This is a genomic window from Bradyrhizobium genomosp. I (2014), from assembly GCF_000261685.1.
In the GTDB taxonomy this organism is placed as follows: Bacteria; Pseudomonadota; Alphaproteobacteria; order Rhizobiales; family Xanthobacteraceae; genus Bradyrhizobium.
Window position 1 is genome coordinate 1 of the sequence record NZ_AJQE01000066.1, and the last position, 49,945, is coordinate 49,945.

Sequence of the window (49,945 nt, forward strand, 5' to 3'; positions counted from 1 at the left end):
GAAGCCCCGACGCAAACCAGATCGCCGGACACAGGCAGATGCCGATTCCGACATATGGCGGCGGCAGACCAGCAGCCGAGTCGCTGGCCTCAGTGGGAAATATTTTCATTTAAAGGCGTGATTTTATTTGATTTAAAATGTGATTTAATTTCAGCAACGAAACGTTGTAGACGTCCATCGCGCATCTCCACGCCATTGGAATAGACGGAGGGCCCATGACTGTTCTATTTGGCGATACGAGTGGGTCCCTCGCGGGACGACGGCATGGCGGAAGCCAGACACTGGTTGGTTCGGAACCGACGAACACGTTGTTCGGGGATGCTGGACTGGACTTACTCGACCACGCCGTCGGCGGTAACGACACATTGGTAACTTTCGGCGCAGGAAGTCTGTTCGGTGACGCGGGTGGAAATATTTCCGGGCATGCGCGGGGTGGCGATGATGCATTGTCGGCCCAGGTGATCGCCTCTGCTGTCGTCGTTGGCGAGACATTCACCCTGAATATGTACGGCGATGCTGGCGGTAATATCTCGGACCTGGCCGTTGCCGGCGATGATGTCCTGAACGTCGAATTGCCCCGGACCTTTACGTCGGGGGTGAAAGTGAATGCCTATGGTGATGCCGGCGGAATCTTGTCCGGTCAAGCGCGTGGTGGCGACGACGATTTTGGCGTTTCCGGTGGCGGGCATCAAACGATCACCGTGTATGGAGACGCGGGTGGCAACCTGATCAATTGCGCGGCGGGCGGCAACGACAGGTTCGTTGGCCACATCGGACCGGATAGCAATGTAGTGTTCTATGGCGACTCCGGCGGTAGCTTTCTCGGGCACACCCGCGGCGGCGATGACAGCTTTACTGTGAGCGGATCTGAGTACAACAGCTATCTCTATGGGGACGCCGGCGGCGACATGGCCGGTCATGCGGCCGGCGGCAACGACAATTTCGCGGCGAGCGGAACCAATCCGTTCAATTTCGTCTTTGGCGATGCCGGCGGGAGCATGTCCGCCTCCGCCGCCGGTGGGAACGACACGTTCAATGACTCGAGCGACGCAACACTGACCGATCGAAATGTCTTCTCCGGTGACGCTGGCGGGAACATGTCCGGTTCCGCCCGGGGCGGGGATGACACGTTCAACAAGACCGGCTTGGGGGGAAGTACATTCTATGGTGATGCCGCCGGCGACATGTCTGATCGTGCCGAGGGCGGCGATGACACATTCGAGGCCTCAGGCACGCAACATCAGAACATCTTCTACGGAGACGCCGGCGGCAACATGGGTGATCGAGCCGTCGGCGGCGACGACATCTATATCGGTGGCAACGTATTCCCTCAGCTTGCCAATCAGGCTTATGGGGATGCGCTGACCATGTCAGGCGGCGCGAAAGGCGGCAACGACACGCTGGTCGGCGGCGATGATTCGAATCCACATCCGGCAGGCAGCTACGAGACCATTCTCGTCGGCGATGCCCGATCCATGTCCGACCACGCGCGCGGCGGCAGCGACAAGATTGTCAGCGGCACCGGAAATGATGACATCTGGGGAGACGCCCAGATGATGCTCGATTTTGCGAAAGGCGGAAACGACAGGATCGTATTCAATTTCGAGAACGGCCACGACAGGATCGAGGATTTCGGACAGGGTCTCTCAAATTTGGGTATCGACCGCATCGATGTCTCTGCGCTCGGTATCGAGAGTTTCGGTGATCTTGCCATCTCGCAATTCGATCCGATAACGCAAGAGAGTCTGATTACCTTCAGCCCAGGCAACGATGTCACCGTTCACAGCGAGGAAGCACTCAGGCCTCAGGATTTCATTTTCGCGCCACATCAGAACGATTTGTTGATGTGAGCGGAACGTCGCATTGCCGCCATCGACCGTGAGGCGTTAGCTGCAAAGCAGAAAATTTCGCGGCTCCTCAGCGTATCTGTGCAGCCATAGGATTGCATCATCCGGGCGAAGAGGCTCCAGTTCCAATCGCATTCATCTCGAACTCGTCGGCACCGGAGGCGGATATGCCCGTCGAAGCCGACCTTGTGAGAGCAGATGGGGGCGCTATGTCCGCGTTGTCGCGCCGCGATTTCCTGGCACTTTCGACATCCGCCGCAGCTGTCGGGCCGGCCGCACCCGCGCGAGCCGCGATGGGGTACCCTTCGGCCGGCCTTATCAAGCGGTAGAAGAGCCGGCCGGCAGTTTCAGCGGTTGTCGAAGCTGTACGGACGAGCGCGACGCGGTGAAGCGGCGGGATTGCCCGGAGGCGTGAGATCCGGGCCTGGCCGGGCTTCCCCTCGCGCCCCGCATGCCCTATGACGCTGCAACGCAAAAAATCCCCCGAAAAGACCTCATGATCCGCCTCGACAACGTCAGCAAGCAAGCCGGCCACCAGATCCTTTTCATCGAAGCTTCCGCCGCCCTCAACAAGGGCGAAAAGATCGGCCTCGTCGGCCCGAACGGCGCCGGCAAGACGACGCTGTTCCGGATGATCGCCGGCGAGGAACTGCCGGACGAGGGCCAGGTCTCGACCGATCGCGGCATCACCATCGGCTATTTCAACCAGGACGTTGGCGAGATGAGCGGCCGCAGCGCCGTGGCCGAGGTGATGAATGGCGCCGGTCCCGTCAGCGAGGTCGCGGCCGAGCTGCGTGAGCTCGAGGCGGATATGGCCGATCCTGACAAGGCCGACCAGATGGACGAGATCATCGCCCGCTACGGCGAGGTGCAGCACCGCTTCGAGGAGCTCGATGGCTACGCGCTCGATGGTCGTGCACGCGAAGCGCTGTCCGGCCTCGGCTTCAGCCAGGAGATGATGGACGGCGATGTCGGCAAGCTCTCCGGCGGCTGGAAGATGCGCGTGGCGCTGGCGCGGATTCTCCTTATGCGTCCCGACGTCATGCTGCTCGACGAGCCGAGCAACCATCTCGATCTCGAAAGCCTGATCTGGCTGGAGAAGTTCCTGCACGATTACGAAGGCACGCTGCTGATGACCTCGCATGACCGCGAGTTCATCAACCGCGTGATCTCCAAGGTGATCGAGATCGATTCCGGCTCGCTCACCACCTATACCGGCGACTACGAGTTCTACGAGCAGCAGCGGGCGCAGAACGAGAAGCAGCAGCAGGCCCAGTTCGAGCGCCAGCAGGCCATGCTCGCCAAGGAGATCAAGTTCATCGAGCGCTTCAAGGCGCGCGCCTCGCACGCGGCGCAGGTGCAGAGCCGGGTCAAGAAGCTCGACAAGATCGAGCGGGTCGAGCCGCCGCGCCGCCGCCAGTCGGTCGCTTTCGACTTCCCGCCGGCGCCGCGCTCGGGCGAGGACGTCGTCGCCTTGAAGAGCGTGCACAAGGGCTATGGCGCCAAGCGCATCTATGACGGGCTCGATTTCATGATCCGTCGCAGGGAGCGCTGGTGTGTGATGGGCGTCAACGGCGCCGGCAAGTCGACGCTGCTCAAGCTGGTTGCCGGTGCGAGCGAGCCGGATGAGGGCACGGTGGCGTTAGGGGGCAGCGTCAAGATGGGCTATTTCGCCCAGCACGCGATGGATCTGCTCGACGGTGAGCGCACCGTGTTCCAGTCGCTGGAAGATGCGTTTCCGACTGCGGGGCAGGGCAGCTTGCGTGCGCTCGCCGGCTGCTTCGGCTTCTCCGGCGACGATGTCGAGAAGCGCTGCCGCGTGCTCTCCGGCGGCGAGAAGGCGCGGCTCGTCATGGCGAAGATGCTGTTCGATCCGCCGAACTTTCTGGTGCTGGACGAGCCGACCAACCATCTCGACCTCGCTACCAAGGAGATGCTGATCACGGCACTGTCGGATTTCGAGGGCACCATGCTGTTTGTCTCGCATGACCGCCACTTCCTCAGCGTCCTGTCGAACCGCGTGCTGGAGCTGACGCCGGAGGGGATCCACCAGTATGGCGGCGGCTACACCGAATACGTCGCCCGGACCGGACAGGAGGCGCCGGGGTTACGGAGCTAGCATTCTGCGCCGTGCCTTGACGCGTCACTGCCGCTCGTTACGCTCCCTCAAAAAAGGGAGCGAACAACCATGAAGCAACTCCGGATCGGCGACATCACCATCGATGCGGTGATCGAGCGGGAAGGGCCGTGGCGGCGGCCGCAGGATTTCTTCCCGGCCCATGATGAGGGTGTCTTCAAACGCCATCTGCCGACGATGGAGCCCGAGGTGTTCGACGCCGCGCGCGGCATGATGGTAATCACCTACCAGACCTTCGTCGTGCGCACGCCGCACCACACGATCCTGGTGGACACCTGCACCGGCGAGGACAAGGGTCATCCGCCGCCGTTCGACTTTCCCGGCAAGGAGCGTTGGCGCAACGAATTGTTCGCGCTCGGCATCGGCTTCGAGCAGATCGACTACGTGTTCTGCACGCATCTGCATATCGATCACACCGGCTGGAACACAACGTTGCGCGACGGCCGCTGGGTGCCGACGTTCCCGAATGCGAAATACGTCTTCCACAAGGGCGAATACGCAGCGTGGGAAGCGGAGAATGCGAAGGGCAACAATCCGCCCGGCACCGTCTTCCGCGACAATTGCCTGCCGATCGTCGAGGCCGGGCAGGCGCTGCTGGTCGACGATGATTACGCGCTCGATGATACGGTCACGCTGACACCGACGCCGGGACATTCGCCCTGTCATTGCTGCGTTAACATCTTCTCCAAAGGTCAACGCGCGGTGGTCGCGGGCGACCTCATGCATCACCAGATCCAGTGCCGCGAGCCGGACTGGTCGGCGAAGCCGGACTGGGATGCAAACCAGTCGGCGATCTCGCGGCGGAAGTTCTTCGCTTCCGTCGCCGACACCGACACGTTGATCCTGCCGATCCATTTCCCGGCGCCGACTGTCGGGCTGATCAAGCCGCTGGACGGGGCGTTTGACTACCGGTTCAAGCGGGATTGAGGCGCGAACATCCCGGTCAACGCTTGCTGCGCTGCGCGAGCACCAACGCGATGCCGCCGAGCATCGCGGGGGAGGCGAGCAACAATCGGAGCGTAACCGGCTCGGCCAGGAACAGCGCGCCGCCGATCGCGGCGATGGCGGGGACGGAAAGCTGGACGGAGGCCGCGCGGGCCGCCGTCAGGTAGCGCAAGGTGACGTACCACATCACATAGCCGAGCCCCGAGGCGATCGCGCCGGATGCGATGGCATAGGCGAGCCCGATCGGCGTGACGTGGAGATCGGAGAGCTGCCAGAGGTTCACGGCTGCGGCAAGCGGCAGGCAGCAGAGGAAATTGATGGCGTTGGCCTCGATGGGATGATCAACGCCCCGCGCCGACAGCGAGAACACGCCCCAGGCGATACCCGACATGGCGATCAGGACCGCGCCGATGGGATCGGGGGCGCTGACGCCGGGCAGAACCAGATAGACGAGGCCCAAGCTCGCGATCGAAAGCCCGATCCAGCCGGCTGCGGAGAACCGTTCTCCCTCCCGCAGCGCGACGCAGAACATCGTGAGCTGCACGGCAGTGAACAGGATCAGGGCGCCGGTGCCTGCCGGCAGCCGCACATAGGCAAACGAGAAGCAGATCAGGTAGACGAACAGGGCGGCCACCGACCTGACCTTGGCATAGGCAAATGACGGCAGATGCCCGTAGCGTTGCCAGACCACCAGCGCGAGAATTGCCACCGCCGCAAGCACCCGCACCGTCGTGAAGCTCGCGGGATCGATCAGTCCGGGCCCCAGCGCGAGCCGGCACAGCAGCGAGTTGGCTGCAAAGCAAACCATCGTCGCGGTCGTCAGCACAGCCGCCTGGGTGGTTTGCGAACTTGTGGTGATCAAGATCAGGATACTCGCCAGTCGCGACGCTGAAGCCGCAAAGGCATCGAAGCGGCTAAACCGGAGACAAGGGAAACAGCTAATCGGGCTCGATACGGTCTGGATCGAGCCCGATGACGTCTTTCGAAGAATACCGAGGATCTCTCCGGGCGCTTACGCGTTGGTCTCGCACTTCTTCATGAAGCTGTTCTTGGCTGCGCCGGCGAGCGGCTTGCCATCGGAGCCGACGGCCTTGGGCGCGCAGGCATCGGCCTTGCACTTCTTCAGGAACGAGGTCTTGGCTGCGCCGGCCAGCGGCTTGCCATCCTTGCCGACGGCCTTGCTCTCGCAGGTTTCTTGCGCGAAGGCCGAGCCCGCCGCAAAGGTGGCAACGATCGCTGCGAGGAAAATCCGCTTCATCATGGGTGTCTCCCTAAACCAGAAATGGCGGCCGGATTGGAGCCGGGAATCATGGCGCAATCAAGCAGGACGAGCACCGATCGTCCGGTCTGCCTGGTGATTTTGCAACGCCGGCTCGGCACTGTCGCGTCTGTTGCACTGCTCGCTGACCCTGTCGGGCGATTCTGCTAGCTTCGATCGGCTTAGCTGGATGGAGCATCGTCATGGACGCCACGATCCCGAAGGGCGAACGATCTGCCGATCGGCATTCTCACCTGGTTCGGCCCCAGGACATGGACTGGCAAAAGACTCGCTTTCCCGGGTGCGAGGCCAAGACGCTGCTGTTCGATCGGAGCAGCGGTCTGATGACCGCCCTGATGCGCTTTGCGCCGGGCTCGGTGCTGCCCGATCACGAGCATGTCGGCATCGAGCAGAGCTGGGTGATCGAAGGCGCGCTCGTCGACAAGGACGGGCCTGCTCAGGGCATCGCCTGCAAGGCCGGCGAATTTATCTGGCGCGAGGCGGGGAGCCGGCACGCCGCCTGGTGTCCGGACGGGGCCTTGATCCTGGCGATCTTCCAGGTGCCGAACAAGTTCTTCGAAGCCGATGGCCGCGTCGTCGACGCCTCGGGCCAGGATTGGGACGAAACCTGGGGGCACACCGCGGCGCAGCGGGCGCGGAGCACCTGACCGAATTCAAGCGCCCCGCATGAGCAGGGCCTTGAAGTCGGCGCGGGCGCGCTGTGCCTCGGCGCGCGCGACCTCGGAGGCGTCGCCCATGCCGAAATAGCCGTGGATCAGGCCGGGGCCCTCGTGGTGCTTGACCTTCACGCCCGCCGCCTCCAGCGCCCGCGCGTAAGCCGCGCCCTCGTCGCGCAGGGGATCGAACCAGGCCGTGGTCACGATCGCAGGGGCCAGCCCGGCAAGCGATGCGGCGCGCAGCGGCGAGACGCGCCAGTCGGTCGCGTGAGCGGGATCGGCGAGATAGTGGCCGCAGAACCATTCCATCGTCGCGCGCGTGAGGAAGTAGCCGTCCGCGTTCTCCGCGCGCGAGGGATAGCGCGCGTTCTCGCGCGCATCGGCGTAGGCGCCGAGCACGTCGGTCACGGGATAGACCAGCAATTGAGCGGCAAGCTCGATGCCGGCATCGCGGCAGGCGATTGCGGTGGTCGCGGCGAGATTGCCGCCGGCGCTGTCGCCGGCAACGCCGAGGCGTTTTGCGTCGCCGCCAAATTCCGCGACGCGGGTGAAGACGTCACGCATCGCGGCAAAGGCGTCCTCGAAGGCGCCGGGAAAGCGCGTCTCGGGCGGGCGGCGATAGTCGACGGAGACGACGACCGCGCCGGTCTCGATCGCAAGATTGCGCGCCTGCCGGTCGTGGGTCTCGAGGTCGCCCGCGACCCAGCCGCCGCCGTGGAAGAATACCACGGTCGGTGCCGGCGTGGTGCCGACCCGGTAGACGCGTGCATCGAGCGGCCCGACGCCGCCGTCGACCTTGATGTCCTGCACGGTATCGACGCGCGGAGGCGGGATTGCCGCGCGCGAGGCAGCCAGTGCGCGCAAGGAATCGCGGGCGCTCTGTGGCGTCATCGTGGTGGGATCGCGCATCGGCATGAGCGGAATGATCTCGGCGATGACGGGATCGAGCGGCGCGGCCATTTTGAGTCCTCACGGGGTGTGGCGGGTCCACACGGGGTTCTTGGTCTTGCTTGGCTGTTAGCATAGGTTTTGCGCGCCGCATCGGCAACCGGATCGCGTTGCAATGTTGCGGGAGGAACGGGCAGGGAGGTTCGCGAGGTGGAATTCGAAACGCTGGTCCAGTCGCGCCGCAGCGTGCGCGGCTTCAGGAACGAGCCGGTGCCGCGCGCGGTGATCGAGGCGATCATCGAAAGCGCCAAGCGCGCGCCGTCGTCGATGAACACCCAGCCCTGGCATGTCCACGTGCTCACCGGTGCGCCGCTGGAAGAGGTGCGCCGCCGCAACATGGAGGAGATGGCCGGCGGCGCCAAGGTCAAGCGCGACATCGTCAGCCACGGCGAGTACCAGGGTGTGCACCGCAACCGGCAGGTCGACATCGCCAAGAAGCTGTTCGGCGCGATGGGGATCGCGCGCGACGACAAGCCGATGCGGCAGGACTGGGTGCTGCGCGGCTTCCGCCAGTTCGACGCGCCGGTCTCGCTGGTCCTTACCTACGACCGCGTGCTCGATCCCGGCGCGGTCTGCCATTTCGATCTCGGTGCGCTCTGCTACGGTATCGTTCTCGCAGCATGGGACCGCGGCCTCGGCTCCGTCATCAACGGGCAGGGCATCATGCGCTCCGACATCGTGCGCGAGGTTGCCAGGATTCCGGCGGACGAGGTCATCATGACCTGCGTCGCGATGGGCTACCCCGACGACGGCTTCGCCGCGAACGCCGTTCGCTCGGAGCGCGAGCACAACGACGAGTTCGTGCGCTACGTGGGTTTTGCCGATTAGCACGACGAAGAGGAGATTGTTCTCCGGCGGAAATTTTTTTGGTGCGGATTAGCGAGCGGCCTCTTGCAATCTGGAAGTTGCAGGAGGAACAATATGCGGACTGAGAGGTTCGTTGCTGGCGCGAGGGAATTGACATGCGGCGGCTGGCTAGCCTGGTTCGACGGTTCTTTGGTCCGCGACTGCGGCTCAAGGTCGATGATGATCCAAGTCTTCCTTTCACACCCGAAGAGTTCGGCCGGCTGATTCGCAGCGGTCGGCACGAGGACATGAAGCTGCTGGCCGAAGGGCTGGCCTGCCGCTCCATCCCGCGCCGCGCCAGCTATCGCGCTACTCATTAGGCCGCGTTCGATACGGGTCCGCCGCGCTCACCGCGTGAGCGCGACCTGCCTGAATGAGTTGACCAGCGCCTTTTCCAGCTTACCATTCATCCCGCATAGAATGTTGTAGGCCTCCGCGCGCGGCATGGTCGGCTTGTAGTGCCGGTGCTCGATCAGCGCTGCGAAGATGTCCGAGATCGTTAGAATCCGCACGATATCGCCAATGCTCTCGGCGCAGAGCGCATCGGGATAGCCGCTCCCGTCGAGGTACTCGTGATGATGGCGAACGGCATCGAGTATCTCCGGCGAGATGCCGTCATGCCCCTTGAGAAACTCGTAGCCGGTGGCCGGATGCGTTTCGATCAGCGCGCGTTCCGCGGCATCGAGGCGGCCCGGCTTGTCGAGGATGGCGAGTGGAATCTGCGCCTTGCCGATGTCGTGGAACATGGCGGCCGAGTAGAGACGTTCCAGGTCGGCCCTGCCGACGCCGAGGCTCAGTCCGAAGTCGATGGCGACGCCGGTCACGAGCAGACAGTGCTGATAGGTTCCTTCGTGATGGCGCCGCACCGTCATGAGCCACTCCGTCAGGCCATGCTGGCTGATACGATCGGCGATCTGGCGACCGGCTTCCCTGGTGCCGTCGACGTCGAGCGGTTGGCCCAGAGTCGCAGCCGTGAACATCGATGCGATGGCGGTCGCCGCAGTCTCGATGGCGTTGTCCGGTTGCAGTGTGTCGCGCGAGGAGGCGGATGCCCGATCGGCCGGATCGGTCAGCGCCGCCAGCAGTCTGGTCCGGCTGACCGTGCCGGGAAGGACCAGCGTGGCCCCGAGCGCGTAAGCCTGCGAAATGCAGACGTGGGAGGTGTGCTCGAGCAGGAAGATGCGCTTCCTGGCCTTGGCCAGCTTGCCGGCCCGCTTCTTGATCGCGGCGATATTATCGACGTCGCGCAGCTCCGCGCGGATGACGATGGCGGCCGGCGTCTGCGACAGCCTGGAATCGGCATCGAGTCGTTCGCCTGCAATGGTGAATTTCTCTTCGAGGATCGAGCAGATGCCCGAGAGCTTGTCGGACGTGTCGGCCAGCACATGCAGCAAGGGGCGGGCCGTTCCCGTCTCTGGGATGCCGCCGTCACCACTGACGGGACCGGATCTGGTTCGCGCGTGCTGCACGGTCTGACCTACGCCTTGCGACTGTATGGATGTCAAACAGTAGGTGGAGTGTTCGAATCTATTTGCTCTGAACCGCGTTCTGCGCAGGCGCTGGTGCACCCGCAGCCTTCTTCTTGCTGTCAACGGTAATGAAATGGATGCCGGCCGTGGTGCCGTCGATCCAGACCAGTTCGCAGCGCCGGTAGGCGAGGCCGGTTGACGACAGCAGCATGAAGAACTCCTTGGCCTGGAGTACGTCGAGCGTGCCCTCGACCTCGATCTTGGCGCCGCTTTGCGACACGTCCAGCAGTACGCAGCGGCGCCGCCAGGTGCCGTCCGATCCCATGAGATTGACCGGCTGCCTGTGGTCCATTTTCACGCGGGATGCTTTACGACCGTCGAATCTCATCGGCTAATCCCCATCCTTGCGCCGCGATGTTCCCGACTGCTGTCCTTGGCGTTTGCGGCAATTTCTCCCCAACGCACCGTCCACTGGCTGGTTGACAGCAGCAGCGTCTCGAAAATGTGCTGCGCGCGTTCGCGCTCGGCGAAGGAAAGCCTCGTGCCGCAGCGGTTGCTCAGGATGGCCAACGTGGTCTGCCAGTTCAGCCGTGAGGCACGGCAGGCCATGACGAGACCCTCGCAATCGTCGTCGGTCATGACATGCTCGACGATCTCGATGGGAGCCCCCGAAAGCACCGATAGCGCCGTGACAAGATTGGCGGTCTCGCCGCGGATGGCGAAGCGGTTCACCGTGGAGTCGTTCAGCTTGCCGATGCGGTTGAGCGCGACGATCTCCGGCCGCGCGCTTGCATAGGCGGCCGCGCAGGGCAGCTTGGGGACCGTCGGCGCGGCCGTTACGGCTTGAATCGAGACGGTAGCATTCGCCCCTGTGCCGGATTTCGGAGCCGGCGCGGCCGACAGCAACTCCCGCATGACCCTGTCCGGCGTGTCCGGCCTGAGCGCCAGCGCCTTCGTGAGTTCATCGTCGGCCAGGCATTTCTCGACGAGCGCGACGTAGGCGGCATCGGAGAATCGGGCATCCATATTGCCGACCAGCGCAATGCAGACGCTGCGAGCGCCGCGCTGGATCAGCGTCTCGATCACCGGCGGATCGATCCGCGCGCGGGCGGCGATGGCGCGTTGCTGCCGTTCGCCGCCCGAGGCCGCGATCGAGCTGAGATCGGCCGTGGACAGTGACTGCGATCTCAGCAAGACAGGGCACGCCACCTCCGGGGCGTGGTGCGAGGCGAGACGTCGCACGGTCTTCGGCGGAGCCAGCTCGAGCTCCGCGAGTGCCTTGCTGAGATCAATCAGCGCACCGGCCTCGACCCGCTCTGTCAATCGCAGCAGAACACGGTCGGCCACATGAGTGAGCAATTCCTGAGGCCGGTCGCGGCTGCTGGTGAGCAGCTGCAAAATGCCGGAGAGGATGCGAGCGCAGCGGTCCAGCGGACACGTTGCGACCGCGTCTTCCAATTCGACCAGAATATCGGCAGGCGAATTTGCCATCATGGCAGGAGCCTGAAATGAAATAACTTGACGATTTAACGCGCATTATTGCATCTCGAAGGAGTTAATTTTTAATTTTGAAAATTGAATTTCAGGGTATTAATGCACCTCCAGGATTCGGGAAAAGCTATCGAAATTTGGCAGGGCCCGACGTCCCGGCTTGTCCTTTCAGCTCGATCCCTCCCAACTGATCGGGACACGTCAGGATTGATTCTTCAGATCCGACGGGAAAGCAAAGGGCGAAGCGAATCGGCACCATTGCCGGATGCGCGTCGGTTGCGACGCTGGGTTTCTTATTTCCATGAACAGCATTGATGATGTGCCTGGGTCGGCACTCAGGACATTTCGCTTTTCAGATGTCGACGAATTTCGAAGCGCCATACGCGGGCTGAATTTCGAGTTCACGCCCCTCGTACGGAAGATTTCGGCTGAGCAGACGATCCTGTCGTTGCCCGGCTGCGAGGTGAATTCGACGCGGGCGTTTCCCCGGGTCGTTGATGCGCAGCTCATCGGGAATTGCACGGCGATCGGCTTCACGATGGACGACCTCAACGTCCCCATTCGCTTCAATGGCTCGCAACGTGCTCGTCCGGTCGTGGTCATTGGCGGCGGCGGCGCGGCCTACACCGCCATCGAGGAGGTGCAGCGGCACATCGCCTCAGTGGTGTTCAGCCCGGAGGTGAGGGATCGTGGCTGGCCGCCTACGCTCTCGAGCTTCAAGATCTTCGAGATCTCCGCGGCGGGCTTGCACCGGCTGCGCACCGTGGTTCGTGAGGTGCTGGCCGAGGCGTCCGACCCGGTCGAGGCACCGGAGCTGTCATTGAAGGGCGCAGCGATGAAGGAGTCCCTGCTCGGAGCCGTTGATGACGCCTTCGAAAGCGTCGTTTCGGCCCGCTGGACCCTGCGCGCCAACGACGGACGGAGTTTCAGGATATTCCAGGATATCCGCGCGCTACTCTCCGACGACCTGTCGCAGCCGATCTACAGCGATGATATCGCGCGCAAGCTCGGGCTGTCCGTTCGCACCATGCATGACGTCGTCCGGCGCTATCGGGGCATGAGCCTGCACCGCTATTTGCGCCTGCGCCGGCTGTGGCTGGTGCGCCGGCGGCTTCTGGCCGGGGCCGAGAGCGTCAAGGCGGTCGCGCTGGCGTTCGGCTTCTGGCATCTCAGCGATTTCTCCAAAAGCTACCGCGAGCAGTTCGGCGAATCGCCGTCGCAAACCCTGGAGCGCGGTCGCGGACGATAGTTCGACAAATCGAGTAGGGACGGACGCCGGTTTCGTGCTACCGTTCGGCCATGAGCAATCGCATTCTCGTTCTCTACGGTTCCTACCGTTCCGACCGCATGGGCATCCGCCTTGCGAATTTCGTCATCAACCGGCTGCGCGGCCGCGGCGAGGACGTCGAATTCATCGACGCCAAGGCGATCGGCCTGCCGATGCTCGACCGCATGTACAAGGAATATCCCAAGGGCTCGGCGCCCGATGCGCTGGAGAAGCTGGCCGGACAGATCCGCGACGCCGACGGATTCGTCTTCGTCACCGGCGAGTACAATTGGGGCATCCAGCCCGGCCTGAAGAATCTCACAGACCATTTCCTCGAAGAGTGGTTCTGGCGACCGGCCGCGATCGTGAGCTATTCCGCCGGTCGGCTGTCCGGCGCGCGCGCCGCGACGGCCTGGCACGGCACGCTGTCGGAGATGGGCATGGTGGTGGTGTCGAGCACCATCGGGGTCGGCCCGATCGCGCAGACATTGTCGGCGGACGCAGAGCCGATCGGCGAGGGCGGCAAGGCCTTGGAGCGCGCGTTCCCGCGCTTTGCCGACGATCTCTTGTGGTGGATCGAGGCGGCGAAAGCGCAGCGGGCACGGAAGGCGCCGCCTTACTAAAGCGCGATGGGACTAGGATGAACCGTCATCGCGCTTTAGGTTGTTGTTTAAGCATGATCTTTTCGGAAAACCGCTGCGCACTTTTCCGGATCATGCCTTAAGCGGCCCTGACCTCGCCGAGGAAGCGGTCGAACTGTCCGGCGAGATCGCGTGACTGCGACGAGAGCTGCTCGGCGGCGCCCAGCACTTCCCTCGCGGCGGCTCCCGTGTCGTCGGCGGCACGTTGCACGCCGGAGATGTTGCTGTTGACCTCCTGGGTGCCGCGCGCGGCCTCCTGGACGCTGCGGGCGATCTCCTTGGTGGCTGAGCCCTGTTCCTCGATCGCGGCGGCGATCGCGGTGCCGATCTGGTCGATCTCGGCGATGACGTCGGCGACGTTGCGGATCGCGGCCACGGTCTCGTCGCTCGCGGTCTGGATCGCCGTGATCTGCTCGGAGATCTCGGTGGTGGCTTTGGCGGTCTGGCCGGCCAGCGACTTCACTTCGGAGGCGACCACGGCAAAGCCGCGGCCGGCATCGCCGGCACGGGCGGCCTCGATGGTCGCGTTCAGGGCGAGCAGGTTGGTCTGCTCGGCGATGCTCTGGATCAGCGTGACGACGTCGCCGATCTTCTGGGCGCCCTCGGCAAGCGCACGCGCGGTATCGCCGGTGCGGCGGGCATTGTCGACGGCGCGGGCCGCGATCTCGGTGCTTTGGGCGACCTGGCGGCCAATCTCGGAGATCGAGGAGGTCAGCTCTTCGGTGGCGCTGGCGACGGTCTGCACGTTGGTCGAGGTCTGTTCGGAGGCGGCGGCGACCACCGCGGCCTGGCTGTTGGTCTGGGCCGCGGTCGAGGTCATCGACTGCGCGGTGCTTTCCATGGTCGCGGAGGCCTGGGACAGTCCGCCGACCAGCTCGGTGACCTTGGCCTCGAAGGCGCGGGTGAGCTCGTCGAGCGCCTGCGCGCGGCGCATCTTGCCGTCGTTCTCGGCCTGCTTCTCGGCGGCGAGCCGGTCAGCCCGGATCATGTTGTCCTTGAAGACCTGAACCGCCGCCGCCATCGCGCCGATCTCATCGGAGCGCTCGGAGCCGGGGATCTCGCCGGCAACGTCACCATCGGCAAGCTGTGTCATGCGCGCGGTCAGGCCGACGATCGGAGCGCAGACGCGGCGGCGGACCATCACGATCAGGCCGGCGCTGGCGATCAGCACGGCGAGGAGGCCGCCGAGCGCGATGGTGAAGCTGGTGCGCGCGGCGGAGGAAGCGCCGGCGAGGATTTGCTCGGCGTTGTCATAGAACGCATCGCGAACGCCGATGATGGAGCCGAGACCCTTTTGCGACGCCGCGTAATAGGTGTCGACGTCGTGCTCATACTTGCCGCTGACGGCACCGTCCTTGACCATCTTGAGCTCGCGGCCGAATTCCTCGACGTAGCGCGAATTCATCGTCTCCAGTGCGGCGCCGACATTGGCGGGCGTCGCCGGATTGCCGCGCAGCTCCATCAGCGCCATCACGATCTGGTCGCTGCGGCCCTGCATGCGGGCGACGTCGGCCTTCTCGGCGTCGGTTGCGACCTTCTTGCCGCCGACGAGGTTCTTGTGCACGCTGGCATTGAGGCCGCCGATGTCGCGCAGCGTCATGGCGATGTTGGCGTAATTGGCCTGGCGGTAGGCATCGCCATTGAGAAGCGCCATGCGGCGAACCTGCTCGTTCAGCAGCGCCGTGACGTCGGCGTTGAGCACGGCATTGTCGGCGACGACCTTGCGGGCCGCGTCCTTGCGCGCGTCCGCAGGCCCCGCGATTGCCTTGTCGATCGCGTCGCGTAGTCCGGTGAACTTCGCATTGATGCCATCGATGCTGCTGCCGATCGTGTTGCCGTCGTCGAGCGAGCCGGGCAGTTCCTTGCGCAGCGCATTCATCCGCTGGCGCGCGCCGTCGGTCGACTTGCGCAGCCTGTCCTGCTGGGCGAGCTGGGCCGGGTCGACGGTGGCGGGGCCATAGAGGATGTTGGTGGAAAAGCCCCGCTCGGGATTGAGGTAACGCGGAATGTCGCTGACGGCGCGGACAATGGCCAGCCGGCCCTCGGCTTCGCTGATCCGTTCGATCGTCTGGTACTTGGTCACGGCAACGTAGACGGCGAGGCCGCCGCCGACGGTCGAGAGCGAGACGATGGCGCTGGTCAGGAGCGTACCGATTTTCATGATCTGTCCGGCAATGGGCGTGAAAGAGAGTTCAATTTGCACGGAAGATATGGTGCCCGTGTTAATCCTGGGTTTACGCTCCCTGGCGGCCAACTCGGCCGGATGCGCGGTCGAGCCTCGACAGGATCTCCAGCGCGGCGCCGTCGCGTTCGCCCGCAAAATATCGGGCAATCGCCCGATCGAAAACCGGCTCGTCGGACACCGCGCCGAACAGCGTCATCGACGAATGGAATTTGGCGTCATCCGGTGCGCCGAGGATCGCGTTGATGGTTCGGCCTTCGACGGCGAGCACGAGCCTCGTACATTCGATCAGGCGCCCCCCGAGCACGGGGTGGGCGAGATAGGCCTCGGCCTCCTCGCGGGACCCGATGGCGTAGCGCTGCGACATGGTGCTGAAGCCGAGGCCTGCGACCTGCGGGAAGGTGAACCACATCCAGTGAGTCTGCTTTCGGCCCCGGGCCAGCTCGCCCTGAATGTCGCGATAAACGGGGTCCTGGGCGCGGACAAAGCGGTTGAGATCGAAGGGATCGGTCATTCGATACCTTTAGGAGGCTTGCCGGCCGCGATTATGCCTAACTTTTGGCTCCCAATGTGGTAGCTGGTATAGAGTCTCCGGGTAGGGGGTGGGTGCCCCCCGGGGGTCGATTTGGGGATCTGATGGTTTCCGACGCAGCACACGCCGAGAGGCTGTTGTCGCGCCGCCGTGTCGGGCGGGCGGAGCGCGTTTTGCTGTCTCTGGCTGCCGTCGCGCTGGCGCTGGGCGCCGCCGCCTGGGTCGCGGACATCGGGACATCGCATTTGGGCGATTCGTCCCCGCTGGTCACCGCCTCGCTGCCGCCGGCCAATACCCCTTCCTTTGCCGACCGTTTCGCTTCTGCGTCCGGCAATCCGGCGGCCCGGGAGTTCGGCCTGCGGACGCTGGAGCGTTCCGCCCTGAATGCGGTCCAGCTCAAGCTCCGCGACGCCAAGGCGATGCTGGCCCAGAAGCTCCAGGGCGACGATTGGCGTTCGACCCTGACCGAAGACGACCGGCACGCGGTTGATGAGACGAGGCCCTCGCAACGTGCGGACGCCGTCCCGATGCCGCGCTCGCGCCCGGCGCAGGCGGACTTGTCCGCCCAGATCGCTTCCAGCCAGGCCTATGCCGAGACCAACCCCAGGGTCGACAACCGCAACTTCTTCGAAAAATTCACCGACAAGATCAGGCTGGCATCGCTGACCCCCGGCGACGGCCTGTTCGCCAAGGCGCCCGACCTGGCCGCGCTCGGCTACGATTCGCGGACGGCGGTGTATGACATCTCGGCCAAGGCGGTCTATTTGCCGAACGGCATGGCGCTGGAGGCCCATTCCGGCATGGGCGCGCTGATGGATGACCCCGACCATGTCGATCAGCGCATGGTTGGCGCGACGCCGCCGGCGACCTACGACCTCAAGCCGCGCGAAAAGTTGTTCCACGGCGTCCGGGCGCTGCGCATGACGCCGACTGAGGGCACCAGCGCGCTTGGCCGCGTCGGCCTGCTCACGCACAATTACATGCTCGGGCCGCGCGGCGATTCCAACGGCTGCGTTTCGATCAAGGACTACGATCGCTTCCTCAAGGCCTACGACAATGGCGAGTTCAACCGCCTGGTCGTAGTGCCGAACCTGCGCGGGGCGGCGACTGCTTCGCAGCGCGCGAGCACCGATTCCTGACATTTGCCTGCGACGGCGGGGCTGCCGTTTCCCCTTCGTTAAGCCGTCCTCGTCCAGAAGCAGCCCATGAGTGATCCATCAAGTTCCGAGACCCCGCTGCGCACGACATTCAAGATCAAGCTGAACGGTGACACGTTGGCGATCGCGACCGTCGGTCAAGCCTATCAATTCCTCACCAACTTCAAGTCGGTCGAGTGGATGGAATTTCGCTCCCTGCACGAGGACGCCGTCGCGGCTCTGGAAGGCGCCGCCGGTAACGCCATGCTGGCGGTGCAGGCGACCAACGCCGTTCGCGCGCTGTTCGTGAGCGCAAAGCTGCTCTGAGAGTTCCGTACAGGCCTTCTCCTCGCAACTTGAACTCCGCTATAGGAACGGGCAACGGTCAGCGAAGGCCGTCGCCACAAAGCCCATATGTTTGAAACTTACTTCCAGGGAGAGTCCACATCATGAAACGCCGTACATTCCTCAGGGGCGGCGCAGTCGCCGGCGCCACGACGCTGGTAGCTGCACCCGCGATCGCGCAGAGCGCGCCCGAGATCAAGTGGCGTCTGACCTCGAGCTTCCCGAAGTCGCTCGACACCATCTACGGCACGGCGCAGACCTTTGCGAAATACATCGCTGAGGCCACCGACAACAAATTCCAGATCCAGACCTTTGCGGCCGGCGAGATCGTTCCGGGCTTGCAGGCGCTCGATGCCGTCAGCACCGCATCGGTGGAGATGGCGCAGACCCCGCTCTATTTCTACATCGGCAAGGAGCCGGCGCTCGCCTATGCCACCGGCGCGCCGTTCGGCATGAACCATCGCCATCAGGAATCGTGGTGGCACTTCGGCGGCGGCGCCGACCTCACCAACGAGGCGCTCAAGCCTTTCAAGGCGCATGCCATCCTCTGCGGCAATTCCGGCACGCAGATGGGCGGCTGGTTCCGCAAGGAGATCAAGACCGTCGACGACCTCAAGGGTCTCAAATTCCGCATCGCCGGCATGGGCGGCCACGTGCTGGCACGGCTCGGGGTTGTCCCGCAGCAGATCGCGGGTGGCGACATCTATCCGGCACTGGAGAAGGGCACGATCGACGCGGTCGAGTTCGTCGGTCCCTATGACGACGAGAAGCTCGGTTTCCAGAAGGTCGCCAAGTACTACTATTTCCCGGGCTGGTGGGAAGGCGGCGCCATGCTGCACATGATCGTCAATGACGAGAAATGGGCTTCGCTGCCGAAGCAATATCAGGCGATCGTCAACCAGGCGGGCACGGCGGCCGGCGCCTGGATGCTCGAAAAGTATGACAGCGTGAATCCTGCCGCGCTGAAGCGATTGATCGCCAACGGCGCGGAGCTGAAGGCGTTCCCGCAGCCGGTGCTGGAGGCCTGCTACAACGCGACCCAGGACCACCTGAACGAGCTCGCCGCCAAGAGCGACCTGTTCAAGCGGACCAAGGAGAGCCACGATGCGTATATGAAGGAGCTGCTGTTCTACACGCAGATCGCCGAGAACTTCTACGACAACTATCTGCTCAGCAAGATGCGCAACAAGACCTGAGCGCAACAACGGGGGCGCGGTGTCTCACGCCGCGCCCAAGCCGAGCTTCGCATAGATGCGCCTTGCATAGGCACCGAACGCATCCGTCGTCTTCAGCGGAAGGTCGCGCGGGAAGGGCAGGTCGATCGCGAAATAGTCGGCCATCTTCGCCGGGCCCGCCGTCAGCACGGCGCAGTGCGAGGACAGGAAGACGGCTTCCTGGATCGAGTGCGTGACGAAGATGATGGTCTTGCCGCTCTCGCGCCAGATCCGCAGCATCTCCAGATTCATCTGCTCGCGGGTCAGCGCGTCCAGCGCGCCGAACGGCTCGTCCATCAGGATCAGTTTTGGATCGTGAATGAAGGCGCGCGCGATCGCGGTGCGCTGCTGCATGCCGCCGGACAGCTGCTGCGGATATTTCTGCTCGTAGCCGGCGAGCCCGACGAGGCTGAGCAGGTCGCGCGCCCGCTCGCGCGCGGCCTTCATCGGCAGTCCCACGATCTCGGCCGGCAGCAGCACGTTGTCGAGGATCGTGCGCCACTTCAGCAACAAGGCCTGCTGGAACACCATGCCGATGTCGCGGCTGGGGTCGAACGGGCTCCTGGCATTGCCTATCCTGACGGTGCCGCCGTCGGCGCCATGCAGGCCGGCCAGGATCTTCATCACCGTGGTCTTGCCGCAGCCGGAGGGGCCGACCAGCGAGACCAATTCGCCTTCCTGCACGTCCATGGTGACGTCGGACACCGCGAGAAATTCCGCGCCGCCGCTGCGATAAACTTTTCGCACGCCTTGCAGGCTGATGAAGGGGTCTGAGCTCATGCCAGCCATTTGCCGAGGTTTGCGGCGACGAAGGCATCGTCGCTGAGGTCGGCGTGCTCGCGGCAGACGCGGTCGATCTCCTCCTTCTGGCCGGGGCTGAGGCCTTCGTTCGGATCGAGGCACCACAAGCCTTTCATCAGGCCCTGGCGCCGAAGCACTTCGTGGCAGCCGGCGATGCAGCCGTGAAAATGGTTGGCGACATCGAAGAAGGCGCTGTTGCAATCGGTGACGCGGGCATCGAGCGCCAGCAGGTCGGCCGACACGGCCTCCTTGTGCCGCGCTGCCTTGCAGCGTTCGAACTGCCTGATGGCGCTCGCGGTCCAGACCGACCAGTGGCCGAGCAGGCCACCCTTGAAGTAGGTGCGGGTGGTGACGCCCTTGTCGCGGAGATCGAACGGCAGCGTCAGGTCGAGCAGGATGTGGTCGTCATTGCCGGTGTAGAGCGCGACGCGGTCGAGTGCGCCGGCGGCCGCGACGCCGCGCAGCACGTCGAGAGTTCTGTAGCGGTTGAACGGCGCGATCTTGATCGCAATGACGTTGTCGATCGAGGCGAAGCGCTGCCAGAACCGGCTCGACAGGACGACGCCGCCGACGGCCGGCTGAAGGTAGAAGCCGACCAGCGGAATTTCGGCGGCCACGGACGTGCAATGCGCGATGATCTCGTCCTCGGAGGCGCTCTTCATCGCGGCGAGGCTGAGCAGGCCCGCATGATAGCCGATGTCGCGCGCGGTGCGGGCCTCGGCAATTGCCTGCCGCGTGGGGCCGGCCAGGCCCGCGACCAGTGCCAGCGGCCGCCTGGTCCAGTGTGCTGCGGTCTCGGCGGCGAGCTCGAGCACGGGACGGTAGAGGCCGACGTCACGGATCGCGAATTGCGTGGTGTGGACGCCGACCGCAAGGCCGCCCGAGCCGGCGTCGAGGTAATAGCGCGTCAGCGCACGCTGATGCGTCCTGTCGAGCTGTCGCTCGGCGGTCAGCGCGAGGGGATGCGCCGGCAGCACGGTGCCGTCTGCGATCAGCTTGCGGACGTCGCTGTTGATCTGGCTGTGGTGCATGATGTCCTATCCAAATTCGGGGCCGGCGACTGCGAATGGCATTTCCCCGGCCATGGCGGTGGCGGAGCCGAGACGCATGCGTTGGAAGGGGCGTTCGATGGTCCAGCCGGCGACGGAGAGGCCGTCCAGGAACGCGCCGCTGGAAGCGACGGCATCGAGCAGCACCGGTCCGGTCTCCGAGCATGCGATCGCATCGACCAGGTTCAGGGCGGCGGCGGTGTCATCCGCAAAGAGGGGCCCGATATGACGCGCTGTTCGGCCGTCCCGTACCAGGGCGATCGACCCGTCGCCCGCCACGATGCGCGAACCAGACCGTTGCGCGAAGGCGGAGAGCAGGGCGGTTCGATCCAATCCCGTGGCCCGGAGATCGCGCAAGCAAAGCGCGTCCAGCGTCGCCGGCGCAGGCATCGTGCCCGCATGGCCGGGGCTCACCAGCTTCAGGCGGCGCAATTGCGAAGTCGGGATGAAGCCGAGCGGACCGTAGACCTTGGCGCCGTCAGGCGTCGCATCGAGCCAGCACGTCAGCCTCTCCTTGCGGGCCGTATCGAGGCAGGCATCGACGAGCTTCGTGGCCAGACCGCGGCGGCGATGGCTTTCCGTCACCAGCACCATGCTGATCCACGCATTGTTGCCGGAATAGGGCAGCAGCGCCGCGGTTGCGGCCAGCCGTGCGCCGTCGCGGATGCCGAACACGAAGCCTTCGCTCAGGAAGAAGCGCCAGTCCTCGATCGTCTGGTTCCAGTGCGCTTCGGTCGAGAGCACGAGGCCCGCCGCGGCGTCCTCGACGCCGAGCCGGACGATGCGCGGCCCGTCAGTAGCGACCATCGCGCACCTCGTATTTGGTGGGCTTGCCGAGGCTAGGCATGGCACGAGAGACCCAATCCGCGGTCCAGGCGATCAACTGGTCGGTGTCAACGACGGGCAGGCCGAACAGTTCGACCGCCTTCGACGTGTCGGTCAGCCACGCGGTCGGTTCCTCCTTGCCTGTCAGCACCGGCGCGCGGCCGAACCTCGCGCCGAACTTCGCCGCGAGATCGCGCACCGCGAGGATCTCGTGGCCGCTGACGTTGATCGGCGAGGTCGGCGTCGTGCAATGCGCCAGGCAGCGCAGCGCCTGGGAGGACGCATCGCCCTGCCAGATGAAATTGACATGGCCGAGGCTGACGTCGATCGGTGTTCCCGTCAGCACTTTCGTCGCGATGTCGTGCAGCACGCCGTAGCGCATGTCGATCGCGTAGTTGAGGCGGAACAACCGCCCCGGCGTGCCGAACCTGCGCGAGAAATATTCGAACATGCGCTCGCGGCCGACGCAGGACTGCGCGTATTCGCCGGGCGGGTTCGGCGCCATGTCCTCGCTCGAGCCTTTGCCGTCGACGGGGACGAACGGATAGATGCAGCCGGTCGAGAACGCCACGATGCGCGAGGAGGGGAAAGCCTGCGCGACCAGCGCCGGGACATGCGCGTTCATGGCCCAGGTCAGCGACAGATCGCCCTCGGCGCCGAACTTGCGGCCGGCCATGAAGACGATGTTCGGCGCCTTCGGCAGTGCCGCAATCGCCGTCTCGTCCATCAGGTCGCAATTGATCGTGTCGATGCCGCGCGCATGCAGCCAGTCCTTCACGCCGGCGTCGCTGAAGCGGGCGACGCCGATGATGCGGCGATCGGGCGCCGCGGCCTTCGCAAGTCCTGCCAGCGTCGGGCCCATCTTGCCGGCGACGCCGAGGATCATGATGTCGCCCTCGACCTTCTCGATGTCGTCGATCAGCGCCTGGCTCGGCCGGCACAGGAGGTCGTCCAGCGCAGCGATGTCGGGAATGGTCTTCGGCAGCGTCTGGCGGGTGAGCAGCATGGGTTCGTCCTTGGTCTTCAGGTCTGTCTGGCGTCGCCGACCACGAACATGCGTTCGAGGGCGAGCACCAGGCCATAGAGAGCGACGCCGAGCAGTGTCAGCAGCACGACGGCCATCACCATCGCGGGCGTGTCGAGCGAGGACTGCACCTGGATCATGAGGTAGCCGAGCCCGCGCTCGGAGGCGATGAACTCGCCGACGATGGCGCCGGCGACCGCCAGGATGGCGCCGACCTTCATGCCGGAGAACACGTAAGGCAGCGATCCCGGCAGCTGGATCTTGCGAAACAGCGTCCAGCGCGAGCCGCGCAGCGATTTGACGAGATCGAGCAGGTCAGGCTCGACTTCGCGCAGGCCCCGCGCGGTGGTGAGCAGGATCGGGAAGAAGCAGATGCTGAATGCGATCAGAATGTTCGGCACGATGCCGTAGGAGAACCAGACGATGAAGAGCGGGCCGAGCGCGACCTTCGGGATCATGTTCAGCGTGACGAACAGCGGTAGCAGCACGAGGCTGAGCAGCGGCGCCCAGCTGAAGATCACCGCAAGCGCGACGCCGACGAAGGCGCCGAGCGCGAAGCCGCCGAGGATCTCGACCGCGGTCACCAGCGTGTTGGCGCCCCAGGCATAGCCCGTGGTTCCCAATGTCTGAATTGTCGCAAGCGGCGAGGGCAGGATGAATTTCGGCACCCGGAAGGCGTCGACCGCGACCTGCCACAGCACGAGCACGGCGAGGTGCACGATCAGGATGACCGCAAAGCTGCGCCAGCTGCGTGCCCCGTCTCCTCCCACCGACTGCTCCCTGTTGCCTGCGGTCACCCTGCCGCCGGTCGCAAGCCTAGCCGGACTCGAAGGAAGTTTCAACCAGTTGGTTGATTAGGTCGGAGCGACTGGAGCACCAGATCGGCGACGTGCCGCCGGCGGGCGCGCCGCTGGGCGCGGCTCGACAGGTCCTTGCCGAAGATCGCCGACAGCGTCGGGGTGTTGGAGAAGAAGAAATAGCTGAGGCCCGCAATCGAGATATAGAGCTGGACGGGATCGATCCCCTTGCGGAATACACCCGAGCGCACCCCCTCATTGAGGATGTGGGAGACGCTCTTGACAAGCGGCGAGTGCATCGCTTCCAGCCGGGTCGAGCCGCGGACATGACGGGCGCCGCCGCGGTTCTCGTCGTTCAAGAGCACGATGAAATCAGGGTTTGCCGCCAGGTGGTCGAACGATGCTTCGATCAGCCTGCGGATCGCCTTCTCCGGCGGCAGGCCTTCGAGATTGAGCCTGCGCTCCTGCTCGCGGATGTCCTCATAGACCCATTCGAGCACGGCGAGGTACAGCGCGTCCTTGTCGCCGAAATAGTGGTAGACGAGCTGCTTGTTGACGCCGGCGCGCTCGGCGATCTCGTCGACACGGGCGCCCGCAAGGCCGTGCCGGGCGAATTCCTGGCGCGCCGCGGTCAGGAGCTTCTTGCGGGTGGCGACGGGGTCGCGGCGCTGCGGCACGGTGTCGCCAGATCGTTTTGCGGGCATTTCCAACCAAACAGTTGACAAGTGGAGGGCGGGCTTGTTGCATTGGTATCCTCACAAGGGGAGAGCGACAAGCCGGGTCGCGGCAATGAGGAGAGATGCGATGAAGCGTTTGCAGGCGGCGGGCTCGGCCCTGGTGTTGGCTCTCGGGCTCGGTGTGCCGGCGGTGCCCGTGCATGCGGGTGAAGCCGTCAATCTGATCCTGAACTGGACGCCGACGGCCGATCACTCGCCGTACTATTTCGCCAAGGCGCAGGGCTGGTACGAGAAGGCGGGGATCGACCTCACCATCGAGACCGGCAAGGGCTCCGGCGTCTCCGCCGCCAAGGTCGGCTCCGGCGGCTCGCCGTTCGGCGTCGCCGATCTCGCCACCATGCTGGTGGCCAAGAGCAAGGGCGCCGACACCGTCGCGGTGATGAGCGTCTACGCCAACACCGGCCAGACCTTCTACTGGCTGAAGAGCTATGGCGTGAACGGGGTGAAGGACTTCGCGGGCCACAAGATCGGCAATCCCCCCGGCGATGCCTCGCGGGTGATGTGGCCGGCCTTTGCCAAGGCGGCAGGGCTTGCGCCCGACTCCGTCGGCTTCGTCAATGTCGGACCGACCGCGAAGATCGCGGCGCTGAAGAGCCACACCGTCGACATCATCAGCGACTTCTACAACGAGCACGACCTGAAGGTCATCGAGTTCGGAGGCGATCTCGGCTACCTCAACTGGAAGGACATCGGGCTCAATCCTTACGGCAACTCGCTGATCGTCAACGGTGCTTACTTGCAGAAGAACCCGAAGGTCGTCGAGGATTTCGTCCGCGTCACGCAGAAGGCCTTTGCTGCCTGCGTCGCCGACGTCACGCCCTGCCTGAAGGCGCTGCTCGATCAGGTCTCCGGCCTCGACAAAGCGAACCAGGAGCGCCAGTGGGAGCGCATCAAGTTCCTGATGACGGACGAGTTCACGACCACAAAGGGTCTCGGCTGGATCGACGGCGAGCGGATGAAGAAGGACTACGAGCTGGTCCAGACCTATCTCGGCATGGAGAAGCCGTTCGACGTGACGACCGCGTTCACGACCAAGATGCTGGATCCCAGCATCAAGATGGATGCGAGCAAGGTGAAGAAGTAGGACCTGCGCGCGGGCGCGCTACTCCGTCTTCCGTCCCCCTGAGATGGCCGCTTCTCCAGCGGCCTTACTCCGCCGCCTTTTCCCTCAAGCGCTGCGCATAGACATTGATGACCAGCGCCGCCAAGAGGATCAGGCCACGGATCAGGATCTTCAGGAAGCTGTCGATGTTGACGTGGTCGAGGCCGTTGTTGAGGACGCCGAGCACGAACAGGCCGACGATGGTGTTGCCGATGCCGCCGCGGCCGCCGAACAGGCTGGTGCCGCCGACGACGACGGCGGCGATGGAGTCGAGCAAATAGGTGTCGAACTCGTTCTGCTGCGCGCTGCCGAAATGGGCGACGCCGAGCATGCCGCCGATGCCGGAGCACACCGCCGAGATCACCATGACCGCACCGAGGATGAGCTTGACGTTGAGGCCGGAATATTCGGCGGCCTCGCGATTTCCCCCGACCATGTAGACGTAGCGGCCGAAGCGCGTGTAGGTCAGCACCAGATGGCCGCCGAGCAGCATGACTGCGGCGACGATGACGATCCAGGGGATGCCGCCGATCGAACCCGAGCCGAGGGTCGTGATCAGGCTCGGCACCTTGTAGGCGATCTGGCCGCGCACCAGCAGCGCCGAGATGCCGGCGGCGATCTGCATCATCGCCAGGGTCATGATGAAGGAGGGGATGCCGATCACGGTCAGCCCCAGCGCGTTGACGAGGCCGAGCAGGGCGCAGAGCAGGATCGACAGGATGATCGCAGCCGCGCCGGGCAGGGGGATATTGGCGATGTTGACGTAGGACTCCTGCAGCGTGAAGTAGGCGACCGCGATGCCGGTGACGTTGGCGATGCTGGCGATGGAGAGGTCGATCTCGGCGCAGAGGATCACGAAGGTGAGGCCGACCGCGATGATGCCGGTGACCGACACCTGCGTCAGGATGTTGCCGAGATTGTCGAGTGTCGCGAAGGAGGGGCTGGCGAAGGCGAAGAAGGCGGAGAGGAAGATCAGGGTGAGGAATGGTGCGATGTTGCGCATCTGCGAGCGCAGGAAGGGCGCCAGCCCGCGCGCCCGCTGTCCCGCCGCCAAAGCCGTCTCACTGCTCGCCATTGTGCTTCTCCGTCACGCCGCTTCCAGCAGGCGGTCCTTGCTGACCGGCTCGTTCGAAAATTCCCGCACCACCGCGCCGCGCTTGAGCACGAGGATGCGGTCGGCCAGCGACAGCACCGTTTCCGGCTCGGTCGACAGCACGATGATCGCAAGCCCTCTGGCGCGGAGGTCGCGGACGATGTTGATGACGTCGTTCTTGGCGCCGACATCCATGCCGCGGGTCGGCTCGCACAGCACGAGAAGCTTGGGCGGATAGGTGAGCCATTTTGCCAGGGCGACCTTCTGCTGGTTGCCGCCCGAGAGCATGCCGAGATCGAGGCCGACCACCGGCGGCCGGATCTGCAGCTGCTCGACCTGGCGCTTCGCGATATCGCGCTCCTCAGTCGGCTTGAGCAGCAGCGCGGAGATGCGATCGAGGATGCCGATCGAGATGTTCTTGTAGACCGGCTCCTGGTGAAACAGCATGTCGCGCCGGCTCTCCGGCACCAGTGCCACGCCGGCGCGCCGCGCCGCCGCCGTGCTGGCGAAGGTTCTCGGCGTGCCCTCGACCGCCAGCGTGCCGCCATCCGGCTTCAGCTTGCCGAACAGGACGCGCGACAGTTCCTGCTGGCCGCAGCCCATGAAGCCGTAGATGCCGAGCACTTCGCCCGCGCGGGCCTCGAACGAGATGTCCTTCAGGCTGCGGGACAACGACAGCTGGTCCACCTTCAGGATGACCGGGCTGTCGCTCGGCTGCGGCAGCATCAGGTCATCGGTGTAGCTGTGCTCGAGCGCTTCGCCGCCGCGGCCGATCATGGCTTCGATCAGCGCGCCCTTGCTGGTCGCCGCGCTTGTCGTCTCCGCAACCTTCCGCCCATTGCGGAACACGGTGACCGTATCGGACACAAGCAGGATGTCCTCGATGAAATGCGAGATGAAGACGATGCTGGTGCCAGCCTCGCGCAACCGCCGGAGAGTGGCGAACAGCCGCTCGACCTCGGGCGGGGAGAGGGCGGAGGTCGGCTCGTCCAGGATGACGATGCGCGCGCCGGAGAACAGCACGCGCGCGATCTCGATCAGCTGCTGCAGCCCGATCGGGAGATCGCCGAGCCGGGACATCGGATCGACGTCGATGCCGAAGCGGGCGAGCTGCTCGCCCGCTTCGCGCGCCATCCGCCGCCATTGGACGAGGCCGAGGGCGTTGGTCGGCTGATTGCCCAGGAAGACGTTCTCGGCGACGGTGAGGTCGGGTGCGACGCTGAGCTCCTGATGCACCATGGCGATGCCGGCGGCGTGCGCATCGCGCGCCGAGCGGAAATGTGTTTCCCGGCCGTCGATCAGGAAGCGGCCGGAGAACTCGGTGTGCACGCCGGCGATGATCTTCATCAGCGTGCTTTTTCCGGCGCCGTTCTCGCCGACGAGACCATGGATCTCGCCGGGATAGAGCGCGAAGTCGACACCACGAAGCGCCTCGACGCCGCCGAAGCTCTTCGTGATGCCCTGGAGCTCCAGGATGGGTTGCTGTCCCGCAGGCATGAAAGTTCAGATCTTAAAGTTCAGATCTTGGAGGCTCAGATCAGGAAGTGATCCTGCATCCACTGCATGCCGGCGGCGTTGGCCTTGGTCACGACCGGGCCGTCGGTAACGACGTTCTTGGGGATGCCCTGTCCGCTCTTCTCGCCGCCGACCACGGCGGAGACGCCCGCGATGATGGCGCCGCCATGGATGCGGCAGGACGGGTTGCGCACGGTCGCGAACATGCGACCCTCGCTCACCGCCTGGATCGCCGGCGGCATGGCGTCGACGCCGCCGATCAGGATATTGGTGCGGCCCCGCGCCTTCATGATGTTGGCTGCGGCGAGCGCCATGTCGTCATTGTGGAAGAACGCCGCGTCGATCTGCGGGTATTTCGTCAGGTAGGTTTCCCAGAGGCGGGCGGTCTTGGAGACGTCCCAGTCGGCCGGCTGGGTGTCGAGCACCTCGACCCCGGGGAATTGCTTGACCACCGAGTTGAAGCCCTTGGCGCGTCCTTGTGCGCCGGTGTGTCCGAGCGCGCCTTGGGTCATGATGATCTTGCCCTTGCCGCCCATCGCGTTGCACAGCGCCTGCGTCACGGACGCGCCCATGAACTCGTTGTCGGGGGCGAGGAAGGAGTGGACGTTGATCTGGTCGAGCGGCGCGATCAGCGTGTCCATGTCGATGACGGGCGTGCCGGCGTCGATCATCTTCTGCACCGGCTGGGTGAGGGTGCCGATGCCGAAGGCCTGGATCGCGACGAAGTCCCATTTCTGCGAGGCCATGTTGTCGATCGCCGCGCGCTGCTTCACCGCATCGAGCTGGCCGTCGAACCAGGTGACTTCGACGTTGAACAGCTTGCCCCAGAATTCCGCGGCCTGCTTGCCTTGCGCGCACCAGGTCGCCTGCAGGCCTGCGTTGGAAAAGGCCGCCTTCAGCGGCTTTTCGCTTCGTCCGACCGCGGCTGCAAGCGCGGGGTTTATGCCCATGCTGCCGAGGATGGCAGTTGCGGCGCCGGCGGTCGCAGCCGCCTGAAGAAGATCGCGCCTCGTCGTCGAGAAATCTTTCGTCCCGGACATCGCTCGCTCCCATGTATCTTGTCGTCGGCGCGTCATTGCTTGCGCGACCGATGCCCGAAAGTCTCTCACAAGAGTTGTTGGCACTCAATCTGCAATCAACCGCGCGATCGCGGCAGCCAGTGTTGGTGCAGCGCAAAGCGTCAGGCCGGAGCGGCGGCGAAGAACGCGATGAACAGCTCGCGCGGCGTGCCGTAAGCATCGCGCGAGGCGAGCTCGCAGGAGATCAGCCGGAAATGCCCGCCGCGCTCGCCGGCGAGGTCGAGGATCGCTTCAATCGTCACTGCGGGCATCGATCCCTTCACGAGGTCGCTGCCGTCCGAGCGGAATGTCGCCCTGCGTTTTGCGGATGCAACTCGAACAGACGTTGATGGACGAGCGGCGTGAGATCGGCGCAGCGCGAGGTCGCGCGTTCGAAGCCGTCTTCGATTGGATGAGGGCCGCGTTCATCGACAGTTCAGCCGCGCGGACAAAAAAAGAGCGGGGCCCTGGCCCCGCTCGAAAATTGTGTCGACCCTATTATCCCCGATCTTAAGATTTGCTCTTGATTGACGGGGCGACGCTGCGTTTTGCGCGCCAGGGGCTCCTCCCGAGACTTGGACCACCAGACTTCGACCTCGCGGTCAGCCTGAGCAAGAGGAATGCTAAATCAACTTTTCTCACTTGTCATCATTTTCGGCAACGAATGTTCAAAATTCGAGCAGCTGACGAAATGATCGGGCTGTCTTCCGATAAGTGTATGACAAATAAAAGAAATCTGTGGACGGTCGGCGCTCTGGATTGCCTCGAATGGTTGGGTCCGAGCCTTTCGTAGGGCGCTCCGGTCCGAATCTGCCGACATTTGTCCTGGGACAAGAAGGCCGCCGAAGTTCCCTCGACTCGGAACCAGCGGGGTGTTTAAGCTAGCAGGGAACGAATGGTTCGGCGAATGCGCGCACGGCTGCAAAAATATCTTCCGATCGTCCTGCTCGCGCTGGTGATGCAGGTGCTGGCGCCGATTGCCGCGTGCTGGGCGGCCGGCCAGGCTATGGCCGATCCGCTTTCCGCCGCCGTTATCTGCCACAGTGCGGGCGAGCAGGGCGGCGGTCCGAACAATCCGACGGGCACGCCGACCGCGCATGCCGGCGCCTGTGCCCTGTGTTGCCTGGCCCAGGCCAACGCGACGCTCGATTCGCCGCCGCAGGTTGCTCTCGCCACTCCCTTCCGTCACGCCGAACGTGTGGTGTGGCTTGCGCCGGATGTGTCCGCCATCGCCTCCTATACGGGCGTGAGCGCCCAGGCTCGCGCGCCCCCTCGATTTTCCTGACGTAGCGACAAATCGAACCATTGGCGCGCGCCGTTGCCGTGCCGGTGGCGTGCTCAATGGACCGGCCGATGTGCCGGATGTCAGGAATTCAACAGATGTTACGCATTCGTGCGATCAGCCGCGCGAGCTTGCCCGTGCTTTGCGGGCTGGTGTCCTCGATCGGCTCAGACGCGCTGGCCCAAGGCACCTCGGAAGCGCTTCCCGCGGTGACCGTTGAGGCGCCGCAGCCTTCTCGTCCCCAACCAATCACCCGGCCATCGCGACTGCGCTCGGCTTCAGCGGGACGCGCGGCAAGACCCGTTGCGCGGAACGCGGTTGCCAGCCCGCCGGCCCAAAACCTGGCCGAGTCTGCCGGCGTAGCGCGGGCTGGTCTCAATCAGTCCCCGGCCGGCCAGACCGCGACGACCATCGATCGCAGCCAGTTCGACAATCGCCCGGCGTTTTCGGTCAGCGACGTCTTGCGGGACAGTCCAGGCATTTCGATCAAGCAGGGCAACGGCCCGCGCGATTTCGGCATCTCGATTCGTGGCTCCAACGCCCGGAACGGTTTCGCCATCCGCAATCTCGTGATCTTCGAGGACGGCTTCCCGGTGACGCAGCCGGACGGCCTGTCGCGGAGCGACCTGATCGATCCGCACGCCTATGGCGCGATCGACGTGATTCGGGGACCTTCATCGGCGCTCTATGGCAACTATGCGACCGGCGGTGCGCTCAATTTTCGAACGCGGCCGGGCGGCACGATCGACGGCGTCGAATATGGCGTCGACGGCGGCAGCTACGGTTATCTCAACGACTACCTCGCCGCCGGCAAGAAGGTCGGGAATTTCGAGGGCTCGCTGTTCGCGAGCGACGTGCGGGGCGATGGCTATATCGGCAACAGCTGGTACAATACCCAGACCGTCAACTTCCTCGGCACGCTCAAGGCGACGCCGGACGATCGTTTCACGGTCAAGATCATCAACAACGACCTCAGCGCGCGGCTCCCGCTTCGCCAGTCGCTGAACCAGTTCTACATCAATCCGTTCCAGCAGGGGTGTACGACCGGTGCAACGGCGGCAGCCGGATGTCCGACCGTGTCTCTCTTCAGGAACGGCTTCAACGGTGGCAAGGACATCGAGACGGCGACCCAAGCCGGTCTCGGGCGAAACGATCGACGAACCATTGTCGGAGCACGATGGGAGCACGACTTCGATAACACGATGACGTGGCGGAACCAGTTCGTGTTCGACGACAGGAACATCAGCCAGCCCACCGGCGCGACCAGCGCCATAGGCGATTTCCCCTCGTACAACTACATGAGCGACATCACCAAGCGCGGTGAAATCTTCGGCATGGAGTCCACCACTTTGGTCGGCGCCTGGTACAATACGCTCGTGGCGTCGAGCGATACGCGCAACGTCATGCCGGGCGGAAACGCCACGCTGGGACTGATCTCGGCCAACACCTACAGCGATACATCCAACTACGGGATACGGGCGCGGGAGGAGCTGAAGCTCACTCCGGACCTGACCGCGATCGCTGGAGTTGGGTGGGAAACCACCATTCTGAAGGGCGTTAATACGCTCTACAAATACAACACGATCAACGTTCCAGTCGCGACGATACCTACGCCCACCGCCGTCAACCGCAGGATTGAGAACACGGCGCCCGAATTGGCGCTGCTCTACAGGCTTAATCAAGAATGGCAGTTTCGCGGACGGGTCGCGACCGGATACGGAACGCCGCAGGTGTCGAATCTGTTCGTTCTTCCGAACGGTGATTTCGGCAACAACACTCAGCTCCAGACGCAAACCAATGTCGGCTATGATCTCGGCTTCGATTGGACGCCGAGCAACGCGGTCAAGCTGAGCGCGACGGCATTCTACGAATTTTTCCGAAATGAGCTGGTCAGTCAGGCCGCCAGCAATCCCAGCGCGAGCAACGCGACCTACACGTTCAACGCGCCGCGATCGGAGCATCGCGGCATCGAGCTTGCCGCCGACTGGAAGTTCTATCCGGGCTGGCGGTTCACGGCGGCGTACACCTATCTCGACGAGGTCTACACCGAGTATGTCGAGAACATCACCAATGGCGCCGTGTTCAGCTTCAACCGGGCAGGTAACAAGATTCCCGGCATCTCCCCCCACGAGCTGACGGCGCGAATTGGATATGACGAGTTCGCCGGGCCGCTTGCAGGTCTCGGAGGCTTTGTCGAACTGCAGTGGAAGGACTCCTTCTACATGGACAATGCGAATGTGCTGAAGGCACCCGGCTATGAGCTGGTCAATTTGAACGTTCACTACAAGACCGATCTGGTGTCGGACACCTTCAGATCGCTGAACCTGTTTCTCGAGGTCAGGAACGTATTCGACCGGACCTACATCGCTTCGGCAAACAACATCACCAACACGGTGACGGCAGCTGGCGTTCAAAATCCTGCGAGTGTGCTCGCAAACACCACGGGATCGATCTATGCCGGCTCGCCGCGCACCTTTGTTGCAGGTATGAAGGTGGCGTTCAAATGATCCGGGCTCTTGAAGGGAGTAGGGCCATGATCCGAACTGGCCTGCTTGGAATCGTCGCTCTCGCATTCCTGCAAGGTGCGGCGCTCGGACAGATGCGAGCTCCGCATGCGTCCGAAGCGGCGTGTGAAGAGCCGACGCTGCGCTGCGCAACCAAGGCGACGCCCACATTCGCTCCGGACGGAACGCTGTGGCTGGTCTGGATGGCGGGAGGGCAGGTCTCGGTCGCGAGTTCGCAGGATGCGGGCCGCAATTTCTCGGTCCCCATCCAGGTCACGACGAAGCGGCTGAACCTTGACTGGGGGCCCGATGCGCGGCCGAAGATCGTGGTCGATCGCAAGGGCGGCATTGCCGTTGCGTTCTCGATCTTCAGGGACGAAGCCTTCAACGGCCAGGTGCTCTACACGCGTTCGGCCGATGACGGAAGGAGCTTCGCCGAGCTGAAGCCCATCACCGCCAACAACGAGAGCCAGCGTTTCGAAGCGCTGGCGCTCGATCAGGACGGAACCGTCTTTGCAGCCTGGCTCGACAAACGCAATCGTGTTCCCGCAAGGGAGGCGGGACGGAAATATGAGGGAGCAGCGCTGTTCTTTGCCTCGTCTCGCGATGGCGGCGCCACCTACACCGAGGCCAGTCTCGCGCGTGACGGCACCTGCGAGTGCTGCCGATTGGGGCTGACGTTCGCGGCGCCCGGGCGGCCGGCCGTGATTTTCAGGAACATCTTCGATGGCGGCGTGCGCGATCACGCGATCATGACGTTCACCGACGTCTCGACGCCAGGGGAAATCCATCGCGTCAGCAACGACGACTGGCAGATCAATGCCTGCCCGCACCACGGGCCGAGCCTCACGGTTGCGCCGAACGGAACCTATCACGTCGCCTGGTACACGAACGGGAAGGCTCGCAAGGGGTTGTTCTACGCCCACTCGCGCGACGAAGGTCGCACGTTCTCTGCGCCGATGGCGTTGGGGCGGCCGGATCGTAATCCGACGCGCCCCTTCGTGCTCGCGGGCCCGGCGGGGACGGTGATGGTGTGGAAGGAGTTCGATGGCGAGAAGACCTCGGTCCAGATGACGATCTCCCGTGATGACGGCGAAACGTGGTCGCCGCCGAAGACGATATCGAGCACGACCGACACGTCCGATCACCCCTTGCTCGTCTCCAATGGCAAGCAGACCTACCTGTCATGGATGACGAAGGCGGACGGCTATCGGCTTACAGCTATCGAGGTCCAGCCATGAGGTTTCGATTTGCAGGCATTGCGAGTCTTGTCGTTCTGATCGCGTCGGCGGCTGCGCTCGGCGCATCTCCCGCTCTGAAGCCGTTCGAACGCGGCACCTGGCAAGGTGTCCTCAAGGGGCACGCCGGCCGCCCCGTGCTCGTGCATTTCTGGGGCGTGACCTGTGGCCCCTGCAAGGTCGAGTTACCGCTGCTCGGGCAGTTTGCCAAGGATCATCCTGACGTCGATGTCGTCACGGTCAGCGCGGACCTCGTGCCAAATTTGCCGGCCGCGACGCAATCGATGCTCGACAAGGCGGGACTGTCGTCGACCGAGAACTTCATCTTCAACGACGGCTTTGTCGAGCGCTTGCGGTTCGAGATCGATCCTGCCTGGCAGGGCGACATCCCCAGGACGATGCTCATCTCTCGGGACGGGATCATCACGACGATCGAAGGCTCCGCCGAAATGTCCGACCTGGAGAAATGGTCGGCGCAGCAACTCTCCAAACACTGAAGTTCAATCTGCAAAAGGAAATACCGATATGAAGGCAAGACTGAAAGATGTGCTGCTCGCTGCGTTCGCTGTTGCGCTCTGCGTAGCACCGGCGGCCGCCGACGACGTCAAGGCCGGCGATCTCGTCATCTCGCAGGCGTGGAGCCGCGCGACGCCGGGCGGCGCCAAGGTCGCCGGGGGCTATCTCACCATCGAGAACAAGGGCACGGCGGCCGACAAGCTGGTTAGCGTGTCCGCCGATATCGCGGGGAAGGCCGAGATCCACGAGATGGCGATGGACAACGGTGTGATGAAGATGCGTCCGCTCGACAAGGGGCTGGCGATCGATCCCGGCAAAACGGTGAAGCTCGCGCCCGGCGGCTATCACCTGATGCTCCAGGAGCTGAAGGGCCCCTTCAAGCAGGGCGACAAGGTGCCCGTGACGCTGCAATTCGAGAAGGCCGGCAAGGTCGCCGTCTCTCTCGACGTCCAGGGCGTCGGCGCGCAGGCGCCGGGCGACGCCGGACACTCGGGTCACATGGACATGAAGAAAATGCCGGATCACTCGGGAATGAAGATGAAGTGAGACCAATCCGGCCGGCCGCGCCCGCGCGCGGATCGACGGCCTGTTGACCGATTTCGAGCGGGTCACGCTGGAGGCGATTGGGCCGCCGCCGCAAAGGAGCGCCGCGGCGGCTCAACCTGAACCTGAAGTCGACGGAAAAATGACAAGGAATTTCGCCGCGTTAGCGGCTTTTCCTCATTCCCGGTCTTGTGTTTTCGCTCTCAATCCGGTTTCACTGCGGACGATCACTGATTCCCAGAGTATTCCCATGCGGTTGTCGCGTTTCTTTCTGCCCATCCTGAAGGAAAACCCGAAAGAGGCGGAGATCGTCTCGCATCGGCTGATGCTGCGCGCCGGCATGATCCGGCAGGAGGCCGCCGGCATCTATGCCTGGCTGCCGCTCGGCTTCCGCGTGCTGAAGAAGATCGAGCAGATCGTGCGTGAGGAGCAGGACCGGTCCGGCGCGATCGAGGTCTTGATGCCGACCCTGCAGCTCGCCGATCTCTGGCGCGAGAGCGGCCGCTACGACGCCTATGGGCCGGAGATGCTGCGCATCGCCGACCGCCACAAGCGCGAGCTGCTGTACGGGCCGACCAACGAGGAAATGATCACCGAGATCTTCCGCGCCTACGTGAAGTCCTACAAGAACCTTCCGCTGAATCTCTATCATATCCAATGGAAATTCCGCGACGAGCAGCGTCCGCGCTTCGGCGTGATGCGCGGCCGCGAGTTCCTGATGAAGGACGCCTATTCGTTCGACCTCAACGAGGCCGCGGCGCGCGTCGCCTACAACAAGATGTTCGTCGCCTATTTGCGGACGTTTGCGCGGATGGGGCTGAAGGCGATCCCGATGCGCGCCGAGACCGGCCCGATCGGCGGCGATCTCAGCCACGAGTTCATCGTGCTCGCCGAAACCGGCGAATCCGGCGTCTTCATCAATCGCGACGTGCTCGACCTGCCAGTGCCGGGCGAGGATGTCGATTATGAGGGCGACCTGACGCCGATCATTAAGCAATGGACCTCGCTCTATGCGGCGACGGAGGACGTCCACGACGCCGCGCGCTTCGAGCGGGAAGTGCCCGCGGACAAGCGAGTGAACACTCGCGGCATCGAGGTCGGGCAGATCTTCTATTTCGGCACCAAATATTCCGAGCCGATGAAGGCGCTGGTGGCAGGCCCCGACGGCGTCGATGTGCCGATCCATGGCGGCTCCTACGGCGTCGGCGTCTCGCGCCTGTTAGGTGCCATCATCGAGGCCTGCCACGACGATGCCGGCATCAAATGGCCGGAGGCGGTGGCGCCGTTCCGCGTCTCGATCCTCAACCTCAAGCAGGGCGATGCGGCCGTCGATGCGGCCTGCGAGAAACTTTATGCTGAGCTCACGGCCAAGGGCGTCGACGTGCTCTACGACGACACCGATCAGCGCGCCGGCGCCAAGTTCGCCGCCGCCGACCTGATCGGCATCCCCTGGCAGATCATGATCGGGCCGAAGGGGCTCGCCGACGGCAAGGTCGAGATCAAGCGGCGCAGCGACGGCGCCCGCGAGACCATGTCGCCTGCCGACGCGGTTGCGCGCCTGGTCGGCTGAATATTGTTCATCGCGCGATATCGCGGCCGCCAATCCGGCCACAATTGACCCCGAATCATGGGATTATCGAGCGATGGATGAGACCATGACCGAAACCGTGCAAACCGCGCCTTTTGCGCCATTCGAGTGGATGCTGTCGGCGCGCTATCTGCGTGCGCGGCGGAAGGAGGGATTCATCTCGGTCATCGCCGGGTTCTCCTTTCTCGGCATCATGCTGGGCGTCGCGACGCTGATCATCGTCATGGCCGTGATGAACGGCTTCCGCAAGGAGCTGCTCGACAAGATCCTGGGGCTGAACGGCCACATCCTGGTCCAGCCGCTGGAATCGCCGTTGACCGACTGGAAGGATGTCGCCGAGCGCATCAGTCAGGTCGATGGCATTCGTCTCGCAGCGCCCGTCGTGGACGGCCAGGCGCTCGCATCATCGCCGTGGAACGCCTCTGGCGTCCTGGTGCGGGGCATCCGTTCCGACGATCTCAACAACCTCACCTCGATCGCCAAGAACATCAAGCAGGGCTCGCTCGAGGGCTTTGACGAAGGGCAGGGCGTCGCGATCGGCCGACGCCTCGCCGACCAGCTGTCGCTGCATGCCGGCGACAGCGTGACGCTGGTGGCGCCGAAGGGCGCTGTGACGCCGATGGGCACGACGCCGCGGATCAAGCCGTACAAGATCGTCGCGGTGTTCGAGATCGGCATGTCCGAATACGATCTCGGCTTCGTGTTCATGCCGCTTGCCGAAGCACAGGCCTATTTCAACCGCAGCAACGACGTCACCTCGATCGAGGTGTTCACCACCAACCCCGACAAGATCGACGCCTTCCGCAAGGCGGTGACGGAGGCTGCGGGCCGGCCGGTTTTCCTGGTCGACTGGCGGCAGCGAAACTCCACTTTCTTCAACGCGCTCCAGGTCGAGCGCAACGTGATGTTCCTGATCCTGACCATGATCGTTCTTGTCGCGGCGCTCAATATCGTCTCCGGCCTGATCATGCTGGTGAAGGACAAGGGCAGCGACATCGCGATCCTGCGCACGATGGGCGCCTCGCAAGGATCGATCATGCGGATCTTCCTGATCACCGGCGCCTCGATCGGCGTGGTCGGGACGCTGGTCGGCTTCTTCGTCGGCCTCGTGATCTGCCTCAACATCGAATCGATCCGGCAATTCCTGTCCTGGCTGACCAGCACCGAATTGTTCTCGCCGGAACTCTATTTCCTGTCGAAACTGCCTGCTGAAATCGACGTCGGCGAGACCACCGCGGTGGTGGTCATGGCGCTGACGCTGTCGTTCCTGGCGACGCTCTATCCGTCGTGGCGCGCCGCGCGCCTCGATCCCGTCGAAGCGCTGCGGTACGAGTGAGGGGCTGATGGAGCAGCAGCAGGGGGCGGAAGATGTCCCGGTCATTTATCTCCACGAGATAAAGCGGCAGTATTTGCAGGGCGAGGTGCCGCTGACCATCCTCGACGGCGCCAAGCTGGCGCTGTGGGCCGGCCAATCGGTCGCGCTGGTGGCGCCGTCGGGCTCGGGCAAGTCGACGCTGCTGCACATTGCAGGTCTTCTGGAAGCGCCCGATTCCGGCGAGGTCTATGTCTCGGGCGCGCCGACCTCGCAGCTGCCCGACATCGAGCGCACGCAGCTGCGCCGCACCGACATCGGCTTCGTCTACCAGTCGCATCGGCTGCTGCCGGAGTTCTCGGCGCTCGAGAACGTCATGCTGCCGCAGATGATCCGCGGCCTGAAGAAATCCGAGAGCGTCAAGCGGGCCAAGGAACTCCTGGGCTATCTCGGGCTCGGCGACCGCATCACCCATCGCCCCGCCGAATTGTCCGGAGGCGAGCAGCAGCGCGTTGCGATCGCACGTGCGGTCGCCAATGCGCCGCGCGTGCTGTTTGCGGACGAGCCGACCGGCAATCTCGACCCCGGCACGGCCGAGCACGTGTTCCAGGCCCTGATGCAGCTGGTCAAGGCGACGCAGGTGTCGATGCTGATCGCGACCCACAACATGGAACTCGCAGGCCGCATGGACCGGCGCGTCTCGCTGTCGCACGGCCAAGTGGTCGAGCTCGAATAGCAAGACTGCGAAAACAACCCCATGCACAGTAGCCAAGTGCTTGGCGGGACTTCCGAAAAAAATCGGCGACGGCGCCTCGCCGCCGCCCCAAGGGCTCAAGGGCGGATCACGGTCATTTTGAACGGTCCGCCATTGGCGGCGGCGTGTTCCACCGCTTCATTGGCGTGGTCGAGGTCGAAGGCCGTGGTCTCGTATTCGTCGAGCCGCAGCAATCCCGCACGGACCAGCGCGATCAGGCGGCTCGCCGCATCCGGCGGATACATCCAGACGCCGTGGATGCTGATGCAGTTGCGCATGATCCAGGGGTAGGGCAGTTCGAGGCCCGCGCCACCCGCCATGCCGACGCCTCCCATCAGCACGACGCGGCCGTAAGCGCGCACTGTCATGACCGCCGCCCGCACGATGGCCGGGCTCACCGAGGGCGGCATGATGTCGAACACGCAGTCGATCGGGCCCGGCGCGGCGCGCCTCATGTTCTCGCGGTCGTCGTCCTCAACGCCGGTGAGCTTGACCGGCTGCACGCGGTTGCCGAAGCGACGGACGAGGTCGGCGAGGATCTCTTCGTTGCGGCCCGGCGCCACTACGCAGGCCGCGCCCATCGCGAGCGCGACTGAAACGGCGGCGCTGCCGAAATTGCCGGTGGCGCCGCTCACCAGCACGGTCTCGCCGGGCCGAAGGTTCGCAGCGAGGAAGCCGCCATAGGGCACCAGCAGCGTTCCCAGCGCGCACCAACGCGTCGCTTCCTCCGGCGTCATCGCGCCGAGGCGTTTGACGTTCTCGGTCGGCAGGCGCATCTGCTCGGCGAAGGAGCCATGGCGAAAGTGCCTTTGCAGAAGCATGCCGCCGGGCCCGCCGGCAGTCAGTCCCTGCAGGGCGATATCGGGCGCGACGGCGTCATCGCGCGAGCGCACCGTCGGATCGCAGAACACCCAGTCGCCGACGGCAAGCTTGGTCGCGTCTGGTCCGATCGCGCGCACCCTGCCGATGCCGCCGGGGCCCGGGATCATCGGCAGATCGAGCGCATAATTGCGCGTCCCGTCGAAGACCTCGTTCATATAGGACAGCACGCGCGTAGCGACGACATCGACGATGACCTCGCCGGTGCCGAGCACCGGTTCGGGGACATTCTCGATTGCCAGTGGCGAGCCGAAGGATTTGAGCACGGCAGCTTTCATGATGTTCACCTCAAGGTCGGGTGAAGCCGATATGCGTCGCCTTAAAGGGGCCAAGAAGGCCTGGTATTATCCTAGTATTATACAGGCCCTCCATTGCAGGACACGCGTCATGGCCGATCCACGCCGGGTTGAATTCGGCGACTTCCTGAGGTCCCGCCGCGAAAAGCTGTCGCCGAAGACCGTCGGGCTTCCGATGGGCAGGCGCCGGCGCACCGCGGGGCTGCGCCGCGAGGAGGTTGCGCAGCTCGCCGGCATCGGCGTCGACTGGTACATCCGCCTCGAGCAGGGCCGCACCGTCAGCCCGTCCGTCACCACGATCGACGCACTGGCCCGCGCGCTGCGCCTCAGCAAGACCGAGCACGCGCACCTGACGGCGCTGGCGCGTGATGGCACCAGGGCGGCGTTCACGCGCGAAATCGTGCCACCGCCCATTCGACGGATGATCGAGAGCCTGCGCCAGCCGGCCTATATCACTGGCCGGCGCTGGGACGTGCTGGCCTGGAACGACGCGGCCGAGGAGGTTTTTGGCTTCGGCCAGTTGCCGGAGCAGGATCGCAACACGTTGCTCCTCGTGTTGACGAACAAGCAGACGCGAAAATTCTACGGCGCGGGCTGGGCCGACGTCGCCAAGAGCATGGTCGCGATGTTCCGCGCCACCCATGACGTCTGGGCCGGCGATCCCGCCTTCACGGAGTTGCTGACGCGGCTGCGCCAGGGCAGCCCGGAATTCGTCAAATGGTGGGAAGCGCATGAGATCCGCAGCACTGCGTCGGGCCTCAAGACCATGAATCATCCGGCCAAAGGTGTGCTGCACTTCGAGCACACCAGCTTCCAGGCCAACGACGATCCCGCGCTCAAGCTCGTGATCTATACGCCGGTGTAGGACGGACACCGATTCAAAGGGTGTCTGTCTTCGAAGCCATTCAGGCTTTCGAACACGACCGCTGTAGATCTCGTTCCGACCGCAATGAAGCGCCTTCAGCCCGATCCAAGGGCCCGGGGAACCCAAGTGTCACCCGGAGGTTAATTGGTCGGTCAGTCGACATCGACGTCAGGTCGGCCTGCCCCGATCGAATTGAACTGCGCAACGCGGAATACCGTTTCATCAGCCTATTGGGTGGAGGCAGGGAAGTGTCCGGGGAAGACCGATGACGACAGCGACCGGGCTACTCTCGGCCGACCGAAATGCCGTCTTAGCCACCCTCGGCGACTACATTCGAGAAATCGGCAACCCCGACGATCTCGCCTATGCCGCGGCTGAGCTGCTCGGCCGCAGCCTCAATGTCAGCCGGGCAGGTTACGGCACCGTCGATACCTCCGCCGAAACCATCACGATCGCTCGCGACTGGAACGCTCCCGGGATCTCGAGTCTGGCCGGCGTGCTGCACTTTCGCGACTACGGCAGCTATATCGAAGACTTGAAGCGGGGCGAAACGGTCGTCTGCGCCGATGCCGAGAAAGACCCTCGCGTCGGCGACCGTGCCCGTGCTCTCGAGGCGATCTCTGCACGCGCGCTCGTCAACATGCCGATCTCCGAGCCCGGCGGGGTTGTGGCGCTGTTGTACCTCAACAATGCCGCGCCGCGCGAATGGAGCCCTGAAGAGCTGGACCTCATCCGCGATGTTGCCGAGCGCACGCGCACCGCAGTCGAACGCCGCCGTGCGGAAACGGCCGTGCGCGAGAACGAAGCCCGGCTGCTCTTCCTGGACGCCCTCAACAAGGAGACGGCCAAGGTCCGCGATGCCAATGGCGTGATGGCGGTGACGACGCGGATGGTCGGTGAGCATCTCCGCGTCTCGAACTGCGCCTATGCCGACATGGATCCTGATCAGGACGGCTTCACCATACGCGGGGACTGGGCAGCCCCCGGTGCGATGCACATCCTGGGGCACTATAGCCTTGCCGACTTCGGTGAGAAGGCGGTGCGAGAGCTGAGCGCCGGCAGGCCCCTTGTCATCAACGACAATCTGAAGGAGATCGCGCCGGAGGAAGCCGCCACTTTCCAACGCATCGGCATAGGTTCGACCATTTGCATGCCGTTGGTGAAGGAAGGGCGGCTGACGGCCCTGATGGCGATACATCACCGGGGCCCGCATCTCTGGAGGCCGCGAGAGCTTGCCGTGCTCACCGAGGTGGCGGAGCGATCGTGGGCGCACATCGAGCGCGTCCGATCGGAGCAGGCAGCCCGGGAATCTGCCGAACGGCTGGTCCTCGCAAACAAGGCGGCGGGCATCGGCACCTGGGACTACGATCCGGTCAACGACATTCTCCGATGGGACAGCCGCTGCAAGGAGGTGTTCGGCCTCCCACCTGATGCCGACGTCAGCTATGAAGGGTCGTTCCTGAAGGGCATTCATCCTGAGGACCGGCAGCGCGCCCATGAGGCTGTATCGGCCGCCCTGAAGCCTCGTACTCCGGCAAGCTACAACATCGAATACCGGACCGTCGGTATCGAGGACGGCGTCGAGCGCTGGATCGCCGCAACTGGCCACGCGATTTTTTCCAACGGCGAGGCTACCCGCTTCATCGGGACCGTGCTGGATATCTCCGCGCAGAAGAAGACGGAACGTCATCTCAGGATACTCAACGATACAGGGGCATCGGTTGCCCGCGAACGCGATCTCGAGAAGATCGTTCAGATCGTGACGGATGCCGGCGTCGAGCTGACGGGCGCCCAATTCGGAGCCTTCTTCTACAACGTCCTGGCCGCGGACGGCGGCAGCTACATGCTGTACTCGCTGTCCGGCGTGCCTCGATCCGCTTTCGAAAAGTTCCCAATGCCGCGCAATACCGCCGTGTTCGAGCCGACGTTCAGGGGGAAGGGCGTGGTGAGGTCCGACGACATTTTGCAGGACCCGCGCTATGGCAGGAATGCGCCGCGCAAAGGCATGCCCGAGGGCCATCTTCCGGTCCGTTCCTACCTGGCGGTCCCCGTGATCTCGCGAAGCGGCGAAGTGCTCGGTGGGCTTTTCTTCGGTCACGCGGAGGTGGGTAAATTCCACGAAGAGCATGAGGCCGCATTGCTCGGCATTGCCGGTCATGCCGCCACGGCCATCGACAACGCCCGGCTCTTGACCAAGCGCGAGGCGCTCAATGCCGAGCTGGAGCAACGTGTCGCCGATGAGATCGGCGAGCGCATGAAGGCCGAGGAGCAATTGCGGCAATCGCAGAAGATGGAAGCCGTCGGGCAATTGACAGGAGGCATCGCCCACGACTTCAACAACATGCTGGCCGTGATACTGGGCAGCCTGAATCTTGCAAAGCGGCGGCTCAGCAAGGGCGAGGTCAACGTTGACCGCTTCCTCGAGGGGGCGATCGACGGCGCAAACCGTGCGGCCACCTTGACGCAAAGGCTGCTCGCGTTCTCGCGTCAGCAGCCTCTTGCGCCGGAGGTCCTGGACATCAACAGGATGGTCGGCGAGATGAGCGAGTTGCTTGAGCGATCGCTTGGCGAACTGGTCCAGCTCGAAACGGTCCTCGCTGCTGGTCTCTGGCGCGTCAAGGCCGACCCAGCCCAGCTGGAAAGCGCGGTCATCAATCTCGCGGTGAATGCGCGCGACGCGATGCCGAAGGGCGGCAGGCTGACGATCGAAACCAGCAACGCGTCGATAGATCGAAAATATGCCCGCGAATACGCCCTGGCACCCGGGCAGTATGTTCTCATTGCCGTCACGGACAACGGCACGGGAATTCCGGCGGAGATGCTGGGAAAGGTCTTCGATCCGTTTTTCACGACCAAGGTCGTGGGCAAGGGCACCGGCCTCGGACTTAGTCAAGTCTACGGCTTCGTGCGGCAATCGGGCGGCCATGTCAAAATCTACTCGGAAGTCGAAGTTGGCACGACCGTGAAGATCTACCTTCCACGTTTCATCGGCGAGGAGGCAATCCCGGACTCGTCGCGCGGGATCATACATCCCGGTGCAAGTCATCAGAACGAGACGATTCTCGTCGTGGAAGACGACGAGCGCGTCCGCAGCATCTCATCCGAAAGCCTGCGCGAGCTCGGCTACACCGTCATCGAAGCTGCGAGCGCCATGGAGGCGATCAGGACGATCGAAAACGGCACCGTTCCGGATCTGCTGTTTACGGATGTCGTCATGCCCGAGATGACCGGCGCTGAACTCGCGGCACAGTTGTCGAAACGACATCCCGGCCTGAAGGTGTTGTTTACCACCGGCTATACGCGCAATGCGATCGTTCACAACGGCATGCTCGACGCCGGCAAGCATCTGTTGTCGAAGCCCTTTGCGATTGAAGACTTGGCTGCCAAAATTCGCAGTCTGCTCGACGAGTGTTGAGCACGTCGTGTCATGCGCCTTTAGATTCGAAGCACGCCGGCTTCCAGGTAGCAATCAAGCTTCAGTCCATCACGTTTGCATGTCGTCTTCACAGACGGGCTGGTCCCGGCTTTCGCAAGAAGACCTTTGAGGGGCACGCCGACGCGTATTGGTCACGTCAGCCGATCGATGATCTGAAGGAGCCGGTCGCAGGACGCCTCGATCCTCTTGTGCGGAGACGTTGCGACCCCAAGCAACAATCCTGGTCGCACTGAGCCCTTCGACGCATACCAGAGCGATAGCGGCGTAGGCGCCAGTCCAAGCGGTGCCGCTTCCCTGGCGATGGCCAGATCGGGTGCTCCCTCCGGCAAGCGCAGGATCGCCGCCAATCCGGCAATCGCAACGTTGGCCGTGCGCGGGCGCAGGTATTTCAGCAAACCATCGGCTTGCGCTGCGTAGGCTCGTTTCGTGCGCCGAAGATGCCGGAGATAATGACCGTCGCAGATGAAATCGGCCATCGCGAGCTGCACCGCGGGTCCGGGCGCCGGCGCGAGGCACGCCGCAACTTCGGCAAATCGCGACGCCAGGGCGGCCGGTGCCACCACAAAGCCCAGCCGCAGGGCAGGCGTCACGGTCTTGCTGAAAGAGCCGACGTGGATGACGCGGCCGGCGCGGTCGAGCGATGCGAGCGCCGGCGCCGCCCGGCCCTTGAGCTGAAGTTCGCTCAGATAGTCATCCTCGATCAGCCACGCCTTGCTTTGCGCTGCCCAGTCGAGCAGGCGTGAGCGCCGCACAAGCGACAATGTCGAGCCGAGTGGCGCCTGCTGCCCTGGCGTCACGACGACCAGTGCCGCATCAGGAGCTTGTTTCAGGCCGAAATCGACATCGATGCCGTTGGTGTCGACAGGGATCGGTGCGATCTTGAGCCTCGCAAGCTCGAGGCCGTGCCGGGTGAAGGGAAAGCCCGGATCCTCCATCCAGGCTTTCTTCTCTTCGAGACCGAGGACGCGGAGCGCCAGGCCAAGGCCGCCGCTGAAACCGCCGGTGATGATGATCTGGGAGGGCGCGCACTCGATCCCGCGCGCCAACGCAAGGTAGGCCGCGATCTCGCGCCGCAACGCCGGCTCGCCACGTGGGTCAGGGTAGATCGCCGGTGCGCTCACCTCAACGCGGACGGCCTGCGCGCGCATCCGCGCCAGCAGCGTCGCAGGAAGGGTCTCCTGCGCAGGCACGCCCATCTGGAAGATCGCCGGCCCGGCCGTGAGCTCCTGGTACATCTCCATGAACGAGCCGGGTGCCGGGGCCTTGTCCCGCCGCACTGGAAAGCGCGGCCGGTCCGCGACACGTGTTCCAGTCGCGCGGGCCGCGACGATCAGCTGCGCCGACGAGAGTTTCTCGTACGCGACGCGCACGGTTCCGCGCGCGACGCCGAGCTGGGCGGCCAGATCCTGCCAGGACGGGAGGCGCGCGCCCGGGGCGAGCACGCCGCTCTCGATCGCAGTCCTGATCCCTCTGTGGATCTGCTCGGCCAGCGGAGTCTTCGCAGATCGATCCAGCTCCAGGCGCAGTGGCTTGGTCATGCCTGCATGGTACATGATTTTTGCGCGTTCTTGGTGCTTTTTTGTAGACCACAGCGGAGGCACCTAACGGGCAACGGGGAGCGTTCATCCCCTCCCGGTCATCAAGGAGCAAGCAGATGAATGAACGTCTCAACTACAGCCACATCGCACCATCAGGCACGAAGGCACTGGGCGGCGTCTACGGCTACGTCATGCAGAGCGGGCTCCCGACGACGCTGGTTACTTTGGTCTATCTCCGCGTGTCGCAGATCAACAACTGCGCCTATTGCCTCGACATGCACACGCGCGACTTGCTGAAGAGCGGCGTGAAGATCGAAAAGCTCGCGCTGGTGCAGGCGTGGGCGGAGGCGGGCAATCTCTTCGACGAGCGCGAGCGCGCCGCCCTCGCATGGGCCGAGACGGTCACCCGCATCGCCGAGACCAACGTTCCGGACGATGCCTATCGAGCCGCCCGCAAGGTCTTCAGCGAGCGCGAGCTGGTCGATCTCACGATCGCGATCAGCCTGATGAATGCGTATAATCGCATGTCGATCAGCTTCCGGAAAACGCCGCAGGCCGTGCTCGAGAATGCCGCCTGACGACGCATGGCATCAGCAGAAACAAAAAGCAGGAGCCTGAAAATGACGAGCGTGATTTCCGGCGTCAAAATTCCCGACAGCCAATTGGCGCGCGAGGCTGCCGAGCTGGTGCGCACCTACGAAGACGAGATGTTGTTCAACCATTCGGTTCGCGTCTACGTGTTCGGCGCGATCAAGGGGCTGCGCCAGAAGCTGAAGTTCGATTCCGAACTGCTCTATGTCGCGGCACTGTTTCATGACCTCGGCCTGGTCGATCACTACCACACCGAGACCAGGCGGTTTGAGGTCGACGGCGCAGACGCCGCGCGCGAGTTTCTCCGGGCGCGCGGCATTGCCGAGCCGCAAGCAGATCTGGTGTGGGAAGCAATCGCGCTTCACACCACTCCGGGCATTCCACAATATATGCGGCCGGAGATCGCGCTCACCAATGCAGGCGTGTTGGTGGATGTGGTGGGCATTGGATATGACGAGTACACGCCGGAGCAGCGCGATCAGGTGATCTCCGCGTTTCCGCGTGGCGACTTCAAGAACGAGTTCGTGAAGGTGCAGACCTGCTCAGCGCTGAAAAAGCCGCAAACCACGTTCGGGACGGTCAACTTCGAGTACATCGAAGATCACGATCCTGGCTTTCACAAGCCGAACGCGTGCACGCGCATCCGCAACACGCCCTGGCAAAGTTGAGGAGACGCCGCCGCTCCGTCACGGAATTCTCGGCATAAGCCGAACGGTTTTGATTATTGGGCGCGAACGGCGTGGCGTCTCGAGCGGTGGGGGGGCGCCGGTTTGCTTGATGGAAAATACGGATTCACCACGCAACTTGCGGAGCGCCCGACCGCGAGATATCGGCACTGTGCAAGCGATGCGTAGCGGCAGTCGAAATAGCCGACGGGACCGTAGATCTGCATGCAGACGGGATAGCTCGGATCGTAGGTTTGTGCATGCGCAAGTCCGCCGGCCGAGAGCAGGGCGATCGCGATGAGCGCGAGGCGGGCCCGGCTCATCTCAGCGCGGCGAGAAGTAGCCCGGCGTCTGCGCGCCCGGACGGTTCTGATATGCGTATGGGTCGTCGCTCTGTCCGACGAAATACGGATTTGCGATGCAGGTCAGCGCGCGACCTGACGCGCTCGCCTGACACTGCGCGTAAGTGTCGAACCTGCAATTGCTCAGCCCAGGCCATTCATCACCGGTGAGGCAGAAAGGATGATTTTTACCGAATGCGTGCGCCGGTGCGCTTGCACCTGATGCGAATGCAAATGTGACGAATGCGAGCGAAAATGTGGCGACAATGGGCAAGGGAACTCGACCGCGCATCTCGATTCTCCAATCACGCGAATGTGCGCGCGGACTCGTTACGCGCACATGCAGTTTATGTCGTGTAGTCGACATTGGAACTCGTGAAAACACTTGTTCCAAAGGGTTTCCGCACACCTGCCGATAAACATTCGTTAATGAGCAAGGTCCTTTCGACCAAACTGTTGCGTCGCGGTTACAGCAATTCCGTCGTCCGCTGCTAAGACATCGCGCACGGCCCGGGGGCCTACTGAAGAAACTGGAACGGGAATCAAATGAAGAAGAATTTGTTGCTTGCCGCTGTCAGCCTCGTCGCGCTCGGCGCGGCTGCGCCGGCGCTGGCTGCTGACCTCGCGGCACGGCCCTACACCAAAGCTCCGCCCGCGGCGATCGCCGCCGTCTACGACTGGAGCGGCTTCTATATCGGCATCAACGGCGGTGGCGGTTCGGCGGATACGTCGTGGGACCTCGTCAACTTCGGCTCTGAAGGTTCGCACAACTCGACCGGCGGCACGGTCGGTGGTCAGATCGGTTACCGCTGGCAGACCGGCCAGTTCGTTTTCGGTGTGGAAGGCCAAGGCAACTGGGCTGACTTCTCGGGTGACAACATCAGCGCCATCACCGGGCTCCGGAACCGTACGCGCCTCGATGCCTTCGGTCTGATCACGGGCCAGGTCGGCTATGCCTGGAACAACGTCCTGCTCTACGTGAAGGGCGGTGCGGCTGTTGTCAGCAACAAGTACGACGTCTACAGCACTGTTACGGGTGCAAACCTCGACAATGCGGACGAGACTCGCTGGGGCGGCACGGTTGGCGCGGGCCTGGAGTTCGGTTTTGCTCCGAACTGGACGGTCGGTGTCGAGTACAACCACATCTTCCTCGGCGACCAAAATGTCACCTTCGCCAGTGGCGCAGTCGATCGCATCAAGCAGGACGTCGACATGGGCCTCGTCCGCCTGAACTACAAGTTCGGCGGCCCGCTGCTGGCCCGCTACTAAGACAGATCGCTCCATCGCGAGCGGCTGACGAAAGCCCCGGCTTTGGCCGGGGCTTTTTTTCTTGTTTGCATTCAGCCAGTTAACCATCGCTTTTCGCGAGGCCTCGGATCGCTTGACTCCATAGAACAAAATGAGAACAATGTTCTTCATACGTTCCAGCAAGGGAGCAGGCCATGTTCAGGGTTTTCGTGGAAGAAGCCGCCGCACTGGCGTCGATCACGCTGTTCGTCGGGATGATCGCGATCTGGGCGCAGGTCATCCCGCAGCTCTAGGACGGAGCTTGCTGCTGCCGCTTGGGGAAAAGCGGGACGACGCGGCGAAGCGGTCGCTCCGGCGTGGACTCTGGAGCAGTGACGCCTCACCATTGTGAGGCGAGTCGGCCGGGCGGTGCAGGATCTGCTTTTTGATCTCTGACATCCCCTGGCGCCGGCGACCGTTTCATTTCGTCTGCAAGAGGCCGTCACGCGATCATGCCGAGCGCCGGATTTGTTCACCTTCACGTTCACTCGGCTTATTCGCTGCTCAAGGGCTCGATCAAGATCGCCAAGCTCGCCGAGCTTGCGAAGAAGGACCACCAGCCCGCACTGGCGCTGACCGACACCGATAATCTGTTCGGTGCGCTGGAGTTCTCCGACAAGATGGCGGGTTCCGGTATCCAGCCGATCGTCGGCTGCGAGCTGGCGATTGATTTCGGCGATCAGGATCCGAATGCGCGGAACGCGATTGGGCCGTCGCGGGTGGTGCTGCTGGGAGCGCAGGAGCGCGGCTATCGCAGCCTGATGCGGCTGAACTCGCGCGCGTTCCTGGAATCGCCGGACAGCCATGCTCCGTTCATCAAGTTCGATTGGCTCGAGGGCGAGACCGAGGGCCTGATCGCGCTGACGGGTGGACCGGACGGGCCGATCTCGCTGGCGCTCGCCGGCGGCCTTGCCGAGCTCGCCGCCGCGCGCTGCGAGCGTCTGGCCGCCCTGTTCGGCGACCGCCTCTACGTCGAATTGCAGCGCCACAACACGGAGAAGGAGCGGCGCGTCGAAAGCGGCTTGATCGATATCGCTTACGCCAAGGGACTGCCGCTGGTTGCGACCAACGAGCCGTATTTCGCCGCGACCGACGACTACGAAGCGCATGACGCGCTGCTCTGCATCGCCGGCGGGCGGCTGATCGCCGAGACCGAGCGCGAGCAGCTCACGCCGGATCATCGCTTCAAGACGCGCGCCGAGATGGCGGTGCTGTTCGCCGACATTCCGGAGGCGCTGGCCTCGACGATGGAGATCGCCGAGCGCTGCTCGTTCCGGCCAATGACGCGCAAGCCGATCCTGCCGTTCTTCACCGTCGGCGCCGCCGCAAGCTCCGATGCCGCCTCTGTCGAGGCGGCCGAGCTGAAGCGTCAGG

47 protein-coding genes and 1 pseudogene are annotated in these 49,945 nt (G+C 64.0%); 26 read left to right on the forward strand and 22 right to left on the reverse strand.

Translation table 11 applies throughout. The features are described 5' to 3' along the window. The first annotated feature begins 215 nt into the window (after window positions 1–215). The 3 genes from IC50_RS06850 (at window position 216) to IC50_RS06860 (ending at window position 4,911) form a co-directional block, all read left to right on the forward strand. Complete coding sequence (locus tag IC50_RS06850) at window positions 216–1,850, forward strand: calcium-binding protein (RefSeq protein ID WP_157460906.1); 1,635 nt, start codon at window positions 216–218, stop codon at window positions 1,848–1,850. Window positions 1,851–2,343: 493 nt separating this feature from the next. After that, a complete protein-coding gene (locus IC50_RS06855) occupies window positions 2,344–3,966 on the forward strand; it encodes an ABC-F family ATP-binding cassette domain-containing protein (protein ID WP_035702174.1) in 1,623 nt (540 codons plus the stop codon). Window positions 3,967–4,035: 69 nt separating this feature from the next. Beyond that, window positions 4,036–4,911, forward strand: coding sequence for an MBL fold metallo-hydrolase (locus IC50_RS06860; RefSeq protein ID WP_035702176.1), 876 nt, complete (start codon window positions 4,036–4,038; stop codon window positions 4,909–4,911). A 16-nt stretch (window positions 4,912–4,927) separates the two neighbouring features. Here the strand turns inward: IC50_RS06860 and IC50_RS06865 are convergent, their stop codons facing one another. Both IC50_RS06865 and IC50_RS06870 read right to left on the reverse strand, forming a co-directional pair. Continuing rightward, the gene (locus IC50_RS06865; RefSeq protein ID WP_244429552.1) at window positions 4,928–5,791 is read right to left on the reverse strand and encodes a DMT family transporter; all 864 of its coding nucleotides are present in this window, start codon (window positions 5,789–5,791) and stop codon (window positions 4,928–4,930) included. A gap of 150 nt (window positions 5,792–5,941) precedes the next feature. After that, window positions 5,942–6,190, reverse strand: coding sequence for a hypothetical protein (locus IC50_RS06870; protein ID WP_035702178.1), 249 nt, complete (start codon window positions 6,188–6,190; stop codon window positions 5,942–5,944). Window positions 6,191–6,390: 200 nt separating this feature from the next. Between IC50_RS06870 and IC50_RS06875 the strand changes: the two genes are divergently transcribed. After that, window positions 6,391–6,855 carry a cupin domain-containing protein gene (locus tag IC50_RS06875; protein WP_035702180.1) on the forward strand — a complete coding sequence of 155 codons (465 nt, stop codon included), beginning with the start codon at window positions 6,391–6,393 and terminating at the stop codon, window positions 6,853–6,855. Between the two features lie 6 nt (window positions 6,856–6,861). Here IC50_RS06875 and IC50_RS06880 read toward each other — a convergent pair whose 3' ends face one another. Further along, window positions 6,862–7,824 carry an alpha/beta hydrolase gene (locus tag IC50_RS06880; RefSeq protein ID WP_035702182.1) on the reverse strand — a complete coding sequence of 321 codons (963 nt, stop codon included), beginning with the start codon at window positions 7,822–7,824 and terminating at the stop codon, window positions 6,862–6,864. A 138-nt stretch (window positions 7,825–7,962) separates the two neighbouring features. Here IC50_RS06880 and IC50_RS06885 point away from each other — a divergent pair, with 138 nt between their 5' ends. Both IC50_RS06885 and IC50_RS06890 read left to right on the forward strand, forming a co-directional pair. After that, the gene (locus IC50_RS06885) at window positions 7,963–8,640 is read left to right on the forward strand and encodes a nitroreductase (RefSeq protein ID WP_035702184.1); all 678 of its coding nucleotides are present in this window, start codon (window positions 7,963–7,965) and stop codon (window positions 8,638–8,640) included. A 134-nt stretch (window positions 8,641–8,774) separates the two neighbouring features. Continuing rightward, complete coding sequence (locus IC50_RS06890) at window positions 8,775–8,978, forward strand: hypothetical protein (RefSeq protein WP_035702187.1); 204 nt, start codon at window positions 8,775–8,777, stop codon at window positions 8,976–8,978. A 27-nt stretch (window positions 8,979–9,005) separates the two neighbouring features. Here the strand turns inward: IC50_RS06890 and IC50_RS06895 are convergent, their stop codons facing one another. Genes IC50_RS06895 through IC50_RS06905 form a run of 3 tightly spaced genes read right to left on the reverse strand, consistent with a single transcriptional unit; the run spans window position 9,006 to window position 11,621 of the window. Beyond that, the gene (locus IC50_RS06895) at window positions 9,006–10,127 is read right to left on the reverse strand and encodes an HD-GYP domain-containing protein (RefSeq protein ID WP_035702189.1); all 1,122 of its coding nucleotides are present in this window, start codon (window positions 10,125–10,127) and stop codon (window positions 9,006–9,008) included. Window positions 10,128–10,185: 58 nt separating this feature from the next. Further along, window positions 10,186–10,515 carry a PilZ domain-containing protein gene (locus IC50_RS06900; RefSeq protein WP_035702192.1) on the reverse strand — a complete coding sequence of 110 codons (330 nt, stop codon included), beginning with the start codon at window positions 10,513–10,515 and terminating at the stop codon, window positions 10,186–10,188. After that, a complete protein-coding gene (locus tag IC50_RS06905; RefSeq protein ID WP_035702195.1) occupies window positions 10,512–11,621 on the reverse strand; it encodes a DUF2336 domain-containing protein in 1,110 nt (369 codons plus the stop codon). The genes IC50_RS06900 and IC50_RS06905 overlap by 4 nt, the downstream gene beginning before the upstream one ends. A gap of 298 nt (window positions 11,622–11,919) precedes the next feature. On the opposite strand from IC50_RS06905, the gene IC50_RS06910 reads away from it, so the two are divergent. Continuing rightward, on the forward strand, window positions 11,920–12,867 hold the full coding sequence (locus IC50_RS06910) for an AraC family transcriptional regulator (protein WP_035702197.1): 948 nt from the start codon (window positions 11,920–11,922) through the stop codon (window positions 12,865–12,867). A gap of 50 nt (window positions 12,868–12,917) precedes the next feature. After that, on the forward strand, window positions 12,918–13,508 hold the full coding sequence (locus IC50_RS06915; protein ID WP_035702199.1) for an NADPH-dependent FMN reductase: 591 nt from the start codon (window positions 12,918–12,920) through the stop codon (window positions 13,506–13,508). Between the two features lie 97 nt (window positions 13,509–13,605). Here IC50_RS06915 and IC50_RS06920 read toward each other — a convergent pair whose 3' ends face one another. After that, window positions 13,606–15,687 carry a methyl-accepting chemotaxis protein gene (locus IC50_RS06920; RefSeq protein ID WP_035702201.1) on the reverse strand — a complete coding sequence of 694 codons (2,082 nt, stop codon included), beginning with the start codon at window positions 15,685–15,687 and terminating at the stop codon, window positions 13,606–13,608. Between the two features lie 73 nt (window positions 15,688–15,760). Continuing rightward, window positions 15,761–16,222, reverse strand: coding sequence for a DUF1810 domain-containing protein (locus IC50_RS06925; RefSeq protein WP_035702203.1), 462 nt, complete (start codon window positions 16,220–16,222; stop codon window positions 15,761–15,763). 191 nt (window positions 16,223–16,413) lie between these two features. Between IC50_RS06925 and IC50_RS06930 the strand changes: the two genes are divergently transcribed. From IC50_RS06930 to IC50_RS06940, 3 genes are all read left to right on the forward strand, one after another. Beyond that, entirely contained in the window at window positions 16,414–17,379 is a 966-nt protein-coding gene (locus tag IC50_RS06930; RefSeq protein WP_035702260.1) for a DUF2778 domain-containing protein, read from the forward strand. A 66-nt stretch (window positions 17,380–17,445) separates the two neighbouring features. Next, entirely contained in the window at window positions 17,446–17,703 is a 258-nt protein-coding gene (locus IC50_RS06935) for a hypothetical protein (RefSeq protein ID WP_024338019.1), read from the forward strand. A gap of 122 nt (window positions 17,704–17,825) precedes the next feature. Continuing rightward, complete coding sequence (locus IC50_RS06940; protein WP_035702204.1) at window positions 17,826–18,917, forward strand: TRAP transporter substrate-binding protein; 1,092 nt, start codon at window positions 17,826–17,828, stop codon at window positions 18,915–18,917. A gap of 24 nt (window positions 18,918–18,941) precedes the next feature. Here IC50_RS06940 and IC50_RS06945 read toward each other — a convergent pair whose 3' ends face one another. The 6 genes from IC50_RS06945 to IC50_RS06970 form a co-directional block, all read right to left on the reverse strand. After that, window positions 18,942–19,724 (reverse strand): ABC transporter ATP-binding protein, encoded by a 783-nt coding sequence (locus IC50_RS06945; RefSeq protein WP_035702206.1) that lies wholly within the window; start codon window positions 19,722–19,724, stop codon window positions 18,942–18,944. Next, window positions 19,712–20,767, reverse strand: a complete 1,056-nt coding sequence (locus IC50_RS06950; RefSeq protein WP_035702207.1) for a dihydrodipicolinate synthase family protein — start codon at window positions 20,765–20,767, stop codon at window positions 19,712–19,714. The genes IC50_RS06945 and IC50_RS06950 overlap by 13 nt, the downstream gene beginning before the upstream one ends. 6 nt (window positions 20,768–20,773) lie before the next feature. Then, window positions 20,774–21,592, reverse strand: coding sequence for a GNAT family N-acetyltransferase (locus tag IC50_RS06955; RefSeq protein ID WP_035702209.1), 819 nt, complete (start codon window positions 21,590–21,592; stop codon window positions 20,774–20,776). Then, on the reverse strand, window positions 21,579–22,616 hold the full coding sequence (locus IC50_RS06960; RefSeq protein ID WP_035702211.1) for an NAD-dependent epimerase/dehydratase family protein: 1,038 nt from the start codon (window positions 22,614–22,616) through the stop codon (window positions 21,579–21,581). Before IC50_RS06960 ends, IC50_RS06955 begins: the two co-directional genes overlap by 14 nt. 17 nt (window positions 22,617–22,633) lie before the next feature. Next, complete coding sequence (locus IC50_RS06965) at window positions 22,634–23,404, reverse strand: ABC transporter permease (RefSeq protein ID WP_035702263.1); 771 nt, start codon at window positions 23,402–23,404, stop codon at window positions 22,634–22,636. Window positions 23,405–23,472: 68 nt separating this feature from the next. Next, window positions 23,473–24,135, reverse strand: coding sequence for a TetR family transcriptional regulator (locus IC50_RS06970; protein WP_035702266.1), 663 nt, complete (start codon window positions 24,133–24,135; stop codon window positions 23,473–23,475). Between the two features lie 100 nt (window positions 24,136–24,235). Between IC50_RS06970 and IC50_RS06975 the strand changes: the two genes are divergently transcribed. Then, window positions 24,236–25,252, forward strand: a complete 1,017-nt coding sequence (locus IC50_RS06975; protein WP_035702212.1) for an ABC transporter substrate-binding protein — start codon at window positions 24,236–24,238, stop codon at window positions 25,250–25,252. Between the two features lie 64 nt (window positions 25,253–25,316). Here IC50_RS06975 and IC50_RS06980 read toward each other — a convergent pair whose 3' ends face one another. The 4 genes and pseudogenes from IC50_RS06980 to IC50_RS06995 form a co-directional block, all read right to left on the reverse strand. Beyond that, the gene (locus IC50_RS06980) at window positions 25,317–26,345 is read right to left on the reverse strand and encodes an ABC transporter permease (protein WP_035702214.1); all 1,029 of its coding nucleotides are present in this window, start codon (window positions 26,343–26,345) and stop codon (window positions 25,317–25,319) included. Between the two features lie 12 nt (window positions 26,346–26,357). Further along, complete coding sequence (locus IC50_RS06985) at window positions 26,358–27,860, reverse strand: sugar ABC transporter ATP-binding protein (RefSeq protein WP_035702215.1); 1,503 nt, start codon at window positions 27,858–27,860, stop codon at window positions 26,358–26,360. Between the two features lie 35 nt (window positions 27,861–27,895). Beyond that, window positions 27,896–28,918: a sugar ABC transporter substrate-binding protein gene (locus IC50_RS06990; RefSeq protein ID WP_035702217.1), complete on the reverse strand. Its 1,023-nt coding sequence runs from the start codon at window positions 28,916–28,918 to the stop codon at window positions 27,896–27,898. 155 nt (window positions 28,919–29,073) lie between these two features. Continuing rightward, window positions 29,074–29,345 (reverse strand): annotated as a pseudogene (locus IC50_RS06995) (globin); the annotation flags it as partial. A gap of 498 nt (window positions 29,346–29,843) precedes the next feature. Here IC50_RS06995 and IC50_RS07000 point away from each other — a divergent pair. The 8 genes from IC50_RS07000 (at window position 29,844) to IC50_RS07035 (ending at window position 38,655) form a co-directional block, all read left to right on the forward strand. After that, window positions 29,844–30,221: a DUF2946 domain-containing protein gene (locus tag IC50_RS07000; RefSeq protein WP_193374100.1), complete on the forward strand. Its 378-nt coding sequence runs from the start codon at window positions 29,844–29,846 to the stop codon at window positions 30,219–30,221. A gap of 95 nt (window positions 30,222–30,316) precedes the next feature. Further along, window positions 30,317–32,725 carry a TonB-dependent receptor family protein gene (locus IC50_RS07005; protein ID WP_035702219.1) on the forward strand — a complete coding sequence of 803 codons (2,409 nt, stop codon included), beginning with the start codon at window positions 30,317–30,319 and terminating at the stop codon, window positions 32,723–32,725. A gap of 26 nt (window positions 32,726–32,751) precedes the next feature. After that, window positions 32,752–33,963 (forward strand): sialidase family protein, encoded by a 1,212-nt coding sequence (locus tag IC50_RS07010; RefSeq protein WP_035702220.1) that lies wholly within the window; start codon window positions 32,752–32,754, stop codon window positions 33,961–33,963. Continuing rightward, window positions 33,960–34,457, forward strand: coding sequence for a TlpA family protein disulfide reductase (locus tag IC50_RS07015; protein WP_035702221.1), 498 nt, complete (start codon window positions 33,960–33,962; stop codon window positions 34,455–34,457). The genes IC50_RS07010 and IC50_RS07015 overlap by 4 nt, the downstream gene beginning before the upstream one ends. A 28-nt stretch (window positions 34,458–34,485) precedes the next feature. Then, window positions 34,486–35,022, forward strand: a complete 537-nt coding sequence (locus IC50_RS07020; protein WP_035702224.1) for a copper chaperone PCu(A)C — start codon at window positions 34,486–34,488, stop codon at window positions 35,020–35,022. Window positions 35,023–35,269: 247 nt separating this feature from the next. Further along, window positions 35,270–36,589, forward strand: coding sequence for a proline--tRNA ligase (gene proS, locus IC50_RS07025; RefSeq protein WP_035702227.1), 1,320 nt, complete (start codon window positions 35,270–35,272; stop codon window positions 36,587–36,589). Between the two features lie 73 nt (window positions 36,590–36,662). Beyond that, entirely contained in the window at window positions 36,663–37,943 is a 1,281-nt protein-coding gene (locus IC50_RS07030) for a lipoprotein-releasing ABC transporter permease subunit (RefSeq protein WP_035702228.1), read from the forward strand. A 7-nt stretch (window positions 37,944–37,950) separates the two neighbouring features. Next, a complete protein-coding gene (locus IC50_RS07035; protein ID WP_035702229.1) occupies window positions 37,951–38,655 on the forward strand; it encodes an ABC transporter ATP-binding protein in 705 nt (234 codons plus the stop codon). 95 nt (window positions 38,656–38,750) lie between these two features. On the opposite strand, the gene IC50_RS07040 is transcribed toward IC50_RS07035, so the two are convergent. Continuing rightward, window positions 38,751–39,830: a zinc-binding dehydrogenase gene (locus tag IC50_RS07040; RefSeq protein WP_035702268.1), complete on the reverse strand. Its 1,080-nt coding sequence runs from the start codon at window positions 39,828–39,830 to the stop codon at window positions 38,751–38,753. A 109-nt stretch (window positions 39,831–39,939) separates the two neighbouring features. On the opposite strand from IC50_RS07040, the gene IC50_RS07045 reads away from it, so the two are divergent. Continuing rightward, window positions 39,940–40,713 carry a helix-turn-helix transcriptional regulator gene (locus IC50_RS07045; protein WP_035702232.1) on the forward strand — a complete coding sequence of 258 codons (774 nt, stop codon included), beginning with the start codon at window positions 39,940–39,942 and terminating at the stop codon, window positions 40,711–40,713. Between the two features lie 265 nt (window positions 40,714–40,978). Beyond that, window positions 40,979–44,128 (forward strand): GAF domain-containing protein, encoded by a 3,150-nt coding sequence (locus IC50_RS07050; RefSeq protein WP_035702235.1) that lies wholly within the window; start codon window positions 40,979–40,981, stop codon window positions 44,126–44,128. 152 nt (window positions 44,129–44,280) lie between these two features. Here IC50_RS07050 and pdxR read toward each other — a convergent pair whose 3' ends face one another. Then, window positions 44,281–45,687, reverse strand: coding sequence for a MocR-like pyridoxine biosynthesis transcription factor PdxR (gene pdxR / locus IC50_RS07055; RefSeq protein WP_035702270.1), 1,407 nt, complete (start codon window positions 45,685–45,687; stop codon window positions 44,281–44,283). A 116-nt stretch (window positions 45,688–45,803) separates the two neighbouring features. Here pdxR and IC50_RS07060 point away from each other — a divergent pair, with 116 nt between their 5' ends. After that, window positions 45,804–46,265, forward strand: coding sequence for a carboxymuconolactone decarboxylase family protein (locus IC50_RS07060; RefSeq protein ID WP_035702238.1), 462 nt, complete (start codon window positions 45,804–45,806; stop codon window positions 46,263–46,265). A 42-nt stretch (window positions 46,266–46,307) separates the two neighbouring features. Then, window positions 46,308–46,946 (forward strand): HD domain-containing protein, encoded by a 639-nt coding sequence (locus IC50_RS07065; protein WP_035702241.1) that lies wholly within the window; start codon window positions 46,308–46,310, stop codon window positions 46,944–46,946. A gap of 53 nt (window positions 46,947–46,999) precedes the next feature. On the opposite strand, the gene IC50_RS07070 is transcribed toward IC50_RS07065, so the two are convergent. Both IC50_RS07070 and IC50_RS07075 read right to left on the reverse strand, forming a co-directional pair. Then, complete coding sequence (locus IC50_RS07070) at window positions 47,000–47,266, reverse strand: DUF3551 domain-containing protein (protein WP_035702243.1); 267 nt, start codon at window positions 47,264–47,266, stop codon at window positions 47,000–47,002. A 1-nt stretch (window position 47,267) separates the two neighbouring features. Continuing rightward, window positions 47,268–47,576 (reverse strand): DUF3551 domain-containing protein, encoded by a 309-nt coding sequence (locus IC50_RS07075; RefSeq protein WP_035702246.1) that lies wholly within the window; start codon window positions 47,574–47,576, stop codon window positions 47,268–47,270. Between the two features lie 254 nt (window positions 47,577–47,830). On the opposite strand from IC50_RS07075, the gene IC50_RS07080 reads away from it, so the two are divergent. Then, window positions 47,831–48,553 (forward strand): outer membrane protein, encoded by a 723-nt coding sequence (locus IC50_RS07080; protein ID WP_035702249.1) that lies wholly within the window; start codon window positions 47,831–47,833, stop codon window positions 48,551–48,553. Window positions 48,554–49,023: 470 nt separating this feature from the next. Next, a partial coding sequence (locus tag IC50_RS07085; protein ID WP_035702252.1) for a PHP domain-containing protein occupies window positions 49,024–49,945 on the forward strand: 922 nt, incomplete at its 3' end.

Bases quoted from the DNA above. Each gene is read 5' to 3' on its own strand.
- IC50_RS06850 (WP_157460906.1), top strand. From the start codon at position 216: ATGACTGTTCTATTTGGCGATACGAGTGGGTCCCTCGCGGGACGACGG.
- IC50_RS06855 (WP_035702174.1), top strand. From the start codon at position 2,344: ATGATCCGCCTCGACAACGTCAGCAAGCAAGCCGGCCACCAGATCCTT.
- IC50_RS06860 (WP_035702176.1), top strand. From the start codon at position 4,036: ATGAAGCAACTCCGGATCGGCGACATCACCATCGATGCGGTGATCGAG.
- IC50_RS06870 (WP_035702178.1), bottom strand. From the start codon at position 6,190: ATGATGAAGCGGATTTTCCTCGCAGCGATCGTTGCCACCTTTGCGGCG.
- IC50_RS06875 (WP_035702180.1), top strand. From the start codon at position 6,391: ATGGACGCCACGATCCCGAAGGGCGAACGATCTGCCGATCGGCATTCT.
- IC50_RS06880 (WP_035702182.1), bottom strand. From the start codon at position 7,824: ATGGCCGCGCCGCTCGATCCCGTCATCGCCGAGATCATTCCGCTCATG.
- IC50_RS06890 (WP_035702187.1), top strand. From the start codon at position 8,775: ATGCGGCGGCTGGCTAGCCTGGTTCGACGGTTCTTTGGTCCGCGACTG.
- IC50_RS06900 (WP_035702192.1), bottom strand. From the start codon at position 10,515: ATGAGATTCGACGGTCGTAAAGCATCCCGCGTGAAAATGGACCACAGG.
- IC50_RS06905 (WP_035702195.1), bottom strand. From the start codon at position 11,621: ATGATGGCAAATTCGCCTGCCGATATTCTGGTCGAATTGGAAGACGCG.
- IC50_RS06910 (WP_035702197.1), top strand. From the start codon at position 11,920: ATGAACAGCATTGATGATGTGCCTGGGTCGGCACTCAGGACATTTCGC.
- IC50_RS06915 (WP_035702199.1), top strand. From the start codon at position 12,918: ATGAGCAATCGCATTCTCGTTCTCTACGGTTCCTACCGTTCCGACCGC.
- IC50_RS06920 (WP_035702201.1), bottom strand. From the start codon at position 15,687: ATGAAAATCGGTACGCTCCTGACCAGCGCCATCGTCTCGCTCTCGACC.
- IC50_RS06925 (WP_035702203.1), bottom strand. From the start codon at position 16,222: ATGACCGATCCCTTCGATCTCAACCGCTTTGTCCGCGCCCAGGACCCC.
- IC50_RS06935 (WP_024338019.1), top strand. From the start codon at position 17,446: ATGAGTGATCCATCAAGTTCCGAGACCCCGCTGCGCACGACATTCAAG.
- IC50_RS06940 (WP_035702204.1), top strand. From the start codon at position 17,826: ATGAAACGCCGTACATTCCTCAGGGGCGGCGCAGTCGCCGGCGCCACG.
- IC50_RS06945 (WP_035702206.1), bottom strand. From the start codon at position 19,724: ATGGCTGGCATGAGCTCAGACCCCTTCATCAGCCTGCAAGGCGTGCGA.
- IC50_RS06950 (WP_035702207.1), bottom strand. From the start codon at position 20,767: ATGCACCACAGCCAGATCAACAGCGACGTCCGCAAGCTGATCGCAGAC.
- IC50_RS06955 (WP_035702209.1), bottom strand. From the start codon at position 21,592: ATGGTCGCTACTGACGGGCCGCGCATCGTCCGGCTCGGCGTCGAGGAC.
- IC50_RS06960 (WP_035702211.1), bottom strand. From the start codon at position 22,616: ATGCTGCTCACCCGCCAGACGCTGCCGAAGACCATTCCCGACATCGCT.
- IC50_RS06970 (WP_035702266.1), bottom strand. From the start codon at position 24,135: ATGCCCGCAAAACGATCTGGCGACACCGTGCCGCAGCGCCGCGACCCC.
- IC50_RS06975 (WP_035702212.1), top strand. From the start codon at position 24,236: ATGAAGCGTTTGCAGGCGGCGGGCTCGGCCCTGGTGTTGGCTCTCGGG.
- IC50_RS06980 (WP_035702214.1), bottom strand. From the start codon at position 26,345: ATGGCGAGCAGTGAGACGGCTTTGGCGGCGGGACAGCGGGCGCGCGGG.
- IC50_RS06985 (WP_035702215.1), bottom strand. From the start codon at position 27,860: ATGCCTGCGGGACAGCAACCCATCCTGGAGCTCCAGGGCATCACGAAG.
- IC50_RS06990 (WP_035702217.1), bottom strand. From the start codon at position 28,918: ATGTCCGGGACGAAAGATTTCTCGACGACGAGGCGCGATCTTCTTCAG.
- IC50_RS07000 (WP_193374100.1), top strand. From the start codon at position 29,844: ATGCGCGCACGGCTGCAAAAATATCTTCCGATCGTCCTGCTCGCGCTG.
- IC50_RS07005 (WP_035702219.1), top strand. From the start codon at position 30,317: ATGTTACGCATTCGTGCGATCAGCCGCGCGAGCTTGCCCGTGCTTTGC.
- IC50_RS07010 (WP_035702220.1), top strand. From the start codon at position 32,752: ATGATCCGAACTGGCCTGCTTGGAATCGTCGCTCTCGCATTCCTGCAA.
- IC50_RS07015 (WP_035702221.1), top strand. From the start codon at position 33,960: ATGAGGTTTCGATTTGCAGGCATTGCGAGTCTTGTCGTTCTGATCGCG.
- IC50_RS07020 (WP_035702224.1), top strand. From the start codon at position 34,486: ATGAAGGCAAGACTGAAAGATGTGCTGCTCGCTGCGTTCGCTGTTGCG.
- proS (WP_035702227.1), top strand. From the start codon at position 35,270: ATGCGGTTGTCGCGTTTCTTTCTGCCCATCCTGAAGGAAAACCCGAAA.
- IC50_RS07030 (WP_035702228.1), top strand. From the start codon at position 36,663: ATGGATGAGACCATGACCGAAACCGTGCAAACCGCGCCTTTTGCGCCA.
- IC50_RS07035 (WP_035702229.1), top strand. From the start codon at position 37,951: ATGGAGCAGCAGCAGGGGGCGGAAGATGTCCCGGTCATTTATCTCCAC.
- IC50_RS07040 (WP_035702268.1), bottom strand. From the start codon at position 39,830: ATGAAAGCTGCCGTGCTCAAATCCTTCGGCTCGCCACTGGCAATCGAG.
- IC50_RS07045 (WP_035702232.1), top strand. From the start codon at position 39,940: ATGGCCGATCCACGCCGGGTTGAATTCGGCGACTTCCTGAGGTCCCGC.
- IC50_RS07050 (WP_035702235.1), top strand. From the start codon at position 40,979: ATGACGACAGCGACCGGGCTACTCTCGGCCGACCGAAATGCCGTCTTA.
- pdxR (WP_035702270.1), bottom strand. From the start codon at position 45,687: ATGACCAAGCCACTGCGCCTGGAGCTGGATCGATCTGCGAAGACTCCG.
- IC50_RS07060 (WP_035702238.1), top strand. From the start codon at position 45,804: ATGAATGAACGTCTCAACTACAGCCACATCGCACCATCAGGCACGAAG.
- IC50_RS07065 (WP_035702241.1), top strand. From the start codon at position 46,308: ATGACGAGCGTGATTTCCGGCGTCAAAATTCCCGACAGCCAATTGGCG.
- IC50_RS07070 (WP_035702243.1), bottom strand. From the start codon at position 47,266: ATGAGCCGGGCCCGCCTCGCGCTCATCGCGATCGCCCTGCTCTCGGCC.
- IC50_RS07075 (WP_035702246.1), bottom strand. From the start codon at position 47,576: ATGCGCGGTCGAGTTCCCTTGCCCATTGTCGCCACATTTTCGCTCGCA.
- IC50_RS07080 (WP_035702249.1), top strand. From the start codon at position 47,831: ATGAAGAAGAATTTGTTGCTTGCCGCTGTCAGCCTCGTCGCGCTCGGC.